60 protein-coding genes (2 of these 60 cut by a window edge) are annotated in these 57,671 nt (G+C 47.4%); 46 read left to right on the top strand and 14 right to left on the bottom strand.

What is annotated here, in order from left to right; all coding sequences use genetic code 11:
* A protein-coding gene (locus C8D98_RS08270) for a winged helix-turn-helix transcriptional regulator (protein ID WP_132873662.1) crosses the window boundary here: on the top strand, positions 1-238 show its 3' portion. Its footprint begins 86 nt before the window's first position; only the last 238 of its 324 coding nucleotides appear in the window; the start codon falls outside the window, past its left edge; it ends in the stop codon at positions 236-238.
* On the opposite strand, the gene C8D98_RS08265 is transcribed toward C8D98_RS08270, so the two are convergent.
* Positions 235-1,524 (bottom strand): hypothetical protein, encoded by a 1,290-nt coding sequence (locus C8D98_RS08265; protein WP_132873661.1) that lies wholly within the window; start codon positions 1,522-1,524, stop codon positions 235-237. The two genes, C8D98_RS08270 and C8D98_RS08265, sit on opposite strands and share 4 nt — an antisense overlap.
* Positions 1,525-1,680: 156 nt before the next feature.
* Between C8D98_RS08265 and C8D98_RS08260 the strand changes: the two genes are divergently transcribed.
* The 17 genes from C8D98_RS08260 to cimA all read left to right on the top strand — a co-directional run bounded on the left by C8D98_RS08260 (position 1,681) and on the right by cimA (position 18,650).
* Entirely contained in the window at positions 1,681-2,325 is a 645-nt protein-coding gene (locus C8D98_RS08260; protein ID WP_243640942.1) for a site-2 protease family protein, read from the top strand.
* An 11-nt stretch (positions 2,326-2,336) separates the two neighbouring features.
* Positions 2,337-3,317 (top strand): tryptophan--tRNA ligase, encoded by a 981-nt coding sequence (trpS, locus tag C8D98_RS08255; RefSeq protein WP_132873659.1) that lies wholly within the window; start codon positions 2,337-2,339, stop codon positions 3,315-3,317.
* Positions 3,314-4,033, top strand: a complete 720-nt coding sequence (locus tag C8D98_RS08250; protein WP_132873658.1) for a segregation and condensation protein A — start codon at positions 3,314-3,316, stop codon at positions 4,031-4,033. Before trpS ends, C8D98_RS08250 begins: the two co-directional genes overlap by 4 nt.
* A complete protein-coding gene (gene scpB, locus C8D98_RS08245) occupies positions 4,026-4,544 on the top strand; it encodes an SMC-Scp complex subunit ScpB (RefSeq protein WP_132873657.1) in 519 nt (172 codons plus the stop codon). Before C8D98_RS08250 ends, scpB begins: the two co-directional genes overlap by 8 nt.
* The gene (locus tag C8D98_RS08240; RefSeq protein WP_132873656.1) at positions 4,541-5,227 is read left to right on the top strand and encodes a pseudouridine synthase; all 687 of its coding nucleotides are present in this window, start codon (positions 4,541-4,543) and stop codon (positions 5,225-5,227) included. The genes scpB and C8D98_RS08240 overlap by 4 nt, the downstream gene beginning before the upstream one ends.
* The gene (queD, locus tag C8D98_RS08235) at positions 5,227-5,589 is read left to right on the top strand and encodes a 6-carboxytetrahydropterin synthase QueD (RefSeq protein WP_132873655.1); all 363 of its coding nucleotides are present in this window, start codon (positions 5,227-5,229) and stop codon (positions 5,587-5,589) included. Before C8D98_RS08240 ends, queD begins: the two co-directional genes overlap by 1 nt.
* Positions 5,590-5,629: 40 nt before the next feature.
* A complete protein-coding gene (locus C8D98_RS08230) occupies positions 5,630-7,084 on the top strand; it encodes a tetratricopeptide repeat protein (protein ID WP_132873654.1) in 1,455 nt (484 codons plus the stop codon).
* A 4-nt stretch (positions 7,085-7,088) separates the two neighbouring features.
* Entirely contained in the window at positions 7,089-9,251 is a 2,163-nt protein-coding gene (locus C8D98_RS08225) for a sensor histidine kinase (protein WP_243640941.1), read from the top strand.
* Between the two features lie 6 nt (positions 9,252-9,257).
* Positions 9,258-10,628, top strand: coding sequence for a sigma-54-dependent transcriptional regulator (locus C8D98_RS08220; RefSeq protein WP_132873652.1), 1,371 nt, complete (start codon positions 9,258-9,260; stop codon positions 10,626-10,628).
* Positions 10,628-11,101, top strand: a complete 474-nt coding sequence (locus C8D98_RS08215; RefSeq protein WP_132873651.1) for a hypothetical protein — start codon at positions 10,628-10,630, stop codon at positions 11,099-11,101. The genes C8D98_RS08220 and C8D98_RS08215 overlap by 1 nt, the downstream gene beginning before the upstream one ends.
* A gap of 75 nt (positions 11,102-11,176) precedes the next feature.
* Positions 11,177-11,776 (top strand): transcriptional repressor LexA, encoded by a 600-nt coding sequence (gene lexA, locus C8D98_RS08210; RefSeq protein WP_165871241.1) that lies wholly within the window; start codon positions 11,177-11,179, stop codon positions 11,774-11,776.
* A complete protein-coding gene (locus C8D98_RS08205; protein ID WP_132873649.1) occupies positions 11,757-12,005 on the top strand; it encodes a hypothetical protein in 249 nt (82 codons plus the stop codon). The genes lexA and C8D98_RS08205 overlap by 20 nt, the downstream gene beginning before the upstream one ends.
* Complete coding sequence (locus C8D98_RS08200) at positions 12,002-13,213, top strand: DNA polymerase Y family protein (RefSeq protein ID WP_132873648.1); 1,212 nt, start codon at positions 12,002-12,004, stop codon at positions 13,211-13,213. Before C8D98_RS08205 ends, C8D98_RS08200 begins: the two co-directional genes overlap by 4 nt.
* 114 nt (positions 13,214-13,327) lie before the next feature.
* Positions 13,328-14,647 carry a homoserine dehydrogenase gene (locus C8D98_RS08195; RefSeq protein WP_132873647.1) on the top strand — a complete coding sequence of 440 codons (1,320 nt, stop codon included), beginning with the start codon at positions 13,328-13,330 and terminating at the stop codon, positions 14,645-14,647.
* Positions 14,648-15,814, top strand: coding sequence for a cofactor-independent phosphoglycerate mutase (locus C8D98_RS08190; protein ID WP_132873646.1), 1,167 nt, complete (start codon positions 14,648-14,650; stop codon positions 15,812-15,814).
* Positions 15,815-15,833: 19 nt separating this feature from the next.
* Positions 15,834-17,048, top strand: a complete 1,215-nt coding sequence (locus C8D98_RS08185; protein WP_132873645.1) for an aspartate kinase — start codon at positions 15,834-15,836, stop codon at positions 17,046-17,048.
* A gap of 18 nt (positions 17,049-17,066) precedes the next feature.
* Positions 17,067-18,650, top strand: a complete 1,584-nt coding sequence (cimA, locus tag C8D98_RS08180) for a citramalate synthase (RefSeq protein WP_132873644.1) — start codon at positions 17,067-17,069, stop codon at positions 18,648-18,650.
* Between the two features lie 572 nt (positions 18,651-19,222).
* On the opposite strand, the gene C8D98_RS08175 is transcribed toward cimA, so the two are convergent.
* Positions 19,223-19,669, bottom strand: coding sequence for a C-GCAxxG-C-C family (seleno)protein (locus C8D98_RS08175; protein ID WP_132873643.1), 447 nt, complete (start codon positions 19,667-19,669; stop codon positions 19,223-19,225).
* 106 nt (positions 19,670-19,775) lie between these two features.
* On the opposite strand from C8D98_RS08175, the gene C8D98_RS08170 reads away from it, so the two are divergent.
* Positions 19,776-20,858 carry an ABC transporter substrate-binding protein gene (locus tag C8D98_RS08170; protein ID WP_132873642.1) on the top strand — a complete coding sequence of 361 codons (1,083 nt, stop codon included), beginning with the start codon at positions 19,776-19,778 and terminating at the stop codon, positions 20,856-20,858.
* Between the two features lie 37 nt (positions 20,859-20,895).
* On the opposite strand, the gene C8D98_RS08165 is transcribed toward C8D98_RS08170, so the two are convergent.
* The 3 genes from C8D98_RS08165 to pyrR are packed head-to-tail and all read right to left on the bottom strand — an operon-like array spanning position 20,896 to position 23,663.
* The gene (locus tag C8D98_RS08165) at positions 20,896-22,173 is read right to left on the bottom strand and encodes a dihydroorotase (protein ID WP_132873641.1); all 1,278 of its coding nucleotides are present in this window, start codon (positions 22,171-22,173) and stop codon (positions 20,896-20,898) included.
* Entirely contained in the window at positions 22,157-23,107 is a 951-nt protein-coding gene (locus C8D98_RS08160; RefSeq protein WP_132873640.1) for an aspartate carbamoyltransferase catalytic subunit, read from the bottom strand. Before C8D98_RS08160 ends, C8D98_RS08165 begins: the two co-directional genes overlap by 17 nt.
* 19 nt (positions 23,108-23,126) lie before the next feature.
* Complete coding sequence (gene pyrR, locus C8D98_RS08155; RefSeq protein ID WP_132873639.1) at positions 23,127-23,663, bottom strand: bifunctional pyr operon transcriptional regulator/uracil phosphoribosyltransferase PyrR; 537 nt, start codon at positions 23,661-23,663, stop codon at positions 23,127-23,129.
* A 219-nt stretch (positions 23,664-23,882) separates the two neighbouring features.
* Between pyrR and C8D98_RS08150 the strand changes: the two genes are divergently transcribed.
* From C8D98_RS08150 to C8D98_RS08080, 15 genes are read left to right on the top strand one after another with little or no spacing between them, the layout of a single operon-like run.
* Complete coding sequence (locus C8D98_RS08150) at positions 23,883-24,278, top strand: lipocalin/fatty acid-binding family protein (RefSeq protein ID WP_132873638.1); 396 nt, start codon at positions 23,883-23,885, stop codon at positions 24,276-24,278.
* Complete coding sequence (locus C8D98_RS08145; protein WP_132873637.1) at positions 24,275-24,724, top strand: N-acetyltransferase; 450 nt, start codon at positions 24,275-24,277, stop codon at positions 24,722-24,724. The genes C8D98_RS08150 and C8D98_RS08145 overlap by 4 nt, the downstream gene beginning before the upstream one ends.
* Positions 24,721-26,034 carry a TldD/PmbA family protein gene (locus C8D98_RS08140; RefSeq protein ID WP_132873636.1) on the top strand — a complete coding sequence of 438 codons (1,314 nt, stop codon included), beginning with the start codon at positions 24,721-24,723 and terminating at the stop codon, positions 26,032-26,034. Before C8D98_RS08145 ends, C8D98_RS08140 begins: the two co-directional genes overlap by 4 nt.
* A 6-nt stretch (positions 26,035-26,040) precedes the next feature.
* Positions 26,041-27,156: a peptide chain release factor 2 gene (gene prfB, locus C8D98_RS08135; RefSeq protein WP_132873635.1), complete on the top strand. Its 1,116-nt coding sequence runs from the start codon at positions 26,041-26,043 to the stop codon at positions 27,154-27,156.
* Complete coding sequence (gene alr, locus C8D98_RS08130) at positions 27,143-28,231, top strand: alanine racemase (RefSeq protein ID WP_132873634.1); 1,089 nt, start codon at positions 27,143-27,145, stop codon at positions 28,229-28,231. Before prfB ends, alr begins: the two co-directional genes overlap by 14 nt.
* 8 nt (positions 28,232-28,239) lie before the next feature.
* The gene (locus C8D98_RS08125) at positions 28,240-29,010 is read left to right on the top strand and encodes an MlaE family ABC transporter permease (RefSeq protein ID WP_132873633.1); all 771 of its coding nucleotides are present in this window, start codon (positions 28,240-28,242) and stop codon (positions 29,008-29,010) included.
* An 8-nt stretch (positions 29,011-29,018) separates the two neighbouring features.
* Complete coding sequence (locus tag C8D98_RS08120; protein WP_132873632.1) at positions 29,019-29,774, top strand: ABC transporter ATP-binding protein; 756 nt, start codon at positions 29,019-29,021, stop codon at positions 29,772-29,774.
* 13 nt (positions 29,775-29,787) lie between these two features.
* Positions 29,788-31,356 carry an MlaD family protein gene (locus tag C8D98_RS08115; protein ID WP_132873631.1) on the top strand — a complete coding sequence of 523 codons (1,569 nt, stop codon included), beginning with the start codon at positions 29,788-29,790 and terminating at the stop codon, positions 31,354-31,356.
* The gene (locus C8D98_RS08110; RefSeq protein ID WP_243640940.1) at positions 31,356-32,147 is read left to right on the top strand and encodes a 1,4-dihydroxy-6-naphtoate synthase; all 792 of its coding nucleotides are present in this window, start codon (positions 31,356-31,358) and stop codon (positions 32,145-32,147) included. Before C8D98_RS08115 ends, C8D98_RS08110 begins: the two co-directional genes overlap by 1 nt.
* Before the next feature lie 35 nt (positions 32,148-32,182).
* A complete protein-coding gene (gene ptsP / locus C8D98_RS08105) occupies positions 32,183-34,300 on the top strand; it encodes a phosphoenolpyruvate--protein phosphotransferase (RefSeq protein WP_132873630.1) in 2,118 nt (705 codons plus the stop codon).
* Complete coding sequence (locus C8D98_RS08100) at positions 34,297-34,893, top strand: methyltransferase family protein (RefSeq protein ID WP_243640939.1); 597 nt, start codon at positions 34,297-34,299, stop codon at positions 34,891-34,893. Before ptsP ends, C8D98_RS08100 begins: the two co-directional genes overlap by 4 nt.
* Entirely contained in the window at positions 34,883-35,491 is a 609-nt protein-coding gene (locus C8D98_RS08095) for a TIGR04282 family arsenosugar biosynthesis glycosyltransferase (RefSeq protein ID WP_132873629.1), read from the top strand. The genes C8D98_RS08100 and C8D98_RS08095 overlap by 11 nt, the downstream gene beginning before the upstream one ends.
* Positions 35,484-36,155, top strand: coding sequence for a TVP38/TMEM64 family protein (locus C8D98_RS08090; RefSeq protein ID WP_165871240.1), 672 nt, complete (start codon positions 35,484-35,486; stop codon positions 36,153-36,155). The genes C8D98_RS08095 and C8D98_RS08090 overlap by 8 nt, the downstream gene beginning before the upstream one ends.
* Positions 36,152-36,802 (top strand): TIGR04283 family arsenosugar biosynthesis glycosyltransferase, encoded by a 651-nt coding sequence (locus C8D98_RS08085; RefSeq protein ID WP_132873627.1) that lies wholly within the window; start codon positions 36,152-36,154, stop codon positions 36,800-36,802. The genes C8D98_RS08090 and C8D98_RS08085 overlap by 4 nt, the downstream gene beginning before the upstream one ends.
* Positions 36,799-37,284 carry a dihydrofolate reductase gene (locus C8D98_RS08080; RefSeq protein ID WP_132873626.1) on the top strand — a complete coding sequence of 162 codons (486 nt, stop codon included), beginning with the start codon at positions 36,799-36,801 and terminating at the stop codon, positions 37,282-37,284. Before C8D98_RS08085 ends, C8D98_RS08080 begins: the two co-directional genes overlap by 4 nt.
* Here C8D98_RS08080 and C8D98_RS08075 read toward each other — a convergent pair.
* Positions 37,245-38,327: a glycosyltransferase family 4 protein gene (locus C8D98_RS08075; protein WP_132873625.1), complete on the bottom strand. Its 1,083-nt coding sequence runs from the start codon at positions 38,325-38,327 to the stop codon at positions 37,245-37,247. The genes C8D98_RS08080 and C8D98_RS08075 overlap by 40 nt on opposite strands.
* The gene (locus tag C8D98_RS08070) at positions 38,327-38,779 is read right to left on the bottom strand and encodes a thioesterase family protein (RefSeq protein WP_132873624.1); all 453 of its coding nucleotides are present in this window, start codon (positions 38,777-38,779) and stop codon (positions 38,327-38,329) included. Before C8D98_RS08070 ends, C8D98_RS08075 begins: the two co-directional genes overlap by 1 nt.
* Before the next feature lie 82 nt (positions 38,780-38,861).
* On the opposite strand from C8D98_RS08070, the gene C8D98_RS08065 reads away from it, so the two are divergent.
* The 9 genes from C8D98_RS08065 to C8D98_RS08030 all read left to right on the top strand — a co-directional run bounded on the left by C8D98_RS08065 (position 38,862) and on the right by C8D98_RS08030 (position 46,752).
* On the top strand, positions 38,862-39,701 hold the full coding sequence (locus C8D98_RS08065; protein WP_132873623.1) for an ABC transporter ATP-binding protein: 840 nt from the start codon (positions 38,862-38,864) through the stop codon (positions 39,699-39,701).
* Entirely contained in the window at positions 39,698-40,435 is a 738-nt protein-coding gene (locus tag C8D98_RS08060; RefSeq protein WP_132873622.1) for an ABC transporter permease, read from the top strand. The genes C8D98_RS08065 and C8D98_RS08060 overlap by 4 nt, the downstream gene beginning before the upstream one ends.
* The gene (locus tag C8D98_RS08055) at positions 40,432-41,370 is read left to right on the top strand and encodes a FecCD family ABC transporter permease (protein ID WP_132873621.1); all 939 of its coding nucleotides are present in this window, start codon (positions 40,432-40,434) and stop codon (positions 41,368-41,370) included. Before C8D98_RS08060 ends, C8D98_RS08055 begins: the two co-directional genes overlap by 4 nt.
* Positions 41,363-42,088, top strand: coding sequence for an ABC transporter ATP-binding protein (locus tag C8D98_RS08050; protein WP_132873620.1), 726 nt, complete (start codon positions 41,363-41,365; stop codon positions 42,086-42,088). The genes C8D98_RS08055 and C8D98_RS08050 overlap by 8 nt, the downstream gene beginning before the upstream one ends.
* Positions 42,042-42,830 (top strand): ABC transporter substrate-binding protein, encoded by a 789-nt coding sequence (locus C8D98_RS08045; protein ID WP_165871239.1) that lies wholly within the window; start codon positions 42,042-42,044, stop codon positions 42,828-42,830. Before C8D98_RS08050 ends, C8D98_RS08045 begins: the two co-directional genes overlap by 47 nt.
* Positions 42,831-43,407: 577 nt before the next feature.
* A complete protein-coding gene (locus C8D98_RS08040; RefSeq protein WP_132873618.1) occupies positions 43,408-44,055 on the top strand; it encodes a hypothetical protein in 648 nt (215 codons plus the stop codon).
* 72 nt (positions 44,056-44,127) lie between these two features.
* The gene (locus C8D98_RS13745) at positions 44,128-44,301 is read left to right on the top strand and encodes a hypothetical protein (RefSeq protein WP_165871238.1); all 174 of its coding nucleotides are present in this window, start codon (positions 44,128-44,130) and stop codon (positions 44,299-44,301) included.
* Between the two features lie 935 nt (positions 44,302-45,236).
* Positions 45,237-45,473, top strand: a complete 237-nt coding sequence (locus C8D98_RS08035) for a hypothetical protein (protein WP_132873617.1) — start codon at positions 45,237-45,239, stop codon at positions 45,471-45,473.
* 295 nt (positions 45,474-45,768) lie between these two features.
* Complete coding sequence (locus tag C8D98_RS08030) at positions 45,769-46,752, top strand: TerC family protein (RefSeq protein ID WP_207891251.1); 984 nt, start codon at positions 45,769-45,771, stop codon at positions 46,750-46,752.
* On the opposite strand, the gene C8D98_RS08025 is transcribed toward C8D98_RS08030, so the two are convergent.
* Complete coding sequence (locus C8D98_RS08025; protein WP_132873615.1) at positions 46,742-47,200, bottom strand: YqaA family protein; 459 nt, start codon at positions 47,198-47,200, stop codon at positions 46,742-46,744. The two genes, C8D98_RS08030 and C8D98_RS08025, sit on opposite strands and share 11 nt — an antisense overlap.
* 101 nt (positions 47,201-47,301) lie before the next feature.
* Here C8D98_RS08025 and C8D98_RS08020 point away from each other — a divergent pair, with 101 nt between their 5' ends.
* Genes C8D98_RS08020 through purB form a run of 3 tightly spaced genes read left to right on the top strand, consistent with a single transcriptional unit; the run spans position 47,302 to position 50,666 of the window.
* Positions 47,302-47,937 carry an HAD family hydrolase gene (locus C8D98_RS08020; RefSeq protein WP_132873614.1) on the top strand — a complete coding sequence of 212 codons (636 nt, stop codon included), beginning with the start codon at positions 47,302-47,304 and terminating at the stop codon, positions 47,935-47,937.
* Complete coding sequence (locus tag C8D98_RS08015; protein WP_132873613.1) at positions 47,934-49,217, top strand: amidohydrolase family protein; 1,284 nt, start codon at positions 47,934-47,936, stop codon at positions 49,215-49,217. The genes C8D98_RS08020 and C8D98_RS08015 overlap by 4 nt, the downstream gene beginning before the upstream one ends.
* A 12-nt stretch (positions 49,218-49,229) precedes the next feature.
* On the top strand, positions 49,230-50,666 hold the full coding sequence (gene purB / locus C8D98_RS08010) for an adenylosuccinate lyase (RefSeq protein WP_132873612.1): 1,437 nt from the start codon (positions 49,230-49,232) through the stop codon (positions 50,664-50,666).
* Positions 50,667-50,814: 148 nt separating this feature from the next.
* On the opposite strand, the gene C8D98_RS08005 is transcribed toward purB, so the two are convergent.
* The 6 genes from C8D98_RS08005 to recG form a co-directional block, all read right to left on the bottom strand.
* On the bottom strand, positions 50,815-51,735 hold the full coding sequence (locus tag C8D98_RS08005; RefSeq protein WP_132873611.1) for a dihydroorotate dehydrogenase: 921 nt from the start codon (positions 51,733-51,735) through the stop codon (positions 50,815-50,817).
* A gap of 15 nt (positions 51,736-51,750) precedes the next feature.
* Entirely contained in the window at positions 51,751-52,530 is a 780-nt protein-coding gene (locus tag C8D98_RS08000; protein ID WP_132873610.1) for a dihydroorotate dehydrogenase electron transfer subunit, read from the bottom strand.
* Positions 52,531-52,532: 2 nt separating this feature from the next.
* Positions 52,533-55,751, bottom strand: a complete 3,219-nt coding sequence (carB, locus tag C8D98_RS07995; RefSeq protein WP_132873609.1) for a carbamoyl-phosphate synthase large subunit — start codon at positions 55,749-55,751, stop codon at positions 52,533-52,535.
* Between the two features lie 98 nt (positions 55,752-55,849).
* Positions 55,850-56,125, bottom strand: coding sequence for a VF530 family protein (locus C8D98_RS07990; RefSeq protein ID WP_132873608.1), 276 nt, complete (start codon positions 56,123-56,125; stop codon positions 55,850-55,852).
* Positions 56,126-56,178: 53 nt separating this feature from the next.
* Positions 56,179-56,715 (bottom strand): SWIM zinc finger family protein, encoded by a 537-nt coding sequence (locus tag C8D98_RS07985; protein ID WP_132873607.1) that lies wholly within the window; start codon positions 56,713-56,715, stop codon positions 56,179-56,181.
* A 77-nt stretch (positions 56,716-56,792) separates the two neighbouring features.
* On the bottom strand, positions 56,793-57,671 hold the end of the coding sequence (gene recG, locus C8D98_RS07980) for an ATP-dependent DNA helicase RecG (RefSeq protein WP_132873606.1). It continues 1,395 nt past the right edge of the window; only the last 879 of its 2,274 coding nucleotides appear in the window; the start codon falls outside the window, past its right edge — the gene reads right to left on this strand; its stop codon occupies positions 56,793-56,795.

Here is a 57,671-nt window from a genome sequence, read left to right as displayed (position 1 = left end):
TATGGATGGAACAAAGCGTTTCGGAGAGCTGAAAAAGTCAATGGAAGGGATCACGCAGAAGGTTTTGACGGCGAATCTTCGTGATATGGAGGAGAACTGTCTGCTGACCAGAAAGGTTTATGCAGAGGTTCCGCCCAGAGTGGAATATACTCTGACCGACACCGGATACAGCCTGAGAACGGTTCTGGATTCGATGGCAGAGTGGGGCGACAGCTATAAGGAAAGGGTGAACGCCTAGTCCTCGGATCTCTGGGATACCGTCTTGTAGTAGTCCTGAAGTTTTTCGGTGAGCAGTTTGCATGTATGATACATTCCGGCGTTTATCCTTGTCTGGTAAACGCTGTCGGCTTCTATCTTAACATCTTCCGGTATAAACGTTTTATGCTGTCCCGTATGAAGGCATTCCGCCTTGGGGCAAAGGAATTTAACGGGGAGCATATCGCCGATGGTGCTCCATATGATAGGGTCTGCGCCGCAGCTGTTCTTTATCTTGTATGCGTATTCCAGAACCAGCGATTTAACAGCCGGCAGGAAGAGTTTTCCGATGAAAGATACCATCTCTCTGTCAGCATAGCCAAGCTCCGCAAGCTCATAGAGCGACTTGTGCACCTCAAGATTGGCGGGGTCTGTTTTGTTTATCTTAACCAGCTCCACAAAAAGGTTAACCGTTACCAGCAGGCGCAGGAAGAAGTTTTTTCTGTTCACCTGATCGAAGAATATAGGCACGGATTTGTCGCCGTCCGCATAGGTTTTCATCCGGATGGCTTCCTCGACAGTGTCGTCATTTATCAGAGACTTGGCTATTTTTGCCGAACGGTCGATGCAGTCGGGGTTATAGCCGCAGTCCATCAGTTCTGCGATGTTCTGCATTATTGAGGTGAGGGCAATTTTCATAAGGAAGCCGCCGGAATCGTCCGTCAGAATGTTGTGACGAGCGAAAGGCGAGAGGACAAGGCTTATGAATGCCGAGTTTATGTTGTCGGTTATCAGTTCACGCTTTTCAGTGGCGTTCTTGAACAGCTTTACCATGGCCATTATGCCGTCCGGGGAGGAGAGCATGTGGTCTATGGCTCTGTTGAAGACATCCATGGCCTTTATGTCGAATTTATTCTCTTTAATCTTGCTGTAAAAAGTGGCGAACTTGTCCTGAGTAAAGACAAAATCGTTAAGTATCATCCCCACGCGCTCATAGGACTTGCTCCGGTAATAGTTCAGTACATCGGACGTACATTCTATCTTTATGGGGGACGTGTGGAACCTGTCGTCGTTGACGTATCTGTCCAGCAGAGCCTCAAAATATTTGCCGACAGGCACTCCGGAGTTTATGAGTATCTTCCCCGTGGGGTCTGTGACCTCCGAGCCGAAAGACATGGGGTTTTTTAACAGAGAAAGGCCGTTTTTTGAGGTATATTCAACAAAGGAACGCCTGCCCATGCTTCTCAGCCGGGTTGGCAGTTCGTCTTCGGATAGTCCTGTATCAAGCGCAATCAGTTCAAATATATTGTTATGTTCGATATTTTTCATATCTTCTCACAGTAAACGATAAACATTGTAAATTATAGTATATATTTTTCATTTGAACAGCATTATTGTTCATATTCTCAGAATTACTGTTTCGAAATTGAACGTAATGCATTTTGTAAAGTCTTTGACTTGAAATGTAAGAGGTGATAAATAATTATGATGGATTTTAATATAGCTGAATACATACGGTTCATATCACTGGCAATAGTCCCTTTCATGTTCGCCATCACCGTGCATGAGTTTTCCCACGGCATGAGCGCATACCTTCTTGGGGACGATACGGCAAAAAGAGCAGGCAGGCTGACGCTTAACCCCATTGCGCATATAGACCTGTTCGGACTGCTGTTTTTAATCATAACCCGCCTTTTCGGCTGGGCAAAACCCGTTCCGGTGAACTACGCAAACCTTTACCGCAAAACAAGATACGGCCCTGCCATTGTCGCTGTTGCGGGTCCTGCATCAAACCTTGCGCTGGCGATAGTTTCAGCCGTTGCGCTCCGTCTGATGTATAATATTGAGGTTCAGGCGGACGGACTGGCATACAAGATTCTGGTGCCTCTGGCGGGGATGCTTAAGCTCTCGGTTTCAATCAACCTTGCGCTGTTCATCTTCAACCTGATCCCCATTCCTCCTCTTGACGGAGGCCGCATTGTTACGAATTTCCTTCCCTATGACAAAGCGGTGAAGTTTGCCGCCATCGAAAGATACGGTTTCATAATCATCCTTGTGCTGTTTCTGACAAGGGCGATTGACTATATCCTTATGCCTGTAATGAATTTTTTTATGAATATACTGCTGTAGAGGTTTTTTAGATGGAAAAAGTATTAAGCGGGATGCGTCCCACAGGCCGTCTGCATATCGGCCATTATTACGGAGCGCTTAAAAACTGGCTGGAACTTCAGGAGAAGCACGACTGCTTCTATTTTGTTGCGGACTGGCATGCGCTCACAACGAACTACGAAGATCCCGAAGATATAATAGAGAACCGCAGACAGCTCATCCTCGACTGGCTGAGTGTCGGCATCGACCCGAACAAATGCACAATGTTCGTTCAGTCCCATAACATTTATCATGCGGAACTGAGCCTTCTGCTCTCCATGCTGACACCCGTCAGCTGGCTTGAGCGATGCCCAACATACAAGGAGATCAAGCAGGAACAGACCAACAAAGACCTGTCGAACCTCGGTTTCCTGAGCTATCCGGTGCTTATGACGGCTGACATCATAATGTACAACGCAACCTACGTCCCCGTGGGCGAAGATCAGCTGCCCCACATCGAGATAAGCCGTGAGATAATCCGCAGGTTCCACCATCTCTATTCCTGCGAGGTGTTTACGGAGCCTAAGGGTGTTCTGACAGAAGTACCCAGACTCCCCGGACTGGACGGCAGAAAGATGAGCAAGAGCTACGGCAACGCCATCATGCTTTCAGAAGACCTGAAAGAGGTGGAGAGCAAGGTCAAGAAGATGGTGACGGATACCAACCGTCAGCGTCTGAAAGACCCAGGCAACCCCGAAGTATGCCCTGTTTTTGACTATCACAAAGTGTTTTCTACTGAAGAAGAGCGTGAGTATATCACTAAAGGATGCACATCAGCGGGAATTGGCTGTATGGAATGCAAAATGATCCTCTTCAAACACATGCAGGCTCTGCTTGAACCCATTCAGGAGCGCCGCCGAAAATTTGAAGCTGAAATAACCGATATCAACGAGTTCATAAAGCCCATGCAGGACAAGGCAAACGCCGAAGCCGCCTGCATGATGGAAAAAGTGAGGAAAGCTCTTAAAATATGAGCCGACTGCTCGATGTCAGGCTGGATAACTTCGAAGGCCCGTTGGACCTTCTCATCCACCTGATATATAAGAACGAACTTAATATTTACGATATCCCCATCGCCTTCATTGCCGGCCAGTTTGTCGATGCCGTGCGGGAGATGGAAAAGATGGATATTGAGGTGGCCGCCGAGTTTATAAACATGGCGTCATATCTCATATACCTTAAGTCCAGAATGCTCCTGCCGAAAGAGTCGCTTCCGATGGAAGAGCTTGATCCGGAAGAGGAAAAGTTTATCCTGACCCAGAGACTGGTGGAGTATTCGTTCTACAAGGACGTGGCGCAGCAGCTCAGGGAGCTTGAGGGCGACTCGGGCAAATATCTCATGCGCACCAGTTCCATCTATATCGAAAGGGAATCAATGCAGACCGAAGACCCTTACCGCATTGCAAACGCCTTTTTCAGCGTTCTGGAGAAAGAGACCATCAAACCCATGAAGTTTGAGAAGGATATCGTCGACGTTACCGATATCATCGCCAAAATAAAGGAGCTTGTCTTCGAAAAGCATAAGCTTTTCTGGACAGATATCGTTAAAACCTGCGTCAGCCGACGTGAGGTGGTCATCTCATTTCTTGCAGTGCTGGAGCTGATGCGTCTGGCGGTCATTCAGGCGATGCAGGCGGACACCTTCGGCGAGATAGTGATAGAAAACATAGCAGAGGCCGCAAATGGATAGAGAAAAAAAGATATTCTACAGCTCTCTGTTTCTGGCGGGGGAGCCGCTGGACAATAAATTTTTCAGAAAGATACTGGACCCCATAAACCTTGAGAACAGGTTGCTGGACTACACAGAGCAGTTCAACAACATGGGGCTGGGTATGAAGATACGTCAGGTATCCGGCGGTTTTCAGATGGTCACGGATAAGGAACTATTTACGGAGCTTGAGCCTTTCTTCGGTGAAAAGACGGAAAACCTGAGCCGTGCGTCTCTGGAAACAGCGGCGATAATAGCCTACAAACAGCCCATAACAAGGCTTGAAATAGATGAAATAAGGGGCGTTAACTCGTCAGGAACAGTGCGCTATCTGCTGGATAAGAACCTTGTGAAGGTCACAGGCAGAAAGGACGTTCCGGGAAAACCGCTTCTTTACAGCACAACCAAATTTTTCCTTGAATACATGGGAATCAACGATATTTCTGAACTGCCCACGTTCAGAGAGTGGCAGGAGTTAAAAAGCAGACAATGATAAGACTTAATAAATATTTAGCTGAAAACACATCACTTTCCAGAAGGGACGCCGACAAGGCCGTTGCCGACGGAAGAATAACCGTTAACGGTGTGCCCGCCGAAGGCCCCTGGGTTCAGGTTGACAGCTCATCCGTGGTTACTCTGGACGGAAAAAGGGTGGGGCTTGAGGACTATTTCTACTGGGCATTTTACAAGCCTGTGCAGATACTTACAGCTTACGGCGACGGACACGGCAAGGATACGCTGGAAGTTTTCCCCATGCTCGCCGAGAAAAAACCCGCATATTCCGGCAGACTGGACTATGAGAGCGAAGGGCTGATAATTTTCAGCAATGACGGCGATTTCATCCGCAAACTGCAGAAAAGTGAAGAAAAAATCCAGAAAGAATATATCGTAAGTGTAAGCAGACAGCTTACGCAGGAGCAGATAGACATCCTGAAAAAAGGTATAACCTACGAAGGCATCGACTATCTGCCGTGCATCGTTACCAAACAGGATGAAAAACGATACAGAGTCATCCTGCATGAAGGTAAAAAACGCCAGATACGCAACATGTTCCGCCATTTTCACATTCAGGTGAGAAGACTTAAAAGGGTGCGTGTCGGAAGGATCAACCTTGACGGGATGAAACCCGGCGAAATGAGGGTGCTTACCCAGAAAGACCTTGAGGGAATGATTTAATGTTCAGAGTAAGAGTTATACAGCAGTTCAACGGAGCACATAACCTCCGGAACTATAACGGAAAATGCGAAAACCTCCACGGTCATAACTGGCGTGTGGAAGCCTATCTTCAGGGCGACAAACTGAACGGAACCGAGATGCTGGTGGACTTCACCGTCCTTAAGAAAAGACTTAAAGACATACTTGAGGAACTGGATCATAAATACTTGAACGAACAGGTAGAATTTTTCGTCACACACAACCCGACCAGCGAGAACATCGCACGTTTCATATACGGACGTCTGAAAGAGACTTTCGGCACTCTCACAGAGAGGGTCGTTGTCTGGGAAACAGACGTTCAGGCGGCAGAATACTTTGAATAATTAAGATTCCCGGTCTACAATAAAGGAAAAAGGGTATCTGATGCTTTTTAAGCCCAAAGAACCTGATATTTTCGAAGCCCACAGCCTGTATGTCGACGGAAAATACGACAAAGCTCTGCAGGAGTACGAAATGTACTATGCGCAGAACGCCGACAGTACATCCGCACTGAGAATGATGGCGAACATCCATCTTATGGCGGAGGACAGGGCAAAGGCCGAATCGCTGCTGATAAGACTCGCCGACAAATATATTGATTCGGGGCAGTATTACAGTGCCCTGAATGTTATCTCACGCATGCTGCTCTTTTCGGCGGATAAGCAGAAACTCTACAGGCAGGCAGCAGAAACCTACACAAAACTTAACCGCCCCAAGCTGGCCACCAGATATATCTTCGCTCTGGCCGATATGTTTAAATCCGCAGGGAAATTTTCCGAATGTTCAGCGATACTCATGGAAATTGCCAAAGCAAACCCCAAAGATGAGAAGATCTTAACCAAGATATTGCGCAAACTTACCGTTCTGGGGATGCACAGGGAAATATCAGAAATACTGACAATGTCTGCGGAAAACGGTGCTCTTCCGGATTATGAAATTGATGACGTAACCGTATATCTGCTGGAATCAAACTGCCCCGCCGATCTGGTAATGCCTTTTGTAAAGGGGCTTCTCCGCAGAAACCCCCATAGCTTTGAGGTCGCCGAACACACGCTCATCAGCCATCTCAGCAGAAACTTTGACCCGCAGGAGTTCGTGGAAACGGTTGCTCTCGCTCCTTCTCAGGAGACCAGAAAGCTGACCCTTGCACTGCGGGAGGTAATAGCCGACAAGGCAATCCTGAGCCATCTGCTTTTCATCGAAGCGGAAACAGGCGACAGAGACAGAATTAAAGGCGTTATTTATGAAATGTTTCTGGAAAACGCAATCGATATGGACGCAATAGCTGACATATGCCGCAGAGCCGGAAACGATATCGCTCTGGAAGAAGCCTCGAAGATGATAGCATCGACCGATGTGAAACAGACAGCTCCGGAAAAGACAGAAGAACCCGTTCATGAAACCGTTGACTACAGCTCTGTCCCGTTTGAACTGGAAACATTTGACAAAAGTGAAGATATAGCGTCTTTCGAGCCTGTGGCTCTGGATCTGTTCGAAACGGACGATTCCGCCCCCAAAGTGGCTGTCAGTCTTGATATAGCGGACGATTTCGGATTTTCAGATTCTCAGTCGGCATCTGCCGATACACCAGGCGGTTTTGAAGCATTCGGCTTCGAAACACCGGAACAGCCTCAGGAAGCTGGTTTCAGCGGTTTTGAAGACGAGAACTCCGGAAACATCACCATAAAGGATGACGACTTTTTCAGCACCCCCGAAAAAGAGGCTGAAAAACCTCATGAGGTCGAAACAATAAAATTTGACGAGAACGAGCTGAAAGAAGCATCGGAAAAAGAAGAAAAGGGGAAGAAGGATTTCTTCTCTCTGGAAATGGAAGGCTGACAAAGTGGTATTCAGATTCAGACCAAGGTTCTCCCGCCTTTCAGGGATAAACTGGAAAAATAAATATATCTACATGGGGATATTGGCTATCCTGCTCATTTTCAACCTGATAGCAGGTTCAGAACTTCTGGATAACGATTTCCCGCTCTATTCGAACATATCCATCTTCCTGCTGGCAAACATAAACCTTATCCTCCTGCTGGCCGTTTTCATTCTGATATTCCGTAACCTCGGAAAGCTGTTCATCGACCGGAAAAAGAATATTTTCGGTGCAAGGCTCCAGACAAAGCTTGTCACTTTCTCAATAATTCTGGCGGTTATTCCCGCAGTCATAGTTTTCGTATTCAGCAATAAGATAATCGGTAAAAATATTGATAAATGGTTCAATTCCCAGATTCAGCAGGCTCTTGAAAGCTCCATGAACCTCATGCAGGTGTATCAGACACAGGCAGAGAGCTACGTTGTTGAGCAGGGCGGGCTTCTGGCCAGCTTTATTTCATCAGGTGATTTCGTCTACAGGAACAACCATCCTAAAATGGAGAAATTCATTAAAGGCTACATGGAAAAGGACAGGGTGGACGGAATATATATCTACAACAGATACGGCGAAAGGATACTCAGCCTCCACAAAAGCAGAGACCGCATAAACAACATTGTCACCAATAAGGTGGTCAACAAAATCCTTAAAAAGGAACTGATAGCCCGCTACGATATGGTTAATAACAGGCCTGTCTACTGGGTGGGGCATCCGGTCTATTCCGGCAAAAATGCCAGCCGGATAGTCGGCGCTGTTGTGGTCTATAAGCGTTTCCCGAAAAATCAGGCTGAGGATGTGGCCAATATCCTTAAATCCTATAATACATACAGGCAGACGGAGCATTTCATCTATCCGGTGAAAAACTCTTTCAAGGCCGTAACGACCCTTATGACGTTGTTTGTTATGTTTGCCGCCATATGGGGCAGCATGGTCTATGCAAAGAGCATCACAAGGCCTATAGAGAGTCTCGCATCGGCATCTTCCGCCGTGTCGAAGGGTAATCTGGACGTTGAGGTGGAGGTTCAGGGCAACGATGAGCTGGCATATCTCGGCCGTTCGTTCAACTCTATGATAAAAAGACTTAATGCTCACAACACAGAGCTGAACCTGAAAAATGAAAAACTGTCCGAAATGTTCATGCAGATAACCAGGGACAACCAGTATATCGATTCGATATTCAAAAACGTTAAATCCGCAATTTTCCTTTATACGCACAGCTTTGAGCTGTTGAAACAGAACGACTATGCGGAGACTGTTCTGGAATACGCAAACGAGGCGTTTCTGTCGTCCGTTCTCACTCCTGCGGCTCTTTTCATAGACTCTGATGAGCGGGAGTCCCAGTTTCAGATAGAGATACTTCTGAAAGGCGAACTGCGCACCATGACCACTACGATAACAAAGATATTCAGCCACGACGGCAACGTTGACAACCTCGTAATCGTTCTGGACGACATAACCGATCTGCTGAATTTTCAGCGTGTGGGTATCTGGAAAGAGATAGCAACCCGTATCGCACATGAGATAAAAAACCCGCTTACGCCCATAAAGCTCACTGCGGAAAGGATAAAACGTAAAGCTGTGATGGGCACGGGCGATCCGGAGACCATCGTCTCCAGCATGGATACCATCATAGCCGAAGTTGAAAGCCTTCAAAGCATGGTGAACGAGTTCAACATGTTTGCCCGTCTGCCCGAACTTAAAATGGTTCAGTTCGGCCTGAAGGATCTTTTTGAGGAGATACTGGCTTTCTATAAGGGTTCCAACCAGAAAGCCGACATAGAGATAGACTGTCCGGAAGTGATGTTCATAGGCGACAAGTCTCAGCTTAAAAGAGTTTTTATCAATCTTGTAAACAATTCCATTGACGCTATGAACCAGAAAGGTAAAATAACCGTCAAAGTAACCGAGGATGATAACAACATCAGAATCGATTACGGAGATAACGGAGAGGGTATCCCGCAGGAGGACATCGGCAGGGTATTCATTCCGTATTTCAGCAAAAAGCCGGACGGCACAGGGCTGGGACTGGCAATTGTTAAGAAGATAATAGAGGTTCACAACGGAACTATCACCGTTGAGAGCGAATACGGACAATATACTCGCTTCCTGATGGAATTTCGTAAGGCTTAGGGGTTTATGGCAAGAATTCTAATTATTGATGACGAAAAAGGGATCTGCACCGCTATCAAGGATATCCTCGAAGACGAAGGATATACCGCCGACTATGCGCTGACTTTTGCAGACGGTTTCGCACAGCTTAAAAAGAACGTCTACGATATCCTGTTTCTGGATATCTGGCTGCCCGACAAGGACGGCATAGACGGTCTGCGTGACATCAAAAGCTATTTTCCTGACCTCGAAGTGGTCATAATCAGCGGTCACGGAAACATTGAGAACGCTGTTGAGGCCACACGCAGAGGTGCATACGACTTCCTTGAAAAACCTCTTTCTCTGGAGAGAATACTCCTTATCGTCAAGCATCTTACCGACAAGTTTCAGCTTATGCACGTTTTGCGTGAGACCAGAAGCGACCTTATCAAAAAATATGATATAATCGGCGTGAGCCGCCCCGTAACAGAACTTAAAAAGAAGATAGAAAAGATAGCCCCCACAAACGCCTGGGTGCTCATAAACGGCGAGAACGGCACCGGAAAGGAACATGTGGCCAGACTTATCCATATGCTCAGCCGCAGGTCGAAAGAAGCCTTCGTGGAAATAAACTGTGCGGCCATCCCATCAGAACTTCTTGAAACCGAGATGTTCGGGCATGAAAAAGGCTCATTCACTGGCGCCGTGTCCCAGAAGACAGGAAAATTTGAGGAGGCCGACAACGGAACCCTTTTTCTGGATGAAATAGGGGACATGTCGCAGCCTTCACAGGCAAAACTGCTTCGTGTGCTTGAAAACAACAGCTTTACAAGGGTAGGCGGCAATGCACCAATCAAGTCCGATTTCAGGCTCATAACCGCAACAAACAAGAACCTTGAGGAGGAGATCGAAAGCGGCAGTTTCCGCGAAGATCTCTATTACAGGATAAACGTCGTCCCTCTGACAGTTCCGCCTCTGCGTGAACGCAAAGAGGACATCCCGATACTGATGCAGTATTTCATCCGTGAGGCATGCTCACTGAACGGCCTTGAGCTTAAAAAGGTCAGCTTTCAGCTGATGGAGCTTTTTATGGCGTTTGAGTGGCCTGGAAACGTGCGTCAGCTTAAAAACCTCATAGAGCGGATGGTTGTGCTTTCCGAGCACGAAACGATGGACATTGACGATGCTCCCGATTTCCTGCGTGCACTGGAAGAGGAAAAATTCGATTCCGAAAACGGCGCCGCACTGAGAAACGCAAAGGAAAACTTTGAAAAACAGTATATTCTTCAGACTCTTCAGGCTAATGACTGGAACATAAGCCAGTCGGCGAAGATTCTTGAGATAGAGCGGACGTATCTGCACCGCAAAATTAAAGTATATGGGCTGGAAAAATATAAACCGGCCGAAGGAAGAGGATAATGGTTAAGTATCTTGTTGGTTCTGTTCTAGTTTTATTGCTCGCCGCCGCCGTCGTTTTCTATATGGTGAAAAGACCCGGTGTTGCGGAAAAAGTTGATGCTGCGGCAAATGTTCCCGGAGGAAAGATTGAGAAAGCTGAAATAGTTAAAGATCCTAACAGTGATATGTATTACCTCAAAATCACCGATATGCAGCTTGCCGGAGGGATGAAGCAGGGCGACACTATCTGCGATGCTAACGTTGATATATATTTCCCTACCGAATCCGATGCAAAACTGGTTCTTAAAAACAGAAATAATATTGCACCTTTTCTCGCCTCCGGACTTGTGAACCGCACTCCTACAGATGCCATGATGTACGAAACTCAGGACGAAATGGCGAAAGCACTTGTGGACGGTTATGCTAAAAAATTTAATATCAAAACAATTAAAGGCATGATCTTTTCGTCTATCACCTGCGGTGTCCGTCAGTAATCAATTCTCTTGACTTTTACCTTTCTTGGATTATGATACCCATATGCGAACAACTGTTCGCATATGGGGGATTTTATGACAGAAAGGCAGAAAATGTTCGTCAAATTCATCGATAACTTCATAAAGGATAACGGATATTCTCCTTCCGTCCGTGAAATTGCAAAAGGGATGGGGCTGTCTTCAACTGCCAGCGTTAAGACCATGCTGGACAGGCTGACGGAATCCGGTGCTCTTAAAAGAGCGGGCAATGTCGCAAGAAGCCTTGATACCGGTTCTGCCGGAGTGCCTGTTCTCGGTCGTATCAAAGCTGGCGTACCTGTCACCTCTGAGGAGAACATCGAAGGCTACATCCGAATGGACAGAACCCTGTCCGACGGCCACTTTTTTCTGCGTGTTGACGGCGAAAGTATGAAAGACAAGGCCATTCTGGACGGCGACTGTGTGCTCATCCGTCAGACCGAATATATCGAAGACGGGCAGATAGGTGCTTTCAGGCTGAACGGTGAGGTCACTCTTAAAACCTTTGAAAGAACATCCGCAGGTATCTTTCTTATGCCTGCAAACCCCGATTTCGCACCTATTCCTGTCACTGAGTATGACGACTTTCAGGTTATAGGCAGTGTCAAAATGGTGATACGTTCTCTGGAGGGCGGCTATGATATTGAACCTGCATGAGAAAGTGCGTGTGGGGGCGGTGTTCGACAGCAGTCCGAGACCGGTATGGTTCAGTCTCAACGGCGAAAAGGTCACCGTTAAGGAGATATGCTACCGCTGGAAGGAGAGGGAAGGTACGGACATCATCCACAAATACACTGTAACGGATGGTTTCAATGTTTTTGAGCTGTCTTTCAGCGCACTGGAGGCCTGCTGGTATCTGGAGGCTATGGACGGAGACGGCAGATGATACTCTGCATGGATATGGACGCCTTCTTTGCGTCTGTTGAGCAGTCTTCGAATCCGTCTCTGCGTGGTAAACCAATAGCCGTTATAGGGGCGAAGGAACGCACTGTGGTTGTCACCAGCTCATATGAAGCCCGTGCCTGCGGCGTTAAGACAGGAATGAATAAGTTTGAGGCGTTAAAGGTGTGCCCGCATGTAACGCTTGTCATTGCGAATCCCAGAAAATATACTTATATATCAACTGAAATAACCAGATATCTTAAAACCATCACTCCTGATGTGGAGTGTTATTCCATAGACGAGGCGTTTCTGGATCTGTCTAAAATCGATATCAGCGCAGTTGATGCCGCCTACATGATAAAGTCCTTTGTTAAAAAGACATTTAACATTACCTGCTCGGTGGGTGTCGGCCCGAATAAGCTGATAGCAAAGATGGCCAGCGGCGTGAACAAACCTGACGGGTTTTACATGGTGGAACAGGACGAAGTTCTGGATTTTATAGATAATTTTGAACTGGGTGACATCTGGGGAATAGGGCGCAGGCTTGCCAGAAGATTCAGGGATCTGGGTATTTTTTCTCCGAAAGACCTGAGAGATTTCGGACAGGAACGTCTGGAGGAAATGTTCGGAGTGAACGGCACAAGGCTTTATAACATGGTATGCGGGCAATACGGCGACGGTGTGGTCTCTGAGGAGGCTCCCGTAAAATCCATCGGCCACAGCATGACAATGCCTGTGTTTGTCACCACCAGAGAGGATGCGCTTAATTATCTTTTACAGCTTTCCGAGATGGTTTCAGCCCGTGCCCGAAAGAACGGATTTGCCGGAAAGACCATTCATGTATGCATAAGGGACACTGAAATGTCCACCATCGGCAAGCGGAAAACCTTCGGTTTTTTCACATCGGCAACTCATCATATATACGAGGAGGCGGTGTCTATTTTTGATGAAATCTGGGATAAAACACCCATAAGACTGCTTGGTATTACAATAGGAAGTCTTGTTTCAGAATATGTTGCACTCTCAAATATAATGGATGACTTTCAAAAATATCCTCAACTTTATGATGCAATAGATAAAATAAACTCAAAATACGGCAAGAATGCGGTCTCTTTTGCCTCTGTGCTCAACTGTAAAAGAATAGGTGCAAAAACCATCTCTCCCGCATGGAGACCGGAGGGCACCAGAAACGTCGATTTTACCTCTGATTAATTAAAACAAAAGGTATATTTTCCGTAAAAAAGAGAGCTGTTTTCTTGACTTGATATAGCAAATCAATTAGTATCGTTGGACATAATTTTTAACAGTTATGTCCGGAGGAAATTAATGTCAAAAAAAGTGAATGTTGGTCTCATCGGATACGGAACCGTGGGGAAGGGAACGGCCGAAATACTTGTTCATAACAAACAGGATATTTTCGAGAAAACGGGTATCGATATCACCCTTAAGACGGTTGCAGATCTTAAAATTGACAAAACGAGACTGGACGAAACGCTTTCACTTTGCGAAACGGTAACAAACAACGCTGACGACATCATAAATGACCCTGAGATAGACATTGTTCTCGAACTTGTGGGCGGATACGGATTTGCCAAGGAAATAATCCTGAAAGCTCTGAAGGCAAAAAAGAACGTTGTGACAGCCAACAAGGCGCTTCTTGCCCTGCACGGCGCAGAAATATTCAAAGCCGCACAGGACAACGGTGTGACTATCGGTTTCGAAGGAGCTGTCGGCGGCGGAATACCGCTTATCGGCGTTCTTAAAGAAGACCTTGTGGGTAACAACATCAAGGAGATTTTCGGCATCATCAACGGAACCGCAAACTACATCCTGTCTTCAATGGAAGCCGAAGGCAAAGAGTTTTCAGAAGCTCTGAAAGCCGCTCAGGAGAAGGGATATGCAGAGGCCGATCCGACTTTCGATATCGAAGGTATCGATGCGGCGCATAAGATAGCCATACTTGCGTCTATCGGCTTTAAAACGCTGATACCTTTTGATAAAGTATACATTGAAGGTATCTCTAATATCAAAAAAGTCGATATTGAGTTCGCCAAAAGGCTGAACTGCAAAATAAAACTTCTGGCCATAGCCAAGAAACTGGATGACTGCATAGAGGTGCGTGTGCACCCCACGATGCTGCCCAACGCCGAGATGATGGCTCAGGTCAGCGGTGTGTTCAACGCCGTTGAGTTTGTGGGCGATAACGTTGACAAGACCATGTATTATGGCAGAGGAGCCGGCGGCAAGCCCACAGGTTCCGCTGTAACGGCAGACGTTGTTTCAATAGCAAGGGATATAGTCGGAGGCTGCACCGAGCGTGTGCCTGTTCTGGGCTTTGCGAAAGAGTATGATTATTACTGCCCCATCAGAAACATAAAGGATGTTAAATCCAAATTTTACCTGCGTTTCTCTGTTCTGGACGAACCCGGCACTCTGGCAAAGATTGCGGGAATCCTCGGCAAATACAATATTAGTATTTCTCAGGCAATACAGCCGGACAACAGAGCACCGGGCGAAGTTGTTACAATGGTGTTTATGACCCATAAGACCATTGCAAACAACATCATGAATGCCATAGAGGAGATCGACGCATCAGACTGCGTAAGCGACAAAACAGTTGCGATCAGAGTTAAGGAGCTTGTGTAAATGAAATTTGTTGTACTGCTCACCGACGGGATGAGCGACCATAAGATAGACGAACTTGGCGGCAAAACAATAATGCAGGCCGCCAGCAAACCCAACATGGATATGATGACGAAAGAGGGTGTCGGCGGATTCATAAAGTCCACTCCTGACGGATACTACCCCGGCAGCGACATCTGCAACCTTTCGCTTATGGGTTATGACCCCACAGTTTACTACTCAGGCAGAAGCCCCCTTGAGGCCGGAAGCCAGGGTATCGAACTGGGAAAGAACGACATGGCCTTCCGCTGCAACCTTGTTACACTGGACGGCAAAGTAATGGACGACTTCTCCGCGCACCATATTGACGGTGACGTTGCGAAAGCCTGTGTTGCCGAGCTTGACAGCATATTCCGCAGCGAAGGCGCCGAGTTTTATTCCGGCGTCGGCTACCGGAACCTTATGGTAATGCGCAACGTAGATTTCGAGCTTCAGACCACACCCCCGCATGATATCATGGGACAGGAGTGGGAGCAGTATCTGCCCAAAGGAAAAGGGGCGGACAAACTGCTCAGCATAATGGAGCGTGCGAAAAAAGTCTTTGAAGGCGGCAAATATTCCAGAGCTAACAGCATATGGTTCTGGGGAGAGGGTAGAAAGCCCGCAATGCCCGCATTTAAAGAACTTTACGGACTTGACGGAGCCGTTGTTGCCGCAGTTGACCTCATCAGAGGCATAGGCAGGTTCGGCGGACTGGAGATTATTAACGTTCCGGGAGCAACCGGATTCATAGACACCAATTTTGAGGGCAAAGCTGAATACGCATTGAAATCTCTCGAAAAAAATGATTATGTATTCATACATGTGGAAGCCCCTGATGAAGCAGGACATATGGGCAGTATAAGTGAAAAAATTAAAGCTGTGGAAAACATAGACAGCCGACTGCTCCCCATTCTGCTTGACGGATTGAAAAAATTCGGGGATTTCAGAATTCTCGTCTCACCCGATCACCCCACACCCGTAAAACGCCGCACACACGTTGCGGAACCCGTTCCTGCAATAATCTACGGAACAGGGGTGAAAGCCGATGAGAACACCACCTATGACGAATTTATGAAACCCACGTTTTTTATAGAAAACGGTTACCGGATCGCAGAATTTTTTCTGAAAAGTCCCGTTATCAACGGTTGACGGCTTAAAGGAGGACTTAGTGGGCATAGTAGTTATGAAGTTCGGCGGAACCAGCGTCGGCTCCATCGAACGTATCAAGAATGTCGCAAGAATTATTGCGAAAAAAAGAGATCAGGGACACGATGTCGCCTGTGTCGTTTCAGCCATGTCAGGCGAAACGGACAGACTCATCAACCTCCTGAAAGAGATCGACCCCAAGTTCAGCCCCAGAGAATATGACCAACTGGTGTCCACAGGAGAGCAGGCAAGCTCCCCCCTTGTGGCTCAGTCGCTTATCTCAATGGGCTACCCTGCTGTTTCTCTCACGGGCATCCAGATCGGCATGATCACAAACGGAGTGCACTCCAACAGCCGCATTATGGATGTTAAGGCTGACAGGATCAAAGAAGAATTTAAAAAAGGAAACATCTGCATTATTGCAGGCTTTCAGGGTATCTTCCCCGAATCCGGCGACATAACAACGCTGGGCAGGGGTGGTTCAGACACGTCCGCCGTGGCTGTTGCCGCCGCACTGAAAGCTAATGTTTGCGAGATATATACGGACGTTGACGGTGTTTACACCGCCGACCCCAGAATTGTTAAACATGCCAAAAAACTCGAAAAGATATCCTATGACGAAATGCTGGAACTGGCGTCTCTGGGCGCAAAGGTTCTCCAGTCCCGAAGCGTTGAGCTTGGCATGAACCACAACGTTGACATCATGGTTCTTTCATCACTAGAGGATAAACCCGGAACATTAGTTACTAAGGAGGACTCAGATATGGAGCAGGTTGTTGTAACCGGCGTTGTTTCAGACAAAAATCAGGCTAAGATTACCATTGCGGCTGTTCCGGACAATCCCGGCATCGCTTCTAAAATATTTACTAAAATCGCTTCAAGCAATATCAACGTTGACGTTATCGTTCAGAACGTAGGCAAGGACGGAAACACCGATATGTCCTTCACAGTGCAGAAAACAGACCTTCTGCGTGCAACCGACGTATGCAACGAAATCGTTAAAGAGATAGGTGCCAAGGGGGTTCTGGCTGATGAGAACATCGCCAAAGTATCTATTGTGGGCGTGGGTATGAGAAGCCACACCGGCGTAGCGGCGAAGATGTTCTCTCTGCTTGCTGAGAACAACATCAACATAAAGATGATAACCACCAGCGAAATAAAAGTTTCATGCGTTGTCGAGGAGAAGTTCTCCGAGCTCGCAGTCAGAATACTGCACGAGGCTTTTGTTGAAGCGTAATCTTTAAAAGGTAAATTTATGTCTAAAAAGATAGAGATATACGACACCACGCTGAGAGACGGCACTCAGTCGGAGGACGTAAACTTTACGATAGCTGATAAAGTTAAAATAGCCGAGACACTTTGCGATTTCGGCATAAGATACATCGAAGGCGGCTGGCCAGGCTCCAACCCCAGAGATATCGGCTTTTTCCGTGAAGTTAAAAAATCATCAGTTCCCATAGACCACGTTGCGGCGTTCGGCAGCACCAGACGTGCGAAAAGAACCTGCGATAACGATGAAAATATACAGGCGCTCCTTGAGGCGGAAGTTCCCAACCTTACCATATTCGGCAAGACATGGGATCTCCACGTTACAGAGGCGCTCAAGATTGAGCTGGAGCACAACCTTGAGATAATCAACGACTCCATAGCTTATCTTAAATCGAAGGTGGACAGAGCCTTTTATGATGCGGAGCACTTTTTCGACGGCTTCAAAGCCAACAAGGAATATGCCCTTAAAACCATAAAAGCCGCTATGGACGCCAAAGCCGACTGCATTATCCTCTGCGATACCAACGGCGGAACAATGCCTCTGGAAATTGCTGAGATAATTCAGGAAGTTAAAAAGCTTACGGGGGACTATCCCCTCGGAATACACTGCCACAACGACAGCGACTGTGCGGTTGCAAACTCCGTTGTTGCGGTCGTTAACGGGATAGTGCAGGTTCAGGGAACCATAAACGGATACGGCGAAAGATGCGGAAACGCAAACATCTGCTCTGTTATTCCCAACCTTCAGCTGAAATACGGATACGAATGCGTCCCTGCCGACAAACTCAGCAGACTGCGCAGCGTTTCCAGATATATCAACGAGCTGGGCAACCTTAAGCACAATATCCACCAGCCCTATGTCGGACGCTCTGCGTTCGCACACAAGGGCGGGGTACACGTCAGCGCAATCCTTAAGAACGCAAGAACTTACGAGCATATCGAGCCGGAACTAGTCGGCAACAAACAGAGGGTGCTTCTGTCCGACCTTTCAGGCAAGTCCAACCTTGTTTACAAGGCGAAAGACTTCGGTCTGGATATCGACAGCAACGATCCGAAGGTGAATTCTGTGGTCGACAGGCTGAAAGAGCTTGAAAACAAAGGATTCCAGTACGAGGGTGCAGAGGCGTCGTTCGAACTGCTTATGAGAAAGACCATGGGAACTTTCACTCCCTTTTTCGACTCAATAAGCTACAGAGTTATAGACGAAAAGCGCAGCAACTCCGACAACCCCATGGCGGAAGCCACCGTTATGATTATAGTCGGTGAAGAACAGGAGCACACAGCGGCATCCGGCAACGGCCCCGTGAACGCTCTGGACAGGGCAGTCCGCAAGGCTCTGGCAAAGTTCTATCCCCGCATAGCCGACATGGAACTGGTGGACTACAAAGTTCGCATTCTGTCGTCAGGGGAGGGCACGGAGTCTGTTACCCGTGTTCTTATCGAATCCAAGGATAAGGACTCAACCTGGGGAACAGTGGGCGTCGCCGCAAACATCGTCGATGCATCATATCAGGCTCTTATGGACTCCATTGAGTATAAGCTCCTGAAGGACAAAGAACGGACAAATTAAACCACAGGATTTTCCCGATCCGGTATGGTTATTTAAAATTGTAAAGCCGTTTCCGAAAGGGGGCGGCTTTTTTCATATCGGCTTTTACATACAAAAACAATTCCAGTCACTGCGAGCGCAGCGTGGCAGTTTTCCATGTTCGGATAGCCGGATGTTCAGGATTGCTTCAACCGTTAGCCTACGTCACTCTATTTGACGATTTAAGAATTTTCGTAAACTTAGCGGGTGGGATTGCCACACCTGCTTACACAGGTTCGCAATGACGCAAAACATTGGTCACTCTATTCGGCAATTACCACAAGTTGACTCATACAGCCTTCGGCTAGTGAGGCACCGCCGAAGAGTCTCACCTCATCCCATGCAGAACTACCAGTTTTGACTGTTCATAGTAAGAAACATTATGCTTTAATTATTATTCACGAAACAAAAAATAATCTTATATTTTTTATATAATTTATGTTGAAATAAATCTAAATAGCGTTATAATACAAATACCAAACAGACTATTGCCCGGTTATTTCTATGCTTTATCCCTCCTCCCCCCTTAAAGCATGTAACCGGGATTTTTTTTGTCATTTTATCCAACCGTTTTCAAAAGCAAGCTGAAGTGCCCGCCTGATGCTGAACTCAACCGTTTTGTGGCAGCTGTTGTATTTTCCTATTCCGAAGATCTTTGCAGATTTTGCAGTTATCACCCGACAGCACGCACTTGAAAACTCCATTCTAAAATCGTCATGCAGTCGTTTTGAAGCAGTTTTAAGCTGTTGAATTGATTCGTCATTTTTAAGCCTGCCGCCAAGTGTGCTGAGAACGAAAACAGCACCTGCCAGTGCACCGCAGATGCAGCCGGAACCGCTGACACCTTCAACGAATGCTGACATACCTCTCTTTGCATCGTCTGAGAAAGTCTTGTCCGAGTTATTTTCGAAAGCAAGCAGAACCGCCTCGGAACAGGAATATCCGCTTTTAAAAAGTGAAACCGCCTCTTCAGCGGCTTTATTAAGCTGTTCATCTGTCATATTCTTATCCTCTGATGGATTTTGAGCATATCGGTAACATTTTTGTCAATATCTTTGTTGCTTCCATATGATTATTTGTATATTGTTATGAATCATACGGTGATCTATGGTTAAATTTTTTATTATACTATTAATGGCTCTGCCGTTCGGCTTTTCATATGCCGACACGAACAAATTTATCGATGCATGCGGAAGGGAAGTGCTGATTCCTGAAGAGTTGACAAGACTTTCAGCGGTTGGTCCTGCTTCGTCGGCACTGGCGGAATACACCGACTATGCCTATTGGCTGGTGACCAGAGACATTCCGGCATCAATAGACAAGACACGAAAAACATGTTCCTGCGCCTATCCGGATAACTACGATATCCTTGCGCCGGTTTTCAGATCATATCTCAGTTTTACTCCCGATTATCAGGCTATCAACGATGCGAAACCGGAACTAATCATAACAACCGGACTTAATAACAGGCAGGTGGAGAAACTGGCATCCTCCGTGAACAGCACCGTTGCGGCTCTGAACTGTTCCGAAACCGGATATCTGAACTATGAAAGCATAATGCAGTCGCTTCGTCTGGCTGGTGTTGTTTTTGACGACCGGAAAAACATGCAGGATATCGCAAACTTTATGGCCAGAACCCGCAAAGAGCTGATAGACAGAACAAGGGATACTGAAAAGAAGAGGGTGTTCATACTGTCGCAGCAGTACAAAGATCTGAAAGACGGCTATACGGTTGAAAAATGCTATATCTATCTCAGATATATGAATCAGAGATGCATCGGTTCCAGCACAACTGCCCAGACATCGTATCTGGACATAACATTCAAAGAACTGGCGGAACATCAGCCTGAATACATTTTTGTTGAATACACCATGCTGGAAAGGCTGAAACAGGACTATGCGGCTAATAAAGAGCTTTTCAGAAGTCTTCCGGCGGTGAAGAACGGAAAGGTTTTCACAATCTTGCCTTACAACAGATACTCCGCCCGCTATGAAAACCTGCTGATAAACTCCTATTACATAGGAACGGCAATGTATCCGGATCTTTTCGGAGCTGAGAACATAACCACACGTGCGGACGATATTTCAAGGGAGTTCACAGGCTCTGGGTTCTTTGAAAACGTTCCCCAGACCATTCCTGTTTTTAAAAATCTGATATTTTCCGAGAAGGGGATAACGATAAAAAAATAACCGCCGAACCCGTTTGAAGTCCGGCGGTATATCTTTGTTATTTTGTGGGAAATTCGAAAACAACCCTGCCGCTTTTGATGGTGTAGAGAGCCGCTCCTTTAAGGGTTTTGCCGATGTAGGGTGTGTTCACCGATTTCGACCGGTTCAGTTCCATATCAAAAACATACTCAAGATCGGGATCAACTATGGCTATATCCGCAAGTTTGCCCACCGCAATCTCGCCTCTGTCGTTCTTTTTAATAAGTTTTGCAGGGGTGTATGATGTCAGCCTGACGAATGCGGGCATATCTATCACACCTTTTTCAACCAGAGCCAGCGACAGCGGAAGCATGGTCTGGATTCCTGTCATACCGAAAGGAGCGAGGTCGAACTCCTGCGCTTTTTCGTCACGGGAGTGGGGCGCATGGTCGGTCACTATGCAGTCGATGTCGCCGTTTCTAAGGCCTTCTATCATAGCGTCGACGTCCTCCTGCGCACGGAGCGGAGGATTCATCTTGCAGTTTGTGTCATAGCCCAGAAGCTCTTTATCGGTAAGGGTGAAGTGGTGGGGCGTAACCTCACATGTTACGTTATATCCCATAGACTTACCCCATTTGATAAGCTCCAGAGTGCCTTTTGAGCTGATGTGACAGATGTGGACGTGTGCGCCTGTAAGTTTTGACATAAGAATGTCACGGGCGACCATAACCTCTTCGGACTCGGAAGGGATGCCTCTGAGACCGGTGATTGCGGAAACCTCGCCTTCATGGATCACACCTGCACCTGCGAGGCTTTTGTCTTCGGCGTGGCTTATAACGAATGAGCCGAACTGAGCTGCATACTCGGCGGCACGGCGGAAGACCTCTGCGCTGCAAACGGGTTTTCCGTCGTCGGAGAAGCCTATGGCTCCGCCTTCAACCATATCGCCCATTTCCGTAAGCTCTTCGCCTTCCATACCTTTTGTCATTGCGCCGATGGGGAAGATATCAATGAGTCCGTCCTCTTTGGCCTTCTTTATCATGTATTCGGTTATGATCCTGTTATCGTTCACTGGTTTTGTGTTTGCCATGGGACAGGCGGCCGTAACACCGCCCGCAACAGCGGCTTTGGCTCCGGAGGTTATATCCTCTTTATACTCAAGTCCGGGGTCACGGAAGTGAACATGGAGGTCTATCAGACCGGGAACAGCATATTTTCCTTTGCAGTCTATGACCTTGTCCGCTTTTTCATCTGCGGATGCGGTAACGGAGGCGATGATTTCGCCGTCTATGAGGATGTTGCCCTCGGTGATCTTGTCGTGGTTTACAATCTTGCAGTTCTTAAGAAGCGTTTTCATCCATTCCTCCCTTGTTGTTGCCGATACCTAATATGTAGAGCGCAGCCATACGCACGGCCACACCGTTTGATACCTGTCTGAGAACGCCCGACTGATCGCCGTCGGCAACGTTGCTCATAAGCTCAACCCCTCTGTTTATGGGGCCGGGATGCATCACGAGGGCATCCGGTTTTGCCAGAGTCAGCTTGTCTTTTGTCAGACCGAAATATTTAGCATATTCTTTTGTAGAGGGTATCAGCAGTTTGCCCTGACGCTCCCTCTGGATGCGGAGCATAATGATAACGTCCGCACCTTCGACCGCTTCGTGCATGGATTTGCACACACGGCAGCCGAAAACCTCCGAGTGTTTGGGAATCATTGTTGTGGGACCGAAGAGGCGCACATTTACGCCCAGTTTAGTCATAGCCCACACATCGGACCGAGCCACTCTGGAGTGGGTAATATCGCCTATGATGGCAACTTCAAGGCCTTCCAGCCTGCCTTTGCTCTGGCGGATGGTCAGCATGTCCAGAAGTGCCTGAGTTGGGTGCTCGTTCAGTCCGTCTCCGGCATTTATGACCTTCGCATCAGTATGTTCGGCTATGAATTTTACCGAGCCTGAATAGGCATGGCGCACCACGAATATGTCAGAGTGCATGGATTCCATATTTTTTACTGTATCTATAAGGGTTTCGCCCTTTGTGGTACTGCTTGAGGACGAAGTGAAATTTATTGTGTCCGCCGAGAGCCTCTTGCCCGCAATCTCGAAAGAGGTTCTGGTTCTTGTTGATGGTTCGAAGAAAAGGTTTATAACCGTTTTCCCTTTCAGCGTAGGCACTTTTTTAACATCACGTTCGTTAATTTCAGTGAACTGCTGCGCTGTGTCCAGAAGATATAATATCTCTTCTTTGCTCAGATCCTTCATCCCCAAAAGGTCTTTTCTTTTGTAAGCCATTGTTGGACTCCTTTATGTTCTAGGCTTTTTTATTTATTGTAATACAATCAGTTCCGCCATCTTCCTCAAGTTTCACATCAACCAGTTCACTGCGTGATGTGGGCACTGTTTTTCCGGTGAAATCAGGCTGAATGGGTAGTTCTCTGTGGCCTCTGTCGATAAATGCCGCCAGAAGGATCTTTTTCGGTCTTCCAAGGTCAATCAGGGCATCCAGAGCGGCTCTTGTGGTTCTTCCGGTGTAGATCACATCGTCCACCAGCACTATATTCTGCCCTGTGACATCGAAATTAAGCTCAGTGCTGTGCAGAACGGGATAGTCGTGGATGCTGCTCAGGTCGTCTCTGTAGAGAGTGATGTCCAGATATCCAAGCCGGATGTTCTTAACACCCTCTCTGGCCAGAATATCTGCCATGCGCTTTGCCAGAGTGGCACCGCCTTTGCGGATTCCCACCAGACAGAAGCCTTCTTCGCCCCTGACCGCCTCAAGAATCTGAAACACCATCCTGTTAAGGGTTCTGGCCATTTCATCCTTGTTCATTATTTCCTTTGCGGACATTTCTCAACCTCCGTTTATTCAAAAAAAAAGCCTTTTAACCGCTCCATGCGGCTAAAAGGCCTGCCAATTACAAATGTGTGTGTAAAATGTTAATTCGCTCTCTCATCATTCACCCTTGAGATAATAGCCTCCCGCATTTTGAATTGTCAATGAATTTTCTTGAAAAAAATCTGTCAGTTCTATAAAGTATTCAATAAATAAAGAATTTGAGAGGTAGCCATGACATTTCATAAATTAGTTCTTGCTCTTGCGGTTTCGGCCTTTATGTGGGGCTGTTTTCCCGCCCCTCTGATATTCGCAGGTGCCGCCGGCGGCGCTGTTTACTCAACCACCAACGACACAATGACCGACACTTTCGTTATGTCCAAAGAGCAGGCGTTTGAGGTCATGATCGGCATTCTGAACAAAGAGGATGCAAAGATAAACGTTTCCAGCATTGCCGACGGAAAAATTGAGGCGAAAACCGCCACATCCGCAATCTATGTGCGAATTGAACCGTTCAATGCCGAAAGCATTAAAATGTCTATCAACGCTAAGAAGAACATAGAGCTTATACCCGATAAAGATACCGCTGTGAGAATATACAGACTGTTCATCAAGGAAACCATAAAATGATAAGAAAAGCCGTGATGGCTGATGCCAAGAATATTCAGGAACTTGTGAACACCCACGCAAAGGTGGGGCTTATGCTCCCTGTGAGCATAAACGAAATATACGAAAAGATTCTTGAGTTCGTTGTATGGGACGAGGGTGGAGAGATCCTCGGCTGCTGCGCAATGCACCCCACATGGGAGAATCTGGCGGAGATCCGCTCTGTTGCTGTCAGCCAGTTCAGCACCAAGAAGGGAATCGGGACGGCTGTTGTAGAAAGCGCAATGCAGATGGCCAGAGAAGTGGGCATCACCGATGCGTTCCTTTTGACCTATCAGCCAGGATTTTTCGGAAAACTCGGCTTCACCGAGATAGAAAAAGAGAATCTCCCGAAAAAGATATGGTCGGACTGCCTTAAATGTGCTAAGTTTCCCGACTGCGACGAAATTGCAATGAAACGGAAGTTATGAGTAATGATATAAAAAGGGTTCTGGAGAGGTATCGGGATACATACGAAAACATCACGGTGACCGCTTCCGAATCTGTTTCAAAATCTGTCCTTTTAAACGGCAAAACCGTTGAAAGCATCGATATAGGCTCGGAATCGGGCATGGTTATCCGTGCATTCAGAGACGGAAGGGTCGTTTCAATGAGCGCCGACGGTTTAAATGCCGAAACGGTTGATAATTTTCTCAAAAACCATGAAACTGTTATAAACGTCATGCCGAAGGACGACCACATCAGGCCGTTTAAACCGGAAGACGTTGATAACTTTATTCAGAATGACGGCGGGTTCGAATCACTCACCACAGGCCGCATGGCCGAAATGGCTCTGGAGGCGGTTGAAACTGCGCTGGCTTCCGACATCCGCGTTAAAACGGTGAACCAGTCGGTTATATCTGCGGTGAAAGAATCCACCCGAATAATCACGCCGTTCACGGATGATCTTTATTCCGAGAAAACATACTATTCTTCATACACATACCTTGTGGCATCCCACAAAGGCGAGCAGGACGGGGCGGGATATTCCGACAGCTGTTCGCTGAACCACCTTGAACACATCAGGGCGGCAGAGGATGCTTCAATCGCCGCATGTGCTCTTCTGGGCGGAAAAAGACTGAAGACCGGAAAATACGGAGTGCTTTTCGCTCCTAACGTAACTGCGGATTTCCTCAGCATAATCCTTGAGCTGGTAAACGCCGACAACGTGTACAAGAACATAAGCGTTCTGGGCGACAGTCTGGGAAAAAACGCCGCATCGGAAGCGTTCACCCTGTTTGACGACCCGCACATGAAGGGCGGCACAGGATCCTGCAACTTTGACGATGAGGGACTGCGCACAGGCATAACACCCATATTCACAGAGGGCGTTCTGGACACCTTCATGCACAACAGCTACACCTCATCGGCACTGGGAATGCGCAACACCGCACACGCCAGAGCGGGCAGGGGCGGCAGCATGGGAATAGGTGCCTCAAACCTTATTCTGAAAGCCAGCACCGACAAAATGCCTTATGAATTTATGAATGAATATGTTAAAGTCACCGATGTCATGGGAATGCACACGGCAGACACCGTCAGCGGTGATTTTTCCGTAGGCATATCCGGACTTCTCATAAAAAACGGCAGAACGGTTCATCCTTTCCGTGAGGCTGTGCTTTCCGGCAACCTGAAAGACCTGCTTAAAAGCCTTGTGGGCGTTTTTGAAGACCACAGAACATTCGGGGGCATAACGGCATCCTCGGCACTTTTCGATAAAATGACTGTCAGCGGAGAATAAACTTATATGATGATCGACGAACTTGTAAGCGAAGCGGAAAAACTGAACAAAGAGGTTGCAAGCTTCGCAACTGCCATGAACGAGGACGAACTCAGAAAGAAGATAGCAAAGATAGATGAAATGTCCATGAACGATCCTGAGTTCTGGACCAAGAAAGAGTCCAAGCTCGTTCTGAAAGAACAGTCTGTGCTTAAGAAAAAACTTGAATCATGGGAAGAGCTTCTGACATTGAAAGATGATACTGAGGTTCTTTTCGAGCTTATAAAAGAGGGCGAGGAGGGGCTTGATTCCGATGTTGAGGACGCAGTTAAGGCGTTCGGCAAGAAAGTCCGTGAGTTCGAGCTTCAGCTTGTTCTCAGCGGCCCCAACGACTCCAACAACGCAATCATAACCATCAACTCAGGAGCAGGCGGAACAGAGGCCAGCGACTGGGCATCCATGCTCTATCGCATGTATATCCGCTTTGCAGAGACCAGAGGATACAAATACGAGATAATGGACTACATGGAGGGTGACGAAGCGGGAATCAAAAACGCCGTCATCAACATAAAAGGCGCATTCTGCTACGGCTACCTGAAAGGCGAGACAGGCGTTCACAGACTTGTGCGCATATCCCCCTTCGACTCCGCAAACAGAAGGCACACGTCATTTGCGGCTGTCTTCGTTATGCCTGAGATAGAGGATGACATCGAAATCGAGATAAGCGAATCCGACCTGCAGATAGACACCTATCGTGCGGGCGGAGCAGGCGGACAGCACATCAACACAACAGACTCCGCCGTACGGATCACCCACGCTCCCACAGGAATCGTGGTCACATGTCAGTCCGAACGCAGCCAGCACAAGAACAAGGCTCACGCCATGAAGATCCTTAAATCCAGACTCTATGAATATGAACTGGAAAAAAAGAATGAAGAGAAACAGAAACTGGAAAGCACCAAGACCGATATCGGCTGGGGCAACCAGATCAGATCATATGTTATGCACCCATACAAAATGGTGAAAGACCTGCGTACCCGCCACGAAACAGGCAATGTGGACTCTGTGATGGACGGAAACCTCGATGCTTTCATCCGTGCGTATCTGTTACATAACGCAGGGATTGAGTATGACAAAGACTAAGATTAAATCACTAAGACCAACTTACGCCGAAATCGACCTTAAGGCATTCGGACACAACATTGAACAGGCCAGAGAGAAGGCCGGAACGGACATTATAGCCATCGTTAAAGCCGACGGCTACGGACACGGGGCGATGAAACTCGCCGCATACGCTTATGAAAAGCACAGGGTTAAAAAATTCGGCGTAGCCACTATCCTTGAGGGGATGATCCTGCGTGAATATCTCGGCTCGGAGCCTATGATTTTCATTCTGGGATACGTTGACGGCGATTTTTTTGACGATGTGCTCGAGTACAACCTTGTGCTCACCATGGTGGACGAAAAGTTCGCCTCCGCATTCAACAGGTTTCTCGGCAAAATGAACCGCACAGCCTATGTGTCTGTCAAGATTGACACAGGGATGAACAGGCTCGGCTTTTCGCCGGAAATGCCTTTCAGCGATTTTCTTGCGAAATATGAAAATCTCAGACCCATCCATGTGATGAGTCACCTGTCGTCGTCGGATTCGGATGTGGATTACTCTAACGAACAAATCCGTATTTTCGACACATATATCGTTAACAACGGAATCACCTGCAACACCAGCCTTTTCAACTCTTCGGGCGTTTCCGGATTTAACAATAAATTTTCACTGGTCAGACCGGGTTTAATGCTTTACGGCTACCTTTACGGTGAAAATAATGTTACACTCAGAAAAGTCATGAGCATCCATTCGAAAGTTGTTCATGTCAAACAGATAAGAAAGGGCGAATCGATAAGCTATAACAGGCGGTTCTTCGCTCAGGCAGATATGACATACGGCGTTGTTCCAATTGGCTATGCCGACGGTTATCAGCGCAGTTTTTCAAACGTCAGCCACATGCTTGTTAACGGCGTCAAATGCCCTGTGGTGGGCTCTGTGTGCATGGATATGACCATGATAGACCTTTCAGGGGTTGACACCAACTCAGAGATGCACGTCGAAATTCTGGGCGAAAACATCACCGCCGACATGTGGGCGGACTGGGCAGGAACCATATCATATGAAATGCTTTGCGGCATTTCTGACAGGATACCGAGAATATATCTTGGCTAAGGGGCTGAATGGATAAATTTTTCAGTTTTTTCGGAAGACCGCTTGTAAGTGTTGTTGAGGTTTCGGGGCATATGGCCCTTTTGTTTTACACTACGATTAAACTTATGTTTAAGAAACCTTTCCGCACAAAACTCCTCATCAAGCAGATGGAGTTCATCGGCGTAAATTCCATGTCCGTAATAATCCTGACAGGAAGCTTTACGGGGATGGTGTTTGCGTTTCAGAGTTATATCGGCTTCCATAAATTCGGTGCGGAACAGCTTGTGGGCACAGTTGTTGCCCTTGCAATGGCCAGAGAACTGGGACCGGTGCTTTCGGCCATTATGGTCGCCGCCCGTGCAGGCTCGGCCATTACAGCCGAGATAGGCACAATGAAGGTCACGGAACAGGTCGATGCGCTGAACGCTATGGCGGTTGATCCCGTACACTACCTTTTCGTACCGAGGATTCTCGCCGGAATAATCGTCATGCCTATGCTGAACGCAATAACAGTTCTTTGCGGTGTAATAGGCGGCTACTTGGTTAGCATAAAAGTTCTTGGAATAAACAAAACGCTTTATCTTGATTATATGTACACTTACATAGAGTTTGATGACTTCATGAACGGGATGATCAAATCCGTTGTTTTCGGAGCCATAGTTACTCTGGTGGGATGCTACAAAGGATTTATGACCCGTGGCGGAGCGGAAGGGGTCGGCAGGGCAACAACGGAATCAGTGGTTATGGCCTGCGTGCTTATTCTTGTTTTTGACTATATACTTACAGCGTTTATGTTCTAGGGTGGAAAATGGAATACGCAATAGAATGTATCGACCTGCATAAAAGTTTCGGCTCCCACAAGATCCACAAAGGCATCGACTTTAAGATAGTCAAGGGAGCCATAACATACATAATAGGTCCTTCCGGAACGGGTAAATCCGTCCTGCTAAAGCAAATATGCGGGCTTATGCCGCCGACCAGAGGAAAGGTTCTGGTGAACGGTCAGGATATCACCGTTATGAGCCAGAACGAGCTTGTGCAGATGCGCAAAAAATTCGGTATACTTTTTCAGAACGCCGCACTGTTCGACTCTATGAACGTATACGAGAACGTGGCTTTCCCCCTTGTTGAGCATACCAAACTGCCAAAAGAGGAGATTGACAAAATCGTTGCTGAAAAGCTCCGTCTGGTGGGCTTGAGGGACGTTGAAAAGAAACTCCCCTCCGAACTTTCAGGCGGTATGAAAAAGAGGGTGGGGCTTGCCCGTGCAATAGCCCTTGAGCCGGAAATAATGCTTTACGATGAACCGACTACAGGTCTTGACCCCATCATGTGCGATGTGGTGGACAACCTGATAAACGATACTCAGAAACAACTGGGAATAACCTCAGTTGTTATCTCCCACGACATAGAGAGTACGCTGAAAATTGCGGACTACATCGCTATGCTCTATGACGGAAAGGTCGTGCTTTACGGCCCGACAGAAGTTTTCAAAACCACTGATAACCCTTATGTGAAGCAGTTCTTCTCCGCTTCAAAAGAAGGGCCGATCAAAATAATGTAGCGGAGATTGTTTTATGAAAATGGGACTTGAGGCTAAAGTAGGATTATTTGTGGTGGGCTGTCTGCTGCTTATAGGTGCCATGTCGATGAAACTGGTGGATTTTTCTTTCACCAAAAGCAGCGGCGTGCACATTAAAGCCATTGTCGATGACGCTTCCGGCCTGACTAAGGACGCAGGAGTTATTTTCAGCGGCGTTGAAGTAGGCAAGGTGAAGGATATCACTCTGGAGAACGGAAAGGCCGTTGTAGACATGCTTCTCGATCCTCAGTATACACTGCCTTCAAACCTTGTGCTTGCTGTACGCTCGAAAGGATTTCTGGGTGAGAAATATGCCGAACTGAAAGTTGCAGGCGGCAAAGCGGAAGGAGTCATTTCAAACGGAGCAACAATAGCCTCCGAATCCGCAGGAACTGATTTCGACCAGCTCAGCAACAAGATAGGCGATATTGCGGACGACATTAAAGCTATCACATCCTCGCTCCGCAAAGTCCTTGCGACCAACGAAGCACAGGACAACATGGCCACAACCATTTCAAACATCAGAGACATCACTGATGCGGTGAACTCTATAGTCAAAAACAACGAAAACCGTGTTAATGCAATAATGTACAACGTTGACAGGCTGACAGAACAGCTTGCCGATGTCACAACTGCAAACGCACAGAACATAAACCAGATAATCGCTAACATAAACGCCATCACAAAGGACATGAGAGCCGAGACTCCGGCCATTGCAAAAAACCTTTCAAACATAACAGGTGACGTTAACGAGATAGTCAGCGGCAACAAAGACGATATCTCCAATACCATCAAAACTATGAACAGGGTCACAGAGAAGCTTGAGAAGACTGTGGACAACATAAACGGAATCTCAGGCAAGATAAACGAAGGCAAAGGAACCATAGGCAAACTGGTTAACGATGAAACCACAGTGGACAACCTGAACGGTGCTCTTGTGGGTCTGAAAGACACTCTGGGCAAGCTTAACGAGTTCAAGGTAGACCTTGCTTTCTTCGCAGAAAGATACGGCCAGACAGACGAAGGCAAAGGCCACGCAACAATAAAGATAACACCTAGCAAAGAGAGATACTACCTTCTTGGACTTTCCAGCCATCCTGATGGTCTGGAGAAAAAGACTATCACAAATGAAGTTGTAACATACCCTAACGGAGAAGATGGCGGTACTGATGGTGACTATGTAAGAAACACTGTCACCAAAAAACGCACACCCGGTGCTATGACATTCACAGCTATGTATGCCAACAGATTCTGGGACAACTACTTCTTCCGTGTGGGTCTGAAAGAGTCCGAGGCGGGAGTGGGTATCGACTATCACCCTTTGAAGGATGAGGATAAGCTGGTGCTCTCTGCCGACCTGTTCGACTTCCCCAACAAAGACGAAGACAGAAAAGCCCACGCAAAGGCAACGGCTAAATATGTATTCTATAAAAACCTTTTCATGCAGGCAGGTTACGACAACTTCCTCAACAAAGACGATAAGTCATGGTTTGTGGGCGGCGGCGTTCAGTTCCGTGACGACGACCTGAAATATCTGCTCGGCAAAGTGCCGCTTCCTAACTGATGATAAAGCTGAAACTGGGCATTTCTACATGCCCCAACGATACTTACATCTTCGGAGCCATGATAAAGGGACTGGTTGAACACAGATTCGATCTGGACGTTTATATGGACGATGTTCAGGTGCTCAACAAACTTGCCATTGATGGCAGGGCGGACTTTATAAAAGTGTCATACGGCGTTGTGCCCCATGTTATGGACAGATATAAGGTGTTGAAGGCCGGCGGCGCACTCGGATTCGGCTGCGGCCCCCTTGTGGTCTCTGCGGAAGATGTGCCTGTTGAATCTCTCCGTGGCAATAAGATAGCCATTCCAGGCGTAAATACCAGCGCATTCAGGTTTTTCAAAATGTTCTTCGGAGAGGATTTTGAGTTTGTCGAACTCCGCTTCGACCTCATTATGCCTGCAATAGCCGCAAAACAGGTGGCCGCAGGGGTTATAATCCACGAAGGCAGATTTATCTATGAACAGCAGGGGCTTAAGAAACTCTGCGATCTCGGCGAACTGTACGAGAAAAAATTCAGCTCCCCCATACCTCTTGGCGCCATAATAATCCGCAATGAGCTTCTGGAGTATGCCGCCGAGATAACTGAGACCATCAGGAAATCCATCAGGTTTGCAGACGAAAATTATGAAAAAATAGAGGATTTTGTCAGATTCCACGCTCAGGAGTTGGATGACTCCGTCGTAAAAAATCATATACAACTGTACGTTAACAAATATTCAAAGGACGTTGAACCTGCCATCGACGGTTTATGCTCCTTTTTAGGAGCGGACAGGTCTGTATTTGTTTGATTGCGGACTGAAAAAGAATCTGCTAAACATATACTATGAAAAAGATTGAACTGCTTCTCGGCATCAGCGATATAATCCTTAACTCTGACGACACGAACACAACTCTGTCCAACATTGCGGCATATGTTAAGGATGCCATCGGCAGTGACGTCTGCTCAATCTATCTCAAAAACGGCAGAAGACTGGCACTTGCGGCCACAGAAGGCCTCAGCGAGAACGCAGTCGGCAGCATTTCCCTCGGTTTTGATGAAGGTCTGACAGGGCTTACATTCTCTGAAAACAGGTACACCTTCATCAGAAATGCAAAAAACCACGAAAAATTCCATTACTTTCCCGGCATAAACGAAGAACCTTATCAGACATTTATCGGAGTTCCGCTTAAAAGCAGGGAACACGAATTCGGAGTTCTGGTATTCCAGTTCCGCAAAAACAAAATCAACACCGACACCCTGCAGAAACTGCTGACGGCAGTTGCGGCGCAGGTTTCGGGACTCGTTCTGCGCCATTATCTCTTTCAGCAGGACGAATCTGAAAAACTGGACTATTCCGAACGGACTGAAAAGGGTATCCCGCTATCAAGCGGCATAGCCATGGGTGAACCTGTCATGGTTCTCTCGAAGCTGGTTGAAAAGACACACGACAACATATCTCCTGAAGAGGAACTGATCGAATTCAAGAATGCAGTCGAAAAAACCACAAACGACCTTAAAGAACTGATAAACAAAATGGAAGTCAGCAGTCAGGAGATTGCGTCAGGCATATTTGAAACCCACCTGATGATGCTGAACGACATTTCCTTCAAAAGAGATATAGAAACCCACATAGCCGAGCGCAGAAAAAGTGCTTCTTTCAGCGTCCGCCACGTTGCTGATAAATATATCCGCAGATTCCGCTCCATAAACGACACCTACCTGAAAGAACGTGCGCAGGATATAGAGGATATAGCCACAAGGCTTCTGGAGCATCTGGGAGCAGTCAGCAAGGAGACCAATCTCACTGATAACAGTGTGATTTTTGCCAACAGGCTGACACCGGGAGAAACTGCAACCCTTGACCTTGAAAGGGTGAGCGGGTTTGTGACGGAGAAGGACGGCGTAACCAGTCACACGGCAATTCTGGCAAAAAGCCGGAAGATTCCAGCTGTTACCGGAATAACCAATATTCATCATAAACTTGAGTCGGCTCAATCTGTAATCGTCGACGGCTACGATGGCGTGGTCATCTTCAACCCGTCGCAGGAAACCATTGAAAAATATAAAACAAAAATGACCGCCAAGCATACCCAGCCGGAAGGAAGGGATATTGCATGTCAGCTTGTGCCGCTGAAAGACGGCTCAATGGTGCATTTCTATGCAAACATTTCCAGCGTCCTTGATTCTGAAAAGGCAGGCCAGTTCTGCGCAGAGGGAATAGGGCTGGTGCGCACGGAAATTTTCTATCTGCGTCAGGATGTTCCGTTCACGATAGAAAACCAGATAGAGATTTACAGAGAGATAATGAGGGCGTTCACCGACAAGCATGTGGTGTTCCGCCTGCTTGATATCGGTTCGGACAAAAAGTCCGCATATGAAGCGGATGAGGACAACCCCGCTCTGGGCAACAGAGGCGTAAGGCTTCTGCTCACAGACTATAAACACATGCTGGACGATCAGCTCAAAGCACTTATAACACTGCATAAAACATACCCTAATATAAAGATTCTGGTTCCGTTCATTGCGGACGTTGAAGAGTTTTTCAAGGTAAAGAACAGAGCAAAAGAGATAGCCGCAGAGCTTGAGCTCCCTCTGCCTGATTTCGGCGTTATGCTGGAAATCCCGTCTGTTATCTATCAGATAGAGCAGATGGAGGGTGAATGTTCATTCTTCAGCATCGGAACAAACGACATGTTCCAGTATTTCTTCGCTCTGGACAGGGGCAACCCCATGGTCAGTTCACTTTACAAGCTCGATAATCCGGCATTCCTGAGCCTTCTGCGCCGTATTCTCGAACGTGCGAAGAGCATAAACACTCCGGTGGAAATATGCGGCGAAATGGCGGCCGACCCGGAGATCCTCGTAAAACTTATTGAAATAGGCTACAGAGACTTCAGCGTCAGCCCATATGCAATAAGCGAGCTTAAGCACCATCTTCTTAATACGGTAATAAATACTTGACAGAATTACATCTTTCTATCTATCTGATACTATATTGCCTTCTGCATAGCCTTCTGGCCGAAAAAAAACTCATGGGCAGGCTCTACGACAACTGGTGGTTCAGATTTTTTTATGTCTGCCAATCGCTTATCCTTCTGATACCTGTAGGGTTCATCTATTCGGGAATAGACCATAAACCATTTTTCACGCCCATGTTCATTTCCCGGATAATTCTATGGATGATAACTTTTTACGGAATAGGGTTCGGCATTATTGCGGCAAAGTCATACGATAACATGTTTTTCTTAGGGATTTCACAGATAAAGGCTCACCTCAGAGGTGAAAAACTGCCCGTTCAGCCGAAAAAACTCAAAACCGAAGGTGCCTTAGCCGTTGTCAGACACCCTTACTACACAGCGGCACTGCTCATCATCTGGTCAAGACCTATGAACCGCACCGATCTTATCATAAACCTGATTCTGACGGCTTATTTTATTCTGGGATATAAGAACGAGGAGCGAAAACTCATTGAAGAGTTCGGACAGGAATATGTGGACTACAAAAAGAGGGTTCCGGCTCTGATACCCCGTTTCGGGGCGAAAAATGCAAAATAACGCATGCATAGTTTTCCTGAAATATCCTGAAGCAGGAAGGGTGAAAACCCGTCTTGGCAGCCGGATAGGCATGGAAAAAGCCGCCGAAATCTACAAAAAGCTCGCTGAAACCACCGTCAAAAACTGTAAGAGCGATAAATACGCCCTTTTTCTGGCAATTGAACCGTTCGAAATGAGGCTTGAGTTTGAAAAATGGCTCGGAAAATACGATTTCATCCCCCAGAAAAGCTCAGACCTCGGTGAAAGGATGAAAAGCGCCATGGAATATGCATTTAAAGGCGGATTTCAGAAATGCGTCATAGCGGGCAGTGATATACCATTGCTGAATAAAAATATAATTGAAAACGGATTGGCAGAACTTGACAGTTCTGATGCTGTTTTCGGAAAAGCGAAAGACGGCGGTTACTACCTTGTGGGCATGTCTGCGGAATCAAAAGAATATTCAATATTTACCAATATGATATGGAGCACAGACTCGGTACTGGAAATCTCACTGAAACGTCTTGGTGATGCAGGAAAAAGCTGTCAGCTGCTTCAAACTCTTGCAGACATCGACACAGAGGAAGACCTCAAAGCTTTCGGAGCCGGCTATGCTTAAAAAATCTGTACTTCTGATAATGGTCGTTTTCTGCATAATTCTGCTCAGAAACAGCCCTTACGCAGACATCATCACATTCGATTATCTTAAAACCCATGCTGACGAGCTGAAATACTATGTGCACGGGCACTATGCCGCATCAGTCCTGATGTATCTGGCGGGATATTTCGTTTTCACAGCCTTTGCTCTGCCGGGAGCAATCGTTCTGAGTCTCTTCGGAGGTTATGTTTTCGGTGTTGCGGCAGGTCTGCCCATGGCGATATGCGCATCCACAGCAGGAGCGTCTGCGGCGTTTTTTATGTCGAGATACCTGTTCGGCGGCTATATCCAGAGCAAATATGCCGTTCAGCTGGACTATTTCAACAAGGAACTTTCCGCAAACGGCCATCTCTATATGCTGACACTCAGACTGATCCCGATTTTTCCGTTTTTTCTAATCAACATATTGGCAGGGCTGACAAAAATACCATTCAGAACCTTCCTCTGGACAACAGCCGCAGGTATGTTTCCGGCAGGATTTGTAATATTTCTGGCAGGCAGCAGGTTAAGTGAGATAAATTCTCCTGGAGATATCTTCTCACAAAAGATGCTCATTGTTCTTGTGCTGTTCGGCGCTCTTGCATTGCTCCCCGTCATTTATAATAAAATCAGGTCAAAAAAGTGAAAATTTCGGTCATAATTCCGGTCTTTAACGAGCAAAATACCATCGATGAAACGATAAACCGGATTTCTGCCCACGAAATAATAGTATCAGATTGCAATAATGCTACTAATGACGCAATAACAGCTCAAAATATCATCAAAATCACATCAAAACAGGGCAGAAGCGCACAAATGAACTCTGGTGCAAAATATGCAACCGGAGACGTTCTGCTGTTTCTCCATGCTGACACAGTTTTACCCGAAAACTGGCACTCATTAATTGAAAACGCTCTGAAAAATGCCGACTACGGAGCATTCTCCCTGGGAATTGACAACAAAAGGCCTATATATCGTATTATAGAGGCTCTTGTGAACCTGCGGACACGGATAACACGCATTCCATACGGCGATCAGGCCATTTTCATGAAAAAAGAGCACTTCAAAGGCTATGAAGACTATCCGCTGTTTGAAGATTTCAGACTGATGCAGGATGCCAAAAGAGCCGGATTACGGTTCGCTTTGATAAAAGATAGGGTAAAAACCTCCGCAAGACGATGGGAGAAAGAGGGAGTTATGCATACAACCATCAGAAATTGGCTGATAACAATCAGATATCTCACAGGAACCCATCCTGACGAGCTTAAAAGATATTACGGTGACGGAAGATGAAAGAACTTTATCTGATAGCCGCAATGACAAAGGACAGAGTTATCGGTTCCGATGGAAAAATGCCATGGCATATTCCTCAGGATCTTAAGATGTTCAGGAAGATAACCACAGGAAATATAGTCGTCATGGGAAGAAAAACCTATGAATCCATCGGAAAGCCGCTGCCGGAAAGGGAGAATATAGTCCTGTCTCACACACCGGTTGAAGGGGTTACAGTCTGCGGATCAATTCTGGAAGCTGTGAGAATAGGGGAGCTGTCTGATAAAAAGCTGTTTTTCATTGGCGGGGCAGAGGTTTACGGTCAGGTGATAAATATAGTGTCACACATGCTTATCTCATGGATCAACGGCAGCCACAAAGGTGACAGCTATTTTCCCGAAATAGATTTTTCAGAGTGGCACGAAGCGGATAAAGCATATTACGACGACTTCACAATGGTTCACTACACCCGTCGGCAAAGTTCCTCATACAGCCTGATATAGGCTGACACCATCGCCGTTTCAGAAAACTTCAACGCCGTATGAAATCCGTTGTTGGAGTATTTTTTCAGCATTTCTGAATCGTCATAAAGCTCGTTCAGGCTCTCTGAAAGCGCTTCAGCATCCTTGACAGGTACAAGAATACCGTTGAAACCGGGCTTTACAAGCTCAGGTATCCCGCCCGTGTCGGAAGCGATCACGGGAAGCATCATGAACATTGCATCGATGATGGACGTGCAAAGCCCCTCCGAGAGAGAGGGCATGCAGAATATATCGAAAAGTGCCATGTGTTCGTACACATCATCCGTGTGTCCTGTAAAAATAATACTGTCCGCATAAGGAGTTGCCTGCGCATAGGCTTTCATTTCATCAGCCTGAGGCCCGCCGCCCACAAGCACAAGGACAGCATCTTCCGCCTCCGCCCTGAACTTTACAAAGGCGTCTATCAGCGTCTGGTGGCCTTTCATAGGCGATATGTTTGCGACGTTTCCTATCACAAATCTGCCCTGAAGGCCGTATTTCTCCCTTAACTCGCTGCGCATCCGGTAGTTGATGCTTTTCGGAAATCTGACTCCGCTGTGAACCAGACTTATCTTGGCCGCAGGTATGCCGTCACCGATGAGTGCGTCTTTAACAGCCTGAGAGATGGCCGCAATCCTGTCCACCTGAGAATTGTTGTATTTTTTTCTGCTGAAATATCCCTTGTTTATGGAAAAAGCCACACGTCTGGTGTTTATGAGCTTAAAACCGCCTGTCATAAGCTTCGCAAACACAGCAGGGGTGAGCGAATGGGCATCGTGGGTGTGTATTATATCAGGTTTTTCTTTGCGTATGATAGCTTTAAGGCCACTTATGAAGCTGATGTCGGCTTCGCCTTTAAACTTCAGGGCAACTGTTGCAGGGAACCCTTTTTTAGGAAACTGTCCGTCTGCGTTACAGACCAGAATCGATTCGAAACCGCACTCCAGAAGCCCTTCGTGCAGGAACTGAACCTGCCTCTGTCCGCCTCTCCATTCTTTTCCTGTGTCAATATGAAGTATTTTCATCAGCCGACCATATATGTGCCTGTTCCGGCAGCAATAAGAGTATTTTCGTTGTTTTTAAGCTTGGTTCTGACCACAGAGACCTTATTACCCGTACGCATGGCCTCACCTGTGGCTATGAAAAACGTGCCTCTTCCGGGGCGGAGGTAGTCCACCCTCATGTCTATGGTTCCGAGTTTCTCGAACTTCTTCATGATATTCTCTTTCGGCTCGTCTGCCATCCGGCTTATGACACCCTCTACGGCGACAATGGCACCCATAATGTCAAGCAGGCTGGATATTACCCCGCCGTGGAGAATGCTCTGCATATAGTTGCCGATGCAGTGGGGCTGCATATCAAGCCTCAGATAGGGATTCTGAGCATCATCCAGAAGCACTTTCACCCCCAGAAAGTTGCTGAAAGGGGTGTTGGTTTCAAAAACTTCTTTCATGCATTCATAGATCTTTGTGTTCATAGCGCCATCTTACTTTCAAAAGACTGTTCTTGTCAAATATCCATCACTCTTATACAATAGGTTTTTACCGTCAGGAGCGCAAATGCTTATTGAAACCGTTGACCTTGTAAAAAAATTCGATAAAAAAGCCGCAGTGGACGGCATATCTCTGTCCATCGCAGAGGGTGAATCCGTAGCGCTCCTGGGCCCGAACGGAGCAGGGAAGACCACCACGGTCAATATGCTGACAGGACTTTCACAACCCACCTCCGGCAAAATATTTTATAATGGAAAAGAGTTTGACAACAAGGATATAGAGATAAAAAAGACCATAGGGGTCGTTCCACAGCATAATAACGTCGACCGTGACCTCACGGTTGAGCAGAATCTCATTGTCCATGCGAAACTCTTCGGCATTAAAGACATAAAAGCCGCTGTCGACGAGGCAGTTACCTTTTCGGGACTGGAAGCCCACCGCACAAAAGAGGCCGAAAAACTGTCCGGCGGCATGAAAAGACGTCTGGTCATAGCCCGTGCGCTGATGCACAAGCCTAAAGTTCTGTTTCTGGACGAGCCTACGACAGGGCTTGATGCCAGTGTCCGCAGAACTTTATGGAGCTTTATCAGGTCTATAAACAAGACCCACGGCTGTACGGTGATAATGACCACCCACTACATTGAAGAGGCGGAGATGCTCTCCGACCATGTGGTGATCATTGATAACGGAAAAATTGCCGCAGAGGGCAAAACCGGAGAACTGAAAGAATCCGTAGGTCGGTTTGCTCTTGATATATATAAGGAAAGTGACATCGAAACCATGTATTTCGACACCAGACAGGAAGCTCTGCAAACTCTGGAAAACATAACAGCCGAAGCCCGCATCCGTGAGGTGACCCTTGAAGACGTGTATCTCAGGATAACCGGCAGAAGGATGGACGCATGAACGGCATAAAGGGTATTTTCTATCGTGAGATGAGGGTTTTAAAGAGCCGGATATACAGAAATATCCTTGCGTCCTCAGTTTCGCCCCTGCTGTTCCTCCTTGCGTTCGGGTATGGCATAGGCAGAAATTCTTCTGTGGGTGAAACAGGTTACATAGATTTCCTTATCCCCGGTCTTGTGGCCATGACCAGCATGAACCAGAGCTACGGAATATCCAGCGATATCAACATATCACGCTTCTATTTCAAAACCTTCGATGAATACCTTCTGGCTCCTGTGGCCAGATGGGAGATCATTGCGGGAGAGGTTATTTACGGTATCATAAAAGGGCTTATCCCCGTCATGATCGTCCTGACCTACGGCTATATAGCAGGAATGAAGCATATTCCGTCACTGATGCTTGTGCCGTCTCTGCTTATACATCTTATCATCTTCTCAATACTGGGAATTATGGTCGCATTAAAGGTTAAGAACCACGGCGATCAGTTCGCAGTGAACGCTTTTATAATCACACCTATGACATTCCTTTCGGGCACCTTCTTTCCTGTGGAAAAAATGCCCTCTGTTATCAAATATATAGCGCATATCTTCCCGCTGACCTACACAACGTCGCTCATAAGAGGTTCTGTTATCGGAACTGAAATTGACTATCTGCTGAATTTCGGTGTTTCCGCACTCATCGCCGGAGGATTCTTCTGGCTGTGCCTGCACATTGTGAGGGAAATGGAACCATGAGATATTTATGGCTGCTGTTCGCTCTGATTGCCGTTGCGGCATCGCTATTCTTCGGTTCGGCGAACATCGACCTGTTTGATAAAGCCAATTCCGACATCATCCTTAACCTGCGCCTGCCCAGAGCGGTCTTCTCGTTCATGGTGGGGGCAATGCTCGGGCTGTCAGGCTCGGTATATCAGCTTGTGCTGAGAAATCCTCTTGCAGACAGCTTCACCACCGGAGCGGCATCATCATCTGCTCTGGGGGCTGTTTTTGCCATTGCAGCGGGTTTCTCTCCGGTATATGTACCGCCGTTCGCTTTTATCACAGGGATTCTGGGGCTTTTCATAGTCTACAAGCTTTCCGGAGGCGCTAAGGGAGCTGTGACCATGATCCTCTGCGGAGTGATAGTCAATATAGTTGCATCAGCCATAATGGGGTTCATAAAATTCTACTTCGACGAATCGCTCTCGTCCGTGGTCTTCTGGCTGATGGGCGGGTTCAACTTCATAAATTATACTGAACTGGCAATAGTTTTCTGCGTTCTTACGGGAGCATTCATCTATCTGAACAAGAGAGCTCCTGTGCTTGACATGCTTATCTTTGATGACAGCACGGCCAGAACCGCAGGAGTTAGCATTAAGCAGGAGAGGGCGGGGGCGTTCATCACGGCAACCATCCTTGTTTCAGTGGCAGTTAGCTACAGCGGGCTGATAGGTTTTGTGGGACTTATCGTTCCCCACATAGCCCGCAGCATCTTCCGTCCGGATATGCGCACAAACCTTTATTATTCAATGATATTCGGCGGATTTCTTCTGCTGGCGGCGGACACCTTCGCACGCTCGGCAATATCTTCCGGAGCTGAACTGCCTGTCGGAATAGTGACTGCGGTCATAGGAGGCGTGTTCTTCTTTTACATCCTCGTGAAACGACGCTCGGAGATGTGGCATGATTAAATACGGCAAAATATACTACAAAAGACCTGATTTTGCGCTTGATATAAACGAGTTATCAATCAAAAACCATGAAAAAGTTGCAATACTCGGCGAAAACGGCTGTGGCAAAAGCACTTTTATAAACTACAGCTGTGGACTTCTGGATTCTGAGATAAATGTCAGCTACATGGACAGACCGCTGAAAACCCTGAACACCGAGGAACGGGCTAATATTTTCGCTCTTTTCAGCCAGAATCCGGACGTGGCATTCCCGTTCACCGTTTTCGAAGTTGTCCGCATGGGCAGATTCCGTATGTGCGGTGGCAACTACTCCCGAAAAGATGATGAGAAAACCATTGAAAAACTTACTCTTTTCGACATAGTCCGCTATAAGGACAAACGTCTCGACGAGCTGTCCGGAGGCGAAAAACGGCGGGTGCTTCTGGCGAGAGCTTTCAACCAGGAGACTCCTTATCTTTTTCTGGACGAACCTGTCAGCATGCTGGACATCCGGCATTCGCTTGAGATCATGAATATCATTGAAGATACGATGAAAACCGTAATTGCATCAATGCATGATGTCAATCTGGCTATAAGATATTTCAAGCGGCTCATTTTCATGAAAGACGGCCGGATACTGTATGATGTATCAAACAAAGAAGTCACCCCGCAGATCATCGAAGAGGTCTATAATGTCAAGGTTTCTCCTTATAATAACGCTTATTCTTTTGTCATTTAACGCTTTTTCAGCCGAAAGAGTCGTAATTCTGGCTCCTGCGGCCGGAGATATCATCCATAAACTTGGCGCAGAGAGCAAGATAGTCGGCGTGACAAAGAATCTGGAAGGCTTTCCTGCGGCTGCGGAAGTCGGTTCGCATCTTAAGCCCAACATAGAGATAATCAAGTCCCTCAGGCCGGATCTCATCATTGCCGGCAGCGGAAAATATTTCACAGATGAAATAAAGGCCGCAATAGGGGTGAGAACCTATATTTACGACCCAAGCAATCTGGCGGAGATTCTGCTTGCCCTCAGAGACCTGGGAAAAGAGTTCGGAAAGGCAGAAGTAGCTGACACAGTTGAAAAGTCGCTTAAAACGCAAATAAGCGGGCTGAAAAAACCTGCATGCAGAATAAACGTCTTCTTTGAGGTATCTCAGATACCGCTCATGTCCGCCGGAACCGACAGCATAGTCAGCGATATAGTCACCCGTGCCGGAGGCTATATGTCTGTCAAAGAAAGCAAAAAAGTATTCAAGACGGGTATTGAGACCGTAATTACAGGCAAGCCGGACATCTATATATATCAGATTGGCCCCATGAACAAAAACCCAATGCCGCCGCAGAGTAGAAACGAATACAGATCACTGAAAGCGGAATATGTCAGGGTAGACGAGACCGAGTTTTCCAGAGCCAACACAAACGCATTCGAAAACGTCAGATTCCTCAATAATATCTTCAACAACCACTGCTCAAACAGATAAAAGAGGGAAACCCTTGAACATCAAGGATTTCAGGCCACATGGCCTGCCTCCCTTACCAGCATATAACGTCCTATAAGAGGTCTTAGTTTATGTCAAAGATGCCATATCTGTGGCTTTCCACATATTTGGCATAAACTGGCTTATAGGATGATTTCGCCTCAAACCTGTCTGCACTGCCAATGCAGATTGAACACGAGAGAACAGCGAAGGCGGGCGGCTTGCTCGCCCGTAGCGGGCTGAACGCCCCGGAGGGCGTAAGCAACCCGCAGGCCTGAGCGGTAGATATCTTGGATATCTGTCGGGCATGCCCGTCCACTCTCATAACCATCCACCCCCTATGTGTAACACGGGGGTAGAACTCAGGACTATTCAGATGATTGTTCATTACGGGTTTGACAGATTAAAGGTGTCTGTTTCAAATTATGTGTTTCGTACTACAGATTTAGAAGGCCTAGAGCCTAAAGGAATGTCAAATGGTTTCAGATGGTTCAGCAATGCAAAGTATGCTCTTGGCATTTCAGACGGTTATTGTGTTATCGAGTTCTTTTCTCTTTGGTTCATCACCGAGGTGAGCACCATGTCAGAAGTATGGCCAAAAGTATCAGGATTCCTTTCAGATATGTTTGAAAGATACGAGAACCCTAGAATCAGTCGGGTTGACGTTTTCGCAGACTATACAGGGGATTCCATTGAAGAGCTGACAAACGAAGACTACAGGGGAAAGTCAAAGACTAAGACGGGCAAGTTCTCAGGTGACACCGGTACAGAGACTTCATACCTGTTCAATCGTTCTCACTCGTGGACAGTCCGGAGATACGACAAAAGCCGGGAGATCTCCGACAACATGACTGGCCATAGATATGATCCGGAATACGCCTCCGGCGTTATCCGAATCGAAGCAGAGTATCAGAAGGATTATCTTAAAAACCTGAAAGAACGTAGTTTCAAGAACTGCATAGCCTTTATTATTAAACACCTTCGGGAGTGTCGCCCGGTTGAGTTAGGTTTCCTTGCTGACAGACTGGAAGAGGAGATAGGCGGGGGAGTGATACAGTACAAGGCATCCACAACCGGGCAACACACCGGGCAGAGGACAAAAGAACGGATTTACAAAGCTCTGGCATTACTACATGGAGACTTCCGGGCAATCACCGGAGGAGATGACACAGAGTTTTACGCAGAACTTGCAAAGCTCGGCCGCAAGGCCATATCTATACATGTGTGAGGTGCGAAATGTTGAAAGATATACTGATAAGTATTTTGTATGCTCTGTTCTACAGAAAGCGGAGGTGGTAACATGTCCGGGTTTATACATTCTGAGGTCATAGCAAACCTTGAGAGCATCGACAGAGAGATGATTACTATTCAGGCAAGCATGACAATAGATTCTCTTCTGGACGAACTGTACACGCTTTCAGCTCTGGAAGAATCGGGGGAGTTCTGGTTATCTGCCGCAAACGATGAGGATTGATTTTATAAATAAAGGTGGTATACTTTACAACACTGAATAGTCTAAGGCGAAAGCCCGTTTGGTCTTGGCAGAGATCTTTCGGGCTTTTTTCATTCTGCAGATCCAACTGCAGATCTGCGGTCGAACGTCAAAAGAACCCGCTACGGCAGTCGGCTTGCTTTGCCTTGTCGGCTTCGTCTTCGCTCGCCGCCTTCGGGCAAAGCCTCCCGCCTCCGCTCTCTCGCTCCCGGTGCGCCGCCCGCTTTCGTTGTCGGCTCGGCCGCTCCGCATTCCTCGGCCTGCGGCCTGCGGGCTTCGCTGTGAGGCTACGCCGCCCTGTGGGTCGGCTTGCCGCCTCGCCGCCTTCCGGCGTGCGTTCGCCCGTGCGCTTGTCGCCCTGCCGCACTCCTGACACGTCTATGCACTCTTTCCCCTCTGTACTTGCTTTAGTCGCTGTGGTGCGGGGTCGCCCCCGTTCGCTTCGCTCTCTCCCGCCCGTGCGCCCCCGCTCAGTTCGGCCGGGTTGCGCCTGCTCGTTCCTCGCCCCGCCTCCCGGCCTGCTTCCCTCCGGAACAGTGGGAAATATACCTGACGTGTCAGGCCATCTAAAGAGGATGTGGAAAACAACATAAACCATTCGTAATATTGACTGGCCGAGAAACGACAAGTGTTGTCGCCGCTCTGCCGCCGGAAGCCCGTTGAAACTCCGTTTCACTTCGTTGCACCCGGCGAGGGTTTCAGCCGGGCGTTCCTTCGGCTTCGCTTCTGTGCGGTGGCTTTTCTTGGCGGGGCAGGGGTGCGCCGGGTTGTGTTGCCTCGCTCTGCCTGCACTGTCTCCGGCGAAACAGAATGGCCACTGACGTTTTCTATAATCACTACCTGTTGATTTGAATAATATTCGTGAAATACTGTAGGATCTATTGACGTGCATATGTCATATGTGGCATAGTCTTCTCATGAAAGATTACAAAAGATTCTCGAATAGATACAAGGGCTGTGTGTACACGTTCAGACTTGAGGTGTATTTATGGGAGATCCTCGTTAAATACTTTGACGGGGACGAGAAAAAAGCCAGAAAGTATTTAAGGCTCAGGGTTCAAAATGCAGTCGATACTGAAAGAACGCTCACTGCCGCTATCCGGGAAGATATCACTAAAAGAATAGCCCGGGAGTTATTCGGAGAAAACGAATAACTCCGGGTCGGGTCTTCGTAGAAGCCCGGGCACGTTGCGCCGGGCAACGAGCAGGAAGAGCCGGGCGGCACAACCCGGCGCATGCAACCCAACAGCGAAGCCCAAGAAAAGCGGACGACTGCCGCCACGATGGCGGCGGGAGGAGGCCGCAGGGCAAGCGGTTACAAGGCAAAAGGTGGTAGCGAAAACGTCCTATAAGATATATTATGTTAAATTAAACCACAAGAATATGTATTTGCGTTTGAACCGCATATGGATTAGATTGTCTAACCTATTATTTTATGAGGGTAAAATTGTGAATTTAGATTTTCTGTTCGTAGAGGTTCTTTCAAAACCTGTATGGTCGTGGATAGTGTTTTTCGCTCTGGTCATTTTCCTGCTGATTCTTGACCTTGGGCTGTTCAACAAAAAGGATCATGAGATCGGCGTCAAAGAAAGCCTCAAGATGTCCGCTTTCTACATCGGCATAGGTCTCCTGTTCGGAGTCTGGGTTTGGTGGAAATTCGGGGCAGACAGCGGTTTTAATTATCTGACGGGCTTTGTGGTCGAAAAATCTCTGGCCATGGACAACATATTTGTCATAGCCATGATATTCGCATACTTCAAAACGCCCAGAATCTATCAGCACAGAGTCCTCTTCTGGGGTATCATCGGGGTTATAATTCTCAGAGGTATAATGATAGGTCTCGGTTCGGCCATTGTTACCCGTTTCGAATGGGTGCTCTACATTTTCGCAGCGTTTCTGGTTTACACCGGAATCAAGATGATGTTTTCAAAGGATGACGACGACAGCGACCTTGTGGACAATTCACTGCTGAAATTTCTGCGCAATCACCTCAGAATAACCGACAATCTCCATGGGCACGATTTCTTTGTGAGACAGATGAACCCGGCAACCGGAAAACTTCAGCTCTTTTGCACTCCCCTCTTCGTTGCCCTGCTTATGGTGGAGATCGCAGACGTTATATTCGCCGTGGATTCTGTTCCTGCTGTTTTCACCATAACAACAGACCCTTACGTTGTTTTTACCAGCAATATTTTCGCAATTCTCGGTCTTCGTGCACTCTATTTTGCACTCTCGGCCATGATAAAGCGTTTCCACTACCTTAAATATACACTCTCACTTGTGCTGGTGTTTATCGGATCAAAGATATTCATCGGCGATGTGTTCGGATGGTACCACTTTTCATCACTCCAGTCGCTCTGCATAACACTTTTTCTGCTTGCGTCCGGAGTTATCTTCTCTCTTGTGAAAACAAAGAACGAACCTATTGAATAAAGGCTTCGGCTCCTTTAAGAGCCAGCCAGACTGTTGCCGCATAACGGGCGAGTTTCCCTATGAAGACCAGAACGGCGTATTTTGCAAAGTTCATCTTCAGGAGACCGCCCACAAGGCACAGAGGGTCGCCCACCACCGGAATCCACGAAAAAAGCAGAGATACCGACCCGTATTTATTATAGATACGTTCGGCCTTTGCCCTGCCCTCATCACTGATCTTAAGCACTTTTTTGATGGCGAAGTCGCTGCCGTAATAGCCTATTGCATAGGTTGTACAGGCGCCCAGAAAGTTGCCGGAAACGGCACAGAAAAGCAGAATGACGGGATTAAGCCCTTTTAAGACAAGCGCAACCAGCAGCCATTCCGAAGCCAGAGGCAGAGCGGTTGACGCCAGAAACGCCAGCAGAAACATTGAAAAATATCCGTATTCCATCAGCCATTCATGCATAAACTCTTATACCATCGCCTTAGTGTATTGACTAGCAATCTTATTAGTCGTATAACTGAAAACCCAAAATACCAATATTATTTATATTTTCGGGGGATTTAATGATTCTTGCAATATTCGATCTGGACGGCACAATTCTCGACACACTTCAGGATATACATGAATGCCTCGACGAAACCATGAAGCATTTCGGTCTGGCCAGATTTTCCATTGATACAACCAAAAGCTACGTCGGCGACGGCATCCGCAAGCTGGTTATCCGTGCCGCCGGAGAAGAGAATTTCAAAGATGAGATGGAAACCTTTTTCCGATCTCTTTATGCTGAAAGAATGACATTAAACACCAAAGTAATAGACGGTTATGACAGAATATTTGACTATCTGTCTAAAAATGACATTAAAACCGTTATCCTTTCTAATAAAATCGCATCATTAACAGGCGAACTTGTCGTGCATTACGGCATCGACAGATACTTTGACAAGTGGTACGGGGGCGACAGTTTCGGCAAGAAAAAACCCTCCCCTGTTCCGGTGGAGAACATAGTCAGCGACTACGGCGCAGACAAATCCCGCACCATAATGATTGGCGATAACCACACAGACATCGAATCCGGCTTTCATGCAGGGGTAAAAACTTGCTTTTGCGCTTTCGGCTATGGTACTGTGAGTGAGGTCAAGCCTGACTTTACGGTCAACAGTCCTGAAGAGATAATAACCATTCTGGAGGGCATCAAGTGACGAGAACTGCTTTCTATGCTGATTATGTTTGGTATAACAACAAGATACACACAAACACCCATCTCCTGGTAGACGGCGACACCATCGCAGGTATAGCCGAGCACCCTTCCGATGATTTCAAAATAGAAAAATTTGCCAACTCTGCAATCTTTCCCGGACTGGTGAACACCCATACTCACCTCCCCATGGGTCTTTTCAGAGGGATGGCGGACGATCTGCCGCTTATGGAATGGCTCCAGAAGCATATCTGGCCTGCCGAGGGCAAATGGCTGTCTCCGGAGTTCATTCAGGCTGCAACCGATCTTGCGGCTGTGGAGATGATTAAGAGCGGCACAACCCTTTCCAACGACATGTATTTTTTATCGGACTTTATAGCCGAATCCATCAGAAAAAGCGGCCTTAAAGGTGTTGTCGGTGTCGGAGTTCTGGATTTTCCCACCAAATTCGGCAACAATGCAGACGACTACATCACCAATGCATCAAAACTTTGCGAGAAATATAAAGGGGATGAGCTGATAAGCGTATCTCTCTGCCCCCATGCTCCATACACCGTAAACCCTGAGAACTACACTAAATGCGTCGAATTCTGCGCAAAACACGGGCTGGTTCTGCACACACACCTGATGGAAGCAGACCACGAATCGGCCGATTCGGTGGCAAAATACGGCAAAACCACCGTGCAGATAATGAATGAAGTGGGAGCCTTTGATATCAAAAGTATTTTTGCCCACTGCGTTCAGCTGAACGATGAAGAGATAGCTCTGATGGGCGAGAAAAAGGTCAGCGTTGCACACTGCATTCAGAGCAATATGAAGCTGGCAAACGGCTTTGCTCCCGTCAAAAAAATGATGGATGCCGGAATTAACGTCACCATCGGAACCGATGGAGCCGCAAGCAACAACGACCTTGATATGATTGACGAAACACGCAGTGTGGCACTGGTGCACAAAGGAGTTCTAAAGGACGCAACCGCCCTTTCGGCGGACACTGTGCTCCACATGGCTACCTCCTGCGGCGCAAAGGCTCTGGCCGTCGACAACACAGGCGAGCTGAAAAAAGGCAATAAGGCGGATTTCATCGCCGTTTCCTTCGACAGCCCGAAAACCACTCCCGTTTTCAATCCCGTTTCCCATCTGGTCTATTCCGCATCGGCTTCCGATGTCACCGCCATGTATGTTAACGGTAAATGCCTGATGAAAGACAGGGTTATCCTGACTGTGGACGAAGAGAAGATTAAATATAACGCCCGGGCATGGGCGGAAAAGATAAAGAAAGGCTAACAGAGGAGATTCATGAAAGATTACAAAAGCTATTCAAACCCCCTTCAGGAGAGATACGCAAGCCCCGAAATGCTGTACCTCTTCTCCCCTCACAAAAAATTCACCACATGGCGCAGGCTGTGGGTTGCTCTTGCTGAGTCCGAGAAAGAGCTGGGACTGAACATCACAGACGAGCAGATCGCAGAGCTGAAAGCCAATATCGACAACATAGATTTTGAATATGCGGCGCAGATGGAGCGTAAGTTCCGTCATGACGTTATGGCGCATGTCCACACCTACGGCGAGTGCTGTCCCAAAGCGATGCCAATCATCCACCTGGGAGCAACCAGTGCATTCGTTGGCGACAACACCGACCTTATCGTTATGAAAGAAGGTATGGAGATAGTCCGCAAAAAACTGATAAACGTTATGGGCAACATGAAGAAATTTGCCCTGAAATACAAAAATATGCCGGCTCTGGGCTTCACCCACTTCCAGCCTGCACAGCTGACCACCGTCGGTAAGCGTGCATGCCTGTGGCTTCAGGATTTTGTTCTTGATTTCGAAGCACTTGAGTTTGCTCACGAAAATCTCCGTTTCAGAGGGGTTAAAGGAACCACAGGCACTCAGGCCTCCTTCCTCCACCTTTTCGACGGCGACCATGCAAGAGTACGCAAGCTGGACGAAACAGTATCCGCCAAAATGGGCTTTGACAAGGTTCTCACCATCGCAGGACAGACCTACACCCGCAAGCAGGACACAAGAGTCCTCGCTGTGCTCGCCGCAATAGCTGAGTCAGCCCACAAGATGGCAACCGACCTTCGTCTGCTGGCTAACCTGAAAGAGGTTGAAGAACCCTTTGAAAAGAACCAGATAGGCTCCAGCGCAATGGCATACAAACGCAACCCCATGCGCAGTGAGCGTGTATGCTCCCTCGCCCGCCACGTCATAACACTGAGCCTGAACCCCTACATGACCCATGCCACACAGTGGTTCGAAAGAACGCTGGATGATTCCGCAAACAGACGCATCGGCATTTCCGAGGCATTCCTTGCAATCGATGCTATCCTCGAACTGCTCTACAACATAACCGACGGCCTTGTTGTTTATGAAAAAATGATAACCAAGAGAGTTATGGAGGAGCTTCCCTTCATGGCTACAGAAAACATAATAATGGAATCAGTGAAGCGTGGAGCCGACAGACAGGAGATGCACGAAGTTATCCGTGTGAACTCCATGGAGGCCGGAAAGCGTGTCAAGATGGAGGGCGAATCCAACGACCTTCTGGACAGGCTTGCCGCTGATACAGCAGTTCCCCTGAACAAAGACGAGATAATGAATCTGCTGGATCCGGTCAAATTTGTGGGACGTTCCCCCGAACAGGTCGACCAGTTCATAACAGAAGAAGTAGACCCCATTATCGAGAAATATGAAAAACTTCTCGGCATGGATGTTGATATTAAAGTTTAATTGAGATCCTTCGGCTTTGCCTCAGGATGACGATAAAGAAACAATAAAGGCGGTCAATTGACCGCCCTCTTTTTTTGTTGTCATTCTGAATGAAATGAAGAATCTAAATTGTGAGATCCTTCGGCCGCAGCCTCAGGATGACTGCAAATTATCTGTCCAGATTGACCGTTCCGGTCAGTTCGCTGAAATTACCTATATTATTCTCAGCCATATACTTATCAAGATCGCTGATTATCTTAAGAGGAATTTCGGGATCAATGAAGTTTGCCGTGCCAACCTGCACCGCAGACGCACCCACCAGACCGAACTCAACAACGTCTTTCCAGTCAATTATACCGCCGATACCCATTATCGGAATTTTGACCGTGCGGAAAGTCTCGTGAACCATACGGATGGCCACTGGTTTAATGGCAGGACCTGAAAGCCCGCCGGTGATGTTGTAGATATTAGGCTTTCTGTTATGGATGTTAACCGACATTCCAAGCAGAGTGTTTATAGCGCTGATGGCATCCGCACCCGCCTGTTCACAGGCCTGAGCATATACCTTAATGTTTGTCACATTAGGAGAAAGCTTTACCATCAGAGGTTTATTCTTAAGAACTTTCTTAACGTTGTATGTGACCTCATGGGTCATTTTGGGGTCTGTTCCGAAAGCGATGCCGCCCTCTTTGATGTTAGGGCAGGATATGTTCATTTCAAGCATATCCACGTCCGCCTCGTCAAGGATTCTGGCAACTTCAACATATTCTTCAATAGTTTTGCCCCAGAAATTTACGATTATCTTTGTGTCGTGCTTGCGCAGCTCAGGCAGTTTTTCCGTGATGAAACGCTCCACACCGACATTCTGAAGGCCGATTGCGTTCAGCATGCCGGAGGTGGTCTCCATTATTCTGGGCATGGGGTTGCCCTGAACCTCTTTAAGGGAGATACCCTTAACTGAGATTCCGCCTAATTTGCTGATATCTATGTATTTTGCGTATTCAAGTCCATAGCCGAAAGTTCCGCTGGCGGTTATCACCGGGTTCTTGAACTCTATTCCGCAAAAGGTGGTTTTCAGTCTGTCAGACATAAAGCATTCTCCGGATTAACTTAATTTGTCCCAAGCGATTTTGGCTCCGTCAAAAACGGGGCCTTCCACACAGCATCTTTTCTGAACTATCTCATCACCCTCTCTCAGATAGATGATACAGCCGAGGCATGCGCCAAGTCCGCAGGCCATGCGCTCGTCGAGGGAAACCTCAACAGGTACTTCAGCATTAACGCATATTTCACTGACGGTTTTAAGCATGGGCTTAGGGCCGCAAGCATAGACCATGTCATACGTTTCGACGTTTTCTTTGAAAGGCAGTGTAACAAACCCTTTGATTCCCGCAGAGCCGTCGTCTGTTGTCACGATAAGGTGATCGGTGTTCTCCTTAAGCTCTTCAAGCAGGACAACATCGTCAACAGTACGGCCGCCGTAGTAAAGGTCGACAACACAACCACGGTTTTTGAGGGTTTTTGCGAGCCAGAAAACAGGGGCTATCCCTATTCCGCCTGCAACCAGAGCCACACGTTTGTTCTCAAGCAGAGTGAAGCTGTTGCCCAGCGGTGCGGAGAACTCTATCATGCCCCCTTCGTGGAACTCGCTGAGGAGTTTTGTTCCTTTGCCCACAACCATATAGACAAGGTTGAACTTGCCGTCGTGAACATCTGCGACACCCAGCGGGCGGCGCAGAAGCGGATCGTGGGTATACTCCTGACTGCCGGGTTTGATCATGAGAAACTGACCGACATGCGCCTGAGTAACAAACTCCTCCGATTTTATTTCAAGGAAAAAGTATTTATCGTTAAGTCTCTGGTTTTTAACCACTTTTCCTTTCATCACTATCCTCTTTTGTAGTAATCCTGAATGGGCGTAACGGTGAGGCCTTTCTGTCCGGCCTCAATGGCCACAACGCATGCCTTCGCCGCTTCAACGGTGGTAACGTAGGGCACGCTGTAGCTGAGTATTGTCCTTCTGATGGATTCGCTGTCCAGTCTGGACTTTTTACTCTCGGGGATATTGATTACAAAGGCGATCTCGCCGTTCTTTATCTTGTCGATAACGTTGGGGCGGACACCTTCATGTACTTTAGCAAGTTTTTCTACCTCAAGCCCGTTCTCTTTCAGAAATCCATAGGTTCCTGCTGTGGATACGAGTTTGAAGCCAATTTTAACAAGCTCTTTCGCAACGCCGAGTATTTCGTCTTTAACGGAATCTTTAACGCTGATGAACACGTTTCCTTTCTTGGGCAGTTTGTTTCCGGCGGCTATCTGAGCCTTGTAGAAAGCACTGCCGAAGTGAGAATCGATACCCATTACCTCCCCTGTCGACTTCATCTCGGGTCCGAGAACGAGGTCTGTTCCGGGGAATTTTACGAAGGGGAACACGGACTCTTTAACTGTAAAGTAGGTTATATCCACCTCTTTTGTGAATCCGAGGTCTTTCAGCTTCGCACCAGCCATGACCTTTGCGGCCATTTTTGCAAGGGGAACGCCTATTGTCTTGCTTACATAGGGAATTGTTCTGGATGCTCTGGGGTTTACCTCAAGCATGTATATTTCGTCGTCTTTGATTGCATACTGAATGTTCATCAGACCGATGACCTTCAGCTCTTTTGCGATGTTTCTTGTGTGTTCCAGAAGCTGAGCACGAACCTTGTCGTTGATGGTTCTGGAAGGGATTGAGCATGCAGAGTCGCCGGAGTGAACTCCCGCCTCTTCGATATGCTGCATGATTGAGCCTATAACGGTTATTTCGCCGTCGCTGATGGAGTCAACGTCCACCTCGGTTGCATGCTGAAGGTATTTGTCAATAAGCACTGGGTGCTCATCGCTGGCCTGAACAGCGTGAACCATATAGCTTTGCAGTGATTCCGTGTCGTACACTATCTCCATGGCACGTCCGCCAAGAACGTATGAGGGGCGCACAACCACGGGATAGCCGATCTCCTCGGCAATTTTATAGGCCTCTTCGGCTGTCTTTGCGATGCCGTTGGGCGGCTGTTTGATATTCAGTCTGGTTATGAGGTCTTTAAAACGCTCTCTGTCCTCTGCAATGTCGATGCTGTCGGGTGACGTACCCAGAATAGGCACTCCCGCTTTTTCAAGGGGTACAGCCAGTTTCAGAGGTGTCTGACCGCCGAACTGAACGATAACGCCGAAGGGTTTCTCCTTTTCAACTATATTGAGAACGTGTTCCCTTGTGAGGGGTTCGAAATAGAGTCTGTCGGAGGTGTCGTAGTCGGTTGAAACCGTTTCGGGGTTACAGTTGACCATGATGGTCTCGAATCCCATCTCCTCAAGGGCGAAGGATGCGTGGACACAGCAGTAGTCGAACTCAATACCCTGACCGATACGGTTGGGACCGCCGCCGAGGATCATTATTTTCTTCTTATCGGTGGGTTCAGCCTCGCACTCTTTTTCATATGTGCTGTAAAGATAGGGAGTAAACGACTCAAACTCTGCGCCGCAGGTATCCACACGCTTGTAGACAGCCTTGCCTCTGGTCTTTTCCCAGACCTGAAGTTCAGTGCATTTCATGAGTTTTGCCAGACGTTTATCACTGAATCCCATCTGCTTTGCTTTAAGGAATGTCGCATCATCTATTGATGTGATTGAATATTTCTTAAGAACTTCTTCGAAATCTATTATCTGTTTGATGTTGTCGAGGAACCACGGATCGATGAAGCAAAGCTCGTGGACTTCCTGAACGGAGAAGCCCGCTCTGAAAGCCTCGCCAACATACCACATACGCTCTGCCGTAGGGCGTCTGAGCAGTGATTTTATGTTTTCGATGGCAGTTTCGGTCATTCTCTCTTCGTCGGAGTAAACTTCGTCAAAGCCCGATTTACCTATCTCCAGAGAGCTGATGGCTTTCTGCATTGACTCTTTGAAGGTTCTGCCGATAGACATTGCCTCGCCTACGGATTTCATCTGAGTTGTCAGGGTGTTATCCGCTCCGGGGAATTTCTCGAATGTAAATCTGGGAAACTTTGTTACGCAGTAGTCTATAGTAGGCTCGAAAGACGCAGGGGTCTTGAGCGTGATGTCGTTTTTAAGCTCGTCAAGAGTGTAGCCCACAGCCAGTTTAGCCGCAATTTTTGCGATGGGGAATCCTGTTGCTTTTGATGCAAGAGCGGAGCTTCTGGAAACTCTGGGGTTCATCTCGATGATTATCTGCTTGCCTGTTTTGGGGTCAACGGCGAACTGAACGTTCGAACCGCCTGTATCAACGCCTATCTCACGGATAACCGCCAGTGCGGCGTTACGCATGACCTGATATTCTTTGTCGGTGAGAGTCTGCGCAGGTGCAACAGTGATGCTGTCGCCTGTGTGAACGCCCATTGCATCTATGTTTTCGATGGAGCAGATGATGACAACGTTGTCGTTAAGGTCACGCATGACCTCAAGCTCGTACTCTTTCCATCCGAGCACTGATTCCTCAACGAGGATCTCGGTTACGGGTGAGGCCTCAAGCCCCCACTCCACATATTCTTTGTATTCTTCCATGTTGTAGGCGACGTTTCCGCCTGTTCCGCCAAGGGTGAACGAGGGGCGGATGATTGCGGGGAAGCCGATTTTATCGATGCAGTCAAGGGCATCCTGATAGGTGTTTACAACGTAGCTTTCAGGCAGAGTGAGGCCTATTTTCTTCATGGCCTGCTTGAAAAGCTCTCTGTCCTCCGCTTTGTCGATGGCTTCTATCTTTGCACCGATGAGTTCAACGTTGTATTTTTCCAGAACGCCTGCCGCATGAAGGTCTTTTGCGAGGTTAAGCGCAGTCTGACCGCCGACAGTGGGCAGTATCGCATCGGGACGTTCCTTTGCGATTATCTTTTCCGCCATTTCCACGTTAAGGGGTTCGATGTATGTAGCATCGGCTATCTCGGGATCTGTCATGATTGTTGCAGGGTTTGAGTTGATGAGAATAACTCTGTATCCCTCTTCTTTCAGTGCTTTAACAGCCTGAGTTCCCGAATAGTCGAATTCGCATGCCTGTCCGATGACGATAGGTCCGGAACCTATTATCATGATAGACTTAATGTCTGTTCTCTTAGCCAAAATATCCTCCGATGAACCGCTATGGGCAAAACTTCAATTTTCTATCAGATTTCATTCCGTTTTACAAGGTGATAATGCGTTTCAGGCATAAATTATATCTAAGCCTCTTCTGCATCGGACTTAACCTTCTTAACCTTAACGGGTTCCTCATCGGTGAACTCTGTAGCCAGATAAAGTTCCTCGACTTTTGCTCTCGCCCAGGGGGTCTGCCGGAGAAATTTAAGGCAGGACGGAATGCTCTGATTTTTCATGAAGCATTTGATGGTTATCAGCTCCCCCAGTTTTTCCCAACCGTAATGCTTCATCAGTCTGGTTACGATCATTTCCAGTGTGATTCCGTGAAAAGGGTCTTTTTTCTTAGTAGTTTCAGTCATATTAATCCTTTGTGTTTTATCAAAAAAAAGCCCTGACTTAACAGGGCTTTTTGTTATGCATATTTTTCCAGAAGGAAAAGGCACGACATCTTCAATGGATCTGTGAGGGCGTGATGCCTTCCCGTCGAGTCCTCTTTGACCATAACTGATATCTGCTGAACGGAGATTCCCGTCAGCTCGGCGAGGGTCGAAAGCGAAACGTCAGCTTTCTTAAGCTCGTCCAGAAGGTCTTTTAGGGGGGTTGTCTTTACAAAAAACTGTATCTCGTTTGTGGTCTGGAGCTTTTTTCTATCCATCTTAACTTTGCTGGCGAACACCCACGGAGTGTAGATGTAGGTAAGACCCAGAGCGGCGGCATGCTTGCAGAAGTGTTCTTTCGAGTTTTCACAGCAGCATTTGTAGCCGATGGGATCGGTTGAAAGGTCAAGTGTGACCTCATAGTCACCGTGGTTGCCTTTGATTGTGCCTTTGACGATGGCACCGTCAATGGAGCAGTTCTGGAATTTCCCGACATAGTTTTCCGCTCTCTGCAGGTTGATGCCGGAGCAGATGTTTTTGAGCTGTTCTTCAGTAAGTTTAATTAGCTGCATCGGGGTTGCCTCCTGTCTGATACTTATACATCAATTAAACCGCAGAAAACAGTATAAATCAAATCGAATTGCACACATCAGGCAATATCTATATACTCTAGTTCCTTTTTCCACTTTTTCGCTAAAACCTGTTTTATTACAGCATTTTTCGGCATGGACAGCGACGGGTCTTCCGCCAGCACCTCTGCGGCATCGTTTCTCGCCGCCTGCAACACTTTAACGTCTCTTACAATGTTTGAAAACTGAAACTCCGGAAGGCCTGACTGCCTTGTTCCGAAGAAATCGCCTGGGCCTCGCATCTCCAGATCGATCTCGCTCAGGCGGAAACCGTCGGCATGCCTGCACATGGCGTTTATGCGTTCCCTGCCCTCCTCGGAAACCTCTTTTCCGGTTATGAGCATGCAATACGACTGCCTGTGGCTTCTGCCAACCCGTCCTCTCAGCTGATGCAGCTGCGAAAGACCGAACCGCTCGGAGTTTTCAATGACCATGACTGTTGCCTGCGGAACGTCCACACCAACCTCAACCACGGTTGTTGATACCAGAATCTTTATGGTTCCGGCCTTGAAAGCGTCCATGAGCGCCTGCTTCTGTTCGTGCTTCATCCGCCCGTGGAGCAGCCCCACGTTTGCCTCGCCGAATATTTCGCAGAGCTTCTCATATTCATCCGTTGCCGCTTTCAGATCCAGTTTTTCGCTTGTATCTATCAGCGGATATATCACATAGGCACCATGCCCCTTTGCAATCTCGTCCGCAATGAGCCTGTGCGCATCCTCTATCTTATTGCTGTGTTTTGTTATTATGGGTGTTCTGCCCGGAGGCATCTCGTCTATTATGCTGATATCAAGGTCGCCGTAGAACGACAGAGCCAGAGTTCTGGGTATCGGCGTGGCTGTCATAAGCAGGATATCGGGCATATAGCCCTTCTCTATCAGCGTTTTCCGCTGTTCAACACC

The sequence above is a fragment of the Seleniivibrio woodruffii genome (assembly GCF_004339245.1).
Taxonomy (GTDB): Bacteria; Chrysiogenota; Deferribacteres; order Deferribacterales; family Geovibrionaceae; genus Seleniivibrio; species Seleniivibrio woodruffii.
Note: the sequence above shows the minus strand (reverse complement) of the source record. Positions and strands in the feature narration are given on the sequence as shown.

Bases quoted from the DNA above. Each gene is read 5' to 3' on its own strand.
- C8D98_RS08265 (WP_132873661.1), bottom strand. From the start codon at position 1,524: ATGAAAAATATCGAACATAACAATATATTTGAACTGATTGCGCTTGAT.
- C8D98_RS08260 (WP_243640942.1), top strand. From the start codon at position 1,681: ATGATGGATTTTAATATAGCTGAATACATACGGTTCATATCACTGGCA.
- trpS (WP_132873659.1), top strand. From the start codon at position 2,337: ATGGAAAAAGTATTAAGCGGGATGCGTCCCACAGGCCGTCTGCATATC.
- C8D98_RS08250 (WP_132873658.1), top strand. From the start codon at position 3,314: ATGAGCCGACTGCTCGATGTCAGGCTGGATAACTTCGAAGGCCCGTTG.
- scpB (WP_132873657.1), top strand. From the start codon at position 4,026: ATGGATAGAGAAAAAAAGATATTCTACAGCTCTCTGTTTCTGGCGGGG.
- C8D98_RS08240 (WP_132873656.1), top strand. From the start codon at position 4,541: ATGATAAGACTTAATAAATATTTAGCTGAAAACACATCACTTTCCAGA.
- queD (WP_132873655.1), top strand. From the start codon at position 5,227: ATGTTCAGAGTAAGAGTTATACAGCAGTTCAACGGAGCACATAACCTC.
- C8D98_RS08230 (WP_132873654.1), top strand. From the start codon at position 5,630: ATGCTTTTTAAGCCCAAAGAACCTGATATTTTCGAAGCCCACAGCCTG.
- C8D98_RS08220 (WP_132873652.1), top strand. From the start codon at position 9,258: ATGGCAAGAATTCTAATTATTGATGACGAAAAAGGGATCTGCACCGCT.
- C8D98_RS08215 (WP_132873651.1), top strand. From the start codon at position 10,628: ATGGTTAAGTATCTTGTTGGTTCTGTTCTAGTTTTATTGCTCGCCGCC.
- lexA (WP_165871241.1), top strand. From the start codon at position 11,177: ATGACAGAAAGGCAGAAAATGTTCGTCAAATTCATCGATAACTTCATA.
- C8D98_RS08205 (WP_132873649.1), top strand. From the start codon at position 11,757: ATGATATTGAACCTGCATGAGAAAGTGCGTGTGGGGGCGGTGTTCGAC.
- C8D98_RS08200 (WP_132873648.1), top strand. From the start codon at position 12,002: ATGATACTCTGCATGGATATGGACGCCTTCTTTGCGTCTGTTGAGCAG.
- C8D98_RS08195 (WP_132873647.1), top strand. From the start codon at position 13,328: ATGTCAAAAAAAGTGAATGTTGGTCTCATCGGATACGGAACCGTGGGG.
- C8D98_RS08190 (WP_132873646.1), top strand. From the start codon at position 14,648: ATGAAATTTGTTGTACTGCTCACCGACGGGATGAGCGACCATAAGATA.
- cimA (WP_132873644.1), top strand. From the start codon at position 17,067: ATGTCTAAAAAGATAGAGATATACGACACCACGCTGAGAGACGGCACT.
- C8D98_RS08175 (WP_132873643.1), bottom strand. From the start codon at position 19,669: ATGACAGATGAACAGCTTAATAAAGCCGCTGAAGAGGCGGTTTCACTT.
- C8D98_RS08170 (WP_132873642.1), top strand. From the start codon at position 19,776: ATGGTTAAATTTTTTATTATACTATTAATGGCTCTGCCGTTCGGCTTT.
- C8D98_RS08165 (WP_132873641.1), bottom strand. From the start codon at position 22,173: ATGAAAACGCTTCTTAAGAACTGCAAGATTGTAAACCACGACAAGATC.
- C8D98_RS08160 (WP_132873640.1), bottom strand. From the start codon at position 23,107: ATGGCTTACAAAAGAAAAGACCTTTTGGGGATGAAGGATCTGAGCAAA.
- pyrR (WP_132873639.1), bottom strand. From the start codon at position 23,663: ATGTCCGCAAAGGAAATAATGAACAAGGATGAAATGGCCAGAACCCTT.
- C8D98_RS08150 (WP_132873638.1), top strand. From the start codon at position 23,883: ATGACATTTCATAAATTAGTTCTTGCTCTTGCGGTTTCGGCCTTTATG.
- C8D98_RS08145 (WP_132873637.1), top strand. From the start codon at position 24,275: ATGATAAGAAAAGCCGTGATGGCTGATGCCAAGAATATTCAGGAACTT.
- C8D98_RS08140 (WP_132873636.1), top strand. From the start codon at position 24,721: ATGAGTAATGATATAAAAAGGGTTCTGGAGAGGTATCGGGATACATAC.
- prfB (WP_132873635.1), top strand. From the start codon at position 26,041: ATGATGATCGACGAACTTGTAAGCGAAGCGGAAAAACTGAACAAAGAG.
- alr (WP_132873634.1), top strand. From the start codon at position 27,143: ATGACAAAGACTAAGATTAAATCACTAAGACCAACTTACGCCGAAATC.
- C8D98_RS08125 (WP_132873633.1), top strand. From the start codon at position 28,240: ATGGATAAATTTTTCAGTTTTTTCGGAAGACCGCTTGTAAGTGTTGTT.
- C8D98_RS08120 (WP_132873632.1), top strand. From the start codon at position 29,019: ATGGAATACGCAATAGAATGTATCGACCTGCATAAAAGTTTCGGCTCC.
- C8D98_RS08115 (WP_132873631.1), top strand. From the start codon at position 29,788: ATGAAAATGGGACTTGAGGCTAAAGTAGGATTATTTGTGGTGGGCTGT.
- C8D98_RS08110 (WP_243640940.1), top strand. From the start codon at position 31,356: ATGATAAAGCTGAAACTGGGCATTTCTACATGCCCCAACGATACTTAC.
- ptsP (WP_132873630.1), top strand. From the start codon at position 32,183: ATGAAAAAGATTGAACTGCTTCTCGGCATCAGCGATATAATCCTTAAC.
- C8D98_RS08095 (WP_132873629.1), top strand. From the start codon at position 34,883: ATGCAAAATAACGCATGCATAGTTTTCCTGAAATATCCTGAAGCAGGA.
- C8D98_RS08090 (WP_165871240.1), top strand. From the start codon at position 35,484: ATGCTTAAAAAATCTGTACTTCTGATAATGGTCGTTTTCTGCATAATT.
- C8D98_RS08080 (WP_132873626.1), top strand. From the start codon at position 36,799: ATGAAAGAACTTTATCTGATAGCCGCAATGACAAAGGACAGAGTTATC.
- C8D98_RS08075 (WP_132873625.1), bottom strand. From the start codon at position 38,327: ATGAAAATACTTCATATTGACACAGGAAAAGAATGGAGAGGCGGACAG.
- C8D98_RS08070 (WP_132873624.1), bottom strand. From the start codon at position 38,779: ATGAACACAAAGATCTATGAATGCATGAAAGAAGTTTTTGAAACCAAC.
- C8D98_RS08065 (WP_132873623.1), top strand. From the start codon at position 38,862: ATGCTTATTGAAACCGTTGACCTTGTAAAAAAATTCGATAAAAAAGCC.
- C8D98_RS08060 (WP_132873622.1), top strand. From the start codon at position 39,698: ATGAACGGCATAAAGGGTATTTTCTATCGTGAGATGAGGGTTTTAAAG.
- C8D98_RS08055 (WP_132873621.1), top strand. From the start codon at position 40,432: ATGAGATATTTATGGCTGCTGTTCGCTCTGATTGCCGTTGCGGCATCG.
- C8D98_RS08050 (WP_132873620.1), top strand. From the start codon at position 41,363: ATGATTAAATACGGCAAAATATACTACAAAAGACCTGATTTTGCGCTT.
- C8D98_RS08045 (WP_165871239.1), top strand. From the start codon at position 42,042: ATGTCAAGGTTTCTCCTTATAATAACGCTTATTCTTTTGTCATTTAAC.
- C8D98_RS08040 (WP_132873618.1), top strand. From the start codon at position 43,408: ATGTCAGAAGTATGGCCAAAAGTATCAGGATTCCTTTCAGATATGTTT.
- C8D98_RS13745 (WP_165871238.1), top strand. From the start codon at position 44,128: ATGTCCGGGTTTATACATTCTGAGGTCATAGCAAACCTTGAGAGCATC.
- C8D98_RS08035 (WP_132873617.1), top strand. From the start codon at position 45,237: ATGAAAGATTACAAAAGATTCTCGAATAGATACAAGGGCTGTGTGTAC.
- C8D98_RS08025 (WP_132873615.1), bottom strand. From the start codon at position 47,200: ATGCATGAATGGCTGATGGAATACGGATATTTTTCAATGTTTCTGCTG.
- C8D98_RS08020 (WP_132873614.1), top strand. From the start codon at position 47,302: ATGATTCTTGCAATATTCGATCTGGACGGCACAATTCTCGACACACTT.
- purB (WP_132873612.1), top strand. From the start codon at position 49,230: ATGAAAGATTACAAAAGCTATTCAAACCCCCTTCAGGAGAGATACGCA.
- C8D98_RS08005 (WP_132873611.1), bottom strand. From the start codon at position 51,735: ATGTCTGACAGACTGAAAACCACCTTTTGCGGAATAGAGTTCAAGAAC.
- C8D98_RS08000 (WP_132873610.1), bottom strand. From the start codon at position 52,530: ATGAAAGGAAAAGTGGTTAAAAACCAGAGACTTAACGATAAATACTTT.
- C8D98_RS07990 (WP_132873608.1), bottom strand. From the start codon at position 56,125: ATGACTGAAACTACTAAGAAAAAAGACCCTTTTCACGGAATCACACTG.
- C8D98_RS07985 (WP_132873607.1), bottom strand. From the start codon at position 56,715: ATGCAGCTAATTAAACTTACTGAAGAACAGCTCAAAAACATCTGCTCC.